This window comes from Paracoccus sp. UBA889 (assembly GCA_002294185.1).
Lineage (GTDB): Bacteria > Pseudomonadota > Alphaproteobacteria > Rhodobacterales > Rhodobacteraceae > Paracoccus.
Genome location: DBFD01000025.1, coordinates 1 through 41,400, shown reverse-complemented (window position 1 = coordinate 41,400; position 41,400 = coordinate 1). Strand labels below are relative to the sequence as shown.

Below are 41,400 nucleotides of genomic sequence, written 5' to 3'. Positions count from 1 at the left end.
GGCGATCCGCATGACGAGACGGTGGTGCCGTTCCGGCGCGGCCGGACGGCGCCGGCGGGTGATCTGTGGGGCAGGGCGCGGCAAATCCTGGCGGCCGAGGATCCGGCCCTGTTCCAGGCCTGGCTGGCGGGGCTGGCCGATGGCGGGGTCGAGGCCGGATGCCTGATCCTGACCGCGCCCAGCCGCTTTCACGCGACCTATGTGCGCACGCATCTGCTGGGCCGGTTGCAGATGGCGGTGCGCCGCGCCGATGCCTCGGTCGCACAGGTGCGGGTGCTGGCCGGGTAGGGGCACCGGCGCGGCAGCCTATCGACAAGCAGGGCGGGTCAATTTAGGTCTCGGCTTTTAGGGATCGTCGGGGGACCGGTTCGCCACGGGCGATGACCGGGGGCCGGCCAGGTCCGCGCTTCGGACCGACACAGAGACGCCGCGATGGATCATCCTGCCTGTTCCGCGATCGGCAGAAGACATCAGATGACCGCCAGATGCGAGGGGCGCCGCCATGACCACACCCAGCAAGCCGTCGAAAGGCAAGGTCACGGCCTCGGCATCGCATCGCGCCTATGACATGCTGCGCGACCGGCTTTTGCGTTTCAAGTTCATGCCGAACCAGAAGATAAACGAAAATCTGCTGGCCGACGAGCTGAGGATCAGCCGGACGCCGTTGCGCGAAGCCCTGAACCGCCTCGCGGCCGAGGGGCTGTTGGTCAGCAGCGGCCGCGGTCTTTCCATTCCCGGCCTGGAGCCGGAGGTCGTTTTCGACCTGTTCGAGGCGCGGCTGGAAATCGAATGCGCCACGGTCCGAATGGCCTGCGAACGCGCCACGGACGCGGACCTTGCCCGCATGTCCGATTTTCTCGAATTGAGCATGGCGGAATCGCCCGATGCGTCGGTTGACAGGCTGATCGAGCTGGATCTGCATTTTCACGACACCATCGCCAAGCTGGCGGGCAACAAGGTGCTGCGACAGACCCTCTGCAACCTCAACGACCGTATTCACCTTATCCGCTGGATCGCCATGGAAGGCCGGCGTCAGGGCACACAGGCCGAACACCGCCGGATCCTCGACCATATGCAGGCCCGCGATGACCGGGCGGCGATGGCAGGAATGAGAGAACACATTCTGCATCGCAACGAAGACATCCTTGCCGCGATCAAGGCGGCCTACGGGCATGTCTACACGCTTTCGACCGGCTAGCGCAGCCGGCCCGGCAAGATGGGATCCGCCGCCCGAGGGGGACGATACGCATGGCATCAGAGCATCCCCGGGCGCCATGCCCGCAGATGGCGGCTTGACCCGATGAAACCGGCTGTGCATGGTGTCTTGTAGACATCGATGTATACAACGAAGGCTTCAAGCGGCGCGGCGGGTGGAAGCGGAGGGACGGTCCTGGACAACAAGCTGAATGGTGCCGAGGCGATGGTCCGGATGCTTCAGGCCCACGATGTCAGGCACATCTTCGGATTATGCGGCGATACCAGCCTGCCGTTCTATGACGCGATGCATCTGCTTGACCACGATATCGAACATGTCCTGACCCGCGACGAACGCAGCGCGGGGTACATGGCCGATGGCTATTCCCGGGTGACGGGCCGCCCCGGCATCTGCGAAGGTCCATCGGGCGGCGGCGCCACCTATATCCTGCCGGGACTGATCGAATCTTCCGAAAGCTCCATCGCGACGCTGGCCATCACCAGCGATATTTCGGTCTCGACCTACGGCAGATACCCGCTGACCGAAGTGGATCAGGAGGCCCTGATGCGCCCCCTGACCAAGTGGAATACCGTCATCCGGAAGGCCGAACACATCCCCCGCATGGTCCGGGCGGCGTTTCGTGCGATGACGACGGGCCGGCCGGGTGCGGCGCATCTGGGTTTGCCCTATGATATTCAATACGATCCGGTGGATTCGTCGGACATCTGGGCGGATCGCGGGCTTGCGACCTATCCCGCCTATCGCACGGGTCCCGAGGCCGAGGCCGTCGAAGCGGCGGTGGATGCAATCCTTTCGGCCCGCAAACCGCTGATCGTCTGCGGCGGTGGCATTGTCGTTTCCGGCGCGATGGACGAACTGGACCGTCTTGCGGGGCGTCTGGACATCGCCGTGGCCACGTCGATTTCGGGTCAGGGCTCGCTGGCCGACACGCATGATTGCGCGCTTGGCGTCGTGGGCTCGAACGGAGGCACCGACGAGACCTGGGAAATGATGCAATCGGCCGATCTCGTCGTTTTCATGGGGTGCCGCGCGGGTTCGACGACCACCGCCCGCTGGGAGGCCCCGTCGCCGGGCACGCGGATCGTCCATTTCGATGTCGATCCGATGGCGATCGGGGCCAACCTTCCGACCGAGGTCGGCGTCGTGGGGGATCTGCGGGTGGCGCTGGCCATGGCCAATGCCCAGCTTGACCGCCGCGGGCAGGGCGGCGCGACCTTTGGCGGTGCGGCGGCCGTGGCCGACATCAAGCGCCGCAAATTCGCGATCTTTGACAGGATCGCCGCCGAGGACGCCCGACCGATCCGCCCCGAGCGCGTGATCGCCGCCCTGATGAAGGTGCTTGCCCCGGATGCGACGGTCGTCTCGGATCCCGGAACGTCGTGTCCCTATGCATCGGCCTATTACCGACAATCGCTGGCGGGTCGCCGTTTCATCACCAACCGCGCGCATGGCGCGCTTGGCTATGCGCTGTCGGCATCGCTGGGCGCGTGGTTCGGCCGGCCATCGGGCAAGACGGTCGCGCTGATGGGGGACGGGTCGTTCGGATTCACCTGCGGCGAACTGGAGACGGTCTGCCGGTCGCGCGCGCCCATCACCTTCGTCGTCTTTTCCAACGCAAGCTACGGCTGGATCAAGGCAAGCCAGAAGGATGACAAGGGCGGCCGCTACTACAACGTCGATTTCAGCGGCGTGGATCAGGCCGCGGTGGCCGCCGCCTATGGGGTGAAATCCTGGCGGGTGGAAGACCCCGCCGATCTGGAATCCGTGCTGGCCAAAGCGGTGGCGCATGACGGTCCGACGCTTGTCGATGTGGTCGTGCAGCCGCTGGAGGAATCGAACGCGCCGGTGCGCCGGTGGATGGGATGAGGGTCTGGCCGACCGGGCCGAGACGGCAACATCGCGCGATCGGCGGGGGCTGAGCGAAAGGAGGACGGGATGAGGGCTGATGTCACGGCGGCCGCTGACCGGCCTCTGGGCCGGGCGCGCGGGCGAGGGCTTGCGACCCGGCTGGTTGCGGGCGACGATCCTGCATTCTTCGGCGCAAAGGGATTTCGCTGATGTCCGACCCGATCCGACCGTTCGGCGCGCCCGGAACCCATCTCGCGACGGGCGGCAAGGCCATCTATGGCGCGCCCCTTGGCATCCTGATGCTGGAGGCGCGTTTTCCGCGCGTCTACGGAGAGATGGGCAACGCCCTGACCTGGCCGTTCCCGGTGATGTACCGGATCGTGCGGGGCGCCACCCCGGACCGCGTGGTCTGCGACGCAGCCCGTGGTCTTCTGGACGACTTCATCGCTGCCGCCCGCGATCTTGTCGATCTTGGCGCCGAGGGCATCACGACGAATTGCGGCTTCCTTTCGATCTTTCAGAAGGAACTGGTCGAGGCGGTCCGGGTGCCCGTCGCAACCTCGGCGATGATGCAGGTGCCGTGGATCGACGCGGCTTTGCCACCGGGCAGGCGCGCAGGGATTGTGACCATCAATGCGCCGGGCCTGACGATCGCGCATCTGGAGGGCATAGGGGTGCCGGCCGATACTCCGATCCGCGGCACCGAGAACGGCACCGAGTTCTTTCGCACCATCATCAGGGCCGAAAAGCAGGATCTCGATCTGGCGCTGGCCTGCGCGGATGTCGTCGCGGCTGCGCAAGACCTTGTCGCGCGACATCGCGAAGTCGGCGCCATCGTCCTGGAATGCACGAACATGTCGCCCTACAGCACCGCGGTCCGGGCGGCCACCGGACTGCCGGTCTACGACATCTATTCCCTGGTCACATGGTTTCACGCGGGGCTGCGGCCACGCGATTTCAGCACCGCGCCGAAAGCGCCCGCATGAGCGCGACGACCCGCAGGAAGGAGCCCGAGCCCGATGGCTGACGACGACATCATGGAAACCCGCAGGGAGGGGTGTCTGGTGCTGACGCTGAACCGCCCGGCACGCCTGAACGCCTGGACCGAAGCGATGCGCGCCCGGCTGGTGGAACGGCTGACGGCGGCGGCTTCGGATCGCGGCGTGCGCTCGGTGGTGCTGACCGGCGCCGGCGACCGGGCCTTCTGCGCCGGGCAGGATCTGGACGAGCTGGGCACATTCGATACCGGCAGGGCCGAGGAATGGATCGACGGCTTCGCCCGACTTTACCGCGCGCTTGGATCGCTGCGGGTGCCGGTGGTCGCGGCGCTGAACGGTGTCGCCGCCGGGTCGGCCTTTCAGTTCGTGCTTCTGACGGATATCCGGATCGGCCATTCGGGTGTCCGCATGGGGCAGCCCGAAATCAACTCTGGCATCGCCAGCATCACCGGGCCCTGGATCATGCGCGAGATGCTGGGCCTGTCCCGGACGGTCGAACTGACGCTGAGCGGGCGACTGATGAAGGCCGACGAGGCGCTTGGCCTGGGCGCGATCCATGAGATCGTCGAACAGGACCAGGTGCTGGAACGGTCCATCGCCGTGGCGCAAGAGCTTGGCGCGAAGCCCCCGACAGCGATGAGCCTGATCAAGCAACGGCTTTTCGAAGTCCTCGAGCCCGGACTGGATGAAGCGATCGCCGCGGCAAAGCGGTATCACCGGCTGTCCTTCGAATCCGGCGAGATGCATGCCGGGACGCGAAAGTTTCTGGGCAAACGCGGCAAGGGCTGAACAGATGTCCGCACCCCCCGCCCCGTTGCAGCCCCCTTTCGCAGGCACCCTTGGCACCCTGCTGCGCGATCGCGCCCTTGCGGCACCCGACAGCACGCTGCTGATCCATCGGGGCGCGGCGATCAGCGTCGGCGCCCTCGCCGCGGCCGCCTTGCAGCAAGCGGCCGATCTGGGCGCGCAGGGCATCGCCGCCGGCGACCGCGTGGTCACGATGCTCGACCCCGGTCCGGACCATGTCGCGCTGGTCCTGGCGCTGGCCCTGGCCGGCGCCGTCTGGATCCCGCTGTCGCCCGAGGCCCGCGGACCGTCGCTGGTCCATGCGCTGGCGGTGGCGACGCCGAAGCTGATCCTGGCCGGCGCCGGGGCCGTGGCCAATCTGCGCGCCGCCGACACGGGGCAGACAGGCAGGATCGTGGAATTCGAGGCAAGCGGCTGGGGCGGCGTTCCCACCGATCCACCGGCCCTGGAACCGCCGGACGATCCCGATGCGCATCGGGCAATCCTGTTCACCTCGGGCACGACCGGACCGCCCAAGGGCGTCATCGTGACCGAGAGGATGCTTCTGGCCTCGGCTGCGGGCTGCGCGATCGCCAGCGACTGCTCGGTCGGCGCCGGCTATCTGATGTGGGAGCCGATGCACCATATCGGCGGGCCGCAACTGCTGATCGCCGCGCTTGCCTGTCAGGCGCGGCTGGTGCTGGTGCCCCGGTTCAGCGCCAGCCGGTTCTGGGATCAGGTGCGCCGCCACGACGTGACCCGGATCCATTATCTGGGCGGCATCCCCGAGATCCTGCTGCGGGCGCCGCCATCGGCCGGGGACCGGAACCACGCCGTGACACTTGGCTTCGGGGGCGGCTGCCGGGCCGATATCCGGCGCGCATTCCAGTCCCGTTTCGGGGTTCCCCTGCGCGAAGTCTATGGCATGACCGAGGCATCCAGCTTTGCCACCATCAACCTGGACGGCACCGAAGGGGCCATCGGCGCGCCCGTTCCCTGGTTCGATGTCGAATTGCACGATGCCTCGGGCCATGTCCTCGACGGCGCGGCCACCGGCCAGATCGTGGTGCGCGAACGTCAGGCCGGGCTGCTGACGCCCGGATATCTCGGAGATCCGCAGGCGAGCGCGAAACTGCTGAAGGATGGCCGGTTGTTTACCGGCGATCTGGCCCGGCGGGATCGTGACGGACATCTCTACTTTCTGGGGCGGACGACGGATTCGCTGCGCCGCCGGGGCGAGAATATCTCGGCCTGGGAGGTCGAGACGGCGCTGGCCGCCCATCCCGACATCGCCGAGATTGCCGTCACCGGCGTGCCATCGCGGATCGGGGACCATGATATCCTGTGCCATGTGCTGCTGCGCGAGGGGGTCGACTACGATCCGGCGGCACTGGCCGCGTGGAGCCGCGAGAACCTGCCCCGGCCGCATGTGCCGCGATACTGGAAACGGGTCGAGCGGTTCGAACGCACGCCCAGCCAACGCATCCGCAAGGGTCTGCTGGATCGCGACATCACGCGCGCTTTCGATCTTGGAGACAGATGACACCGACCGGCCGCCCGAAACCCGAATGTCGCAACAGGAGTCAGATCATGCCGCTTTTCGAGAGATCCGAGTTTCTGTCGCGCCTTCGGCTGGTCAAGCGCGCGATGGCCGACCGGGACATCGACCTGTTGCTGGTCGCGTCACCGGCCAACCAGAACTGGCTGACCGGATATGACGGATGGTCGTTCTACACGCCGCAGATGGTCATTGTCGCCGCGGATCTGGATGAACCGGTCTGGATCGGCCGCAAGATGGATGCGGTCGGCGCGAAATTCACCGCCTATCTTGCCGCCGAGAATGTCGTCCCCTATCCCGACCGGTTCGTCGGATCGGACAGTCTTCACCCGATGGACTTCGTGGCCGACACGCTGATCGCGATGGGGCTGGAGAAGGGCCGCATCGGGGTTGAAACCGATGATTACTACTACACCGCGCGTTGGGACCACATCCTGCGCGCGCGTCTGGACAAGGCCCGCTTCGAGGACGCCTTTCTCCTGGTGAACCGCTGCCGCATGGTAAAGTCGGAGCGGGAGCTGACCTACATGCGCCAGGCCGGGCAGATCGCGACCGCGGCGCAACGGGCCGCCTTCGAGGCCGCGGAACCGGGCGTGCGCCAATGCGACGTCATGGCCGAGGTCTATCGCGTGACGACTTCGGGGCTGCCGGAATTCGGCGGCACCTTTCCCTGCAAGCCGCCAAACGCGATGGCAAACGAGATGTGTTCGGCCCCGCATCTTTCCTGGACGGACGATCCGCTGGCCGAGGGCGACATCTTCTACATCGAGCTTGGCGGCGTTCGGCACCGATATCACAGCCCCCTGTCGCGCTGCATCTATCTTGGCACGCCGCCCGACGAGCTCGGGCGCCTGTCGGACGTCATCGCCGAGGGGCTGGAGGCTGTCCTGGCCGCCGTCCGTCCCGGCGCCACATGCGGCGAACTGGCCGAGGCCTGGCAGCGCGTGATCACCAGGCACGGCGTCGAGAAGGACAGCCGGATCGGCTATCCCGTCGGACTGGGCTATCCGCCCACCTGGGGCGAGCTGACGGCCAGTCTGCGCATCGGGGACATGACCGTTCTCGAGGCCGGGATGACCTTTCACTGCATCCCCTCGATCTGGCGCGAGAGCTATGGCATGACCATTTCCGAAACCTTCGCGGTCACCGGGACAGGCGCCGAGTGTTTCGCGCAATCGCCCCGCCGATTGCTGGTGAAGCAATGATGCCGCCCCCGATGATACCCCCAGGGGCCGCGCCAAGCCGGGAACCGGCGCTGGCGGGCCGGGATGGCTGCGGATTTCAGGTTGACGCATCCGGGCGCGCGGTCTTCAAATGTCCCGCAGCATTCGCGCAACGGGAATGGTGCCCCGCGAAAGTGCAGCGGGACGGGGCACGGGCCGGCACGGCAACGCGAGGTTCTTGGTGATGTCGGACGAACCCATGCGACCCAGCACCGGCCCGAAGGACGACGCAGACGAAGACAATCCGGACCGCCCGGAGGTCATCGTCCGGGCCGGCCCCGATCTTCTTCAGCGCGTCACCGGCTTCGATCTGTGGCATCTGCGGCTGCCCGTCGTCTCGCGGCGCGATCACGGTCTTGGCGCGGTGTCGGGGTCGTGCGAAAGCGTCATCCTGCGCCTGACGGCCGAGGGCGGCGAACGAGGCTACGGCGAAGCCGCCACCTGGGCGCCGTTCACCGGCTCTGCCGAGGCAGGCTTTGCCGCGCTGGACCGCTATATCCGCCCGCATGTCCTGGATCGGCCGGTGGGTCATGTGGGCGCGATCATGGCCGATGCCGCGGGCGCGGTCGCCCATGCCACGGAAGCCAAGGCCGCGCTTGAAACCGCGCTGCTCGATCTTTGCGCGCGGATCGCCGGCGTGCCGGTCTGGGCGCTGCTGGGCGGAAAGTGCCGCGATACGATCCCCTTGTCCTGCTCGCTTGCGGACCCGGATTTCGAGGCCGATCTGGCGCTCGTGGACCGGCTGGCCGCGGACGGCGTGGGCATCGTGAAGCTGAAGGCCGGCGTGCGCGGGCATCGCTTTGACATGATGCGGCTGGAGCGGATCCGCGCCGATCATCCCGACATCGAGATCCGGGTGGACTTCAACCAGGGGCTGGGCCCGGAAGACGCCGTGGCGCGGGTCCGCGATGTCGCGAAAATGGCGCCGGGCTTCATCGAGCAACCGGTGCGCGCCGGCCAGTTCACCCTGATGGCGCGGATCCGCGATGCGATCGACGTGCCGCTGCTGGCCGATGAAAGCGTCTTTGGCCCCGAGGACATGCTGCGGGCCGTCCGCGAAGGCATCTGCGACGGGGTTTCCGTCAAGATCATGAAGGCCGGCGGCCTTTCGCGCGCCCGGCAGAAGGCCGAGATGGCGGCAGCATCGGGTTTGACGGCCTATGGCGGCGACATGTTCGAGACCGGACTGGCCCATCTGGCCGGGGCGCACATGATCGCCGCCACCCCCGCCATCACGCTGGGCTGCGAATTCTATCAGGCGCATTACTACCTGAGGCAGGACATTCTCGACGGACCCTTTCCCCTGCGGGACGGTGCCGTCGTGGTGCCGGATGCGCCCGGGCTGGGCATGTCGCCTTCGGCCGAAATCCTGGAACGATTCGCCCTGCGATCCAGCATCGGCCGCGCCGCATGACGCAGGGCACGCGTCATATCATCGTTGTCGGCGCAGGCATCGTCGGCGTCTCGGCCGCGATCTGGCTTCGTCGCGACGGGCATGAGGTCACGCTCGTGGATCGTGCCGGACCCGGAGAAGGCACCAGCTTCGGCAATGGCGGTGTGCTTGCGGCCTGTGCCGTCGTTCCGGTGACCGTTCCGGGCCTGCTGCGCAAGGCCCCGCACATGCTGTTCCATCCCGAACAACCCCTGTTTCTGAAATGGCGCCATGTGCCCAGGCTTCTGCCCTGGCTTCGCCGATATATGGGCCATGCCAACGATCCGGACGTGCGCCGCATCGCCCGCGCGCTGACACCGATCCTCGGCGCCAGCCTGTCGGACCATCAGGAACTGGCCGCGGGAACCCCGGCCCGGCACCGGATCACCCCATGTGACTATCTCTATGCCTACAGGGATCGCAGGCATTTCGAGGCCGACGCATTCGGCTGGGGCATCCGTGCGGCGAACGGCTTTGCCTGGGACGAGCTGGAAGGCCGCGCGCTGCGGGATTTCGACCCGGCTCTGTCCGAGGATCTGGGCTTTGCCGTGCGTCTGCCGGGTCACGGCCGCATAACCGACCCGGGCCGCTACGTGAAGGACCTGGCGGCCCATTTCCAATCCCTCGGCGGGCGCGTCCTGAGGGCTGATGTCAGCGACATCGTGCAAGAGAACGGGCGCGTGACCGGTCTGCGCGCCACAGGCGAAATCCTGCCCTGCGATACGGCGGTCTTCTGCACCGGCGCATGGTCGCGCCCGCTGGCCCGCAAGCTGGGCATCGACGTTCCGCTGGAAAGCGAACGCGGCTATCACGTCGAGTTCGTCGCGCCGAACATGGCGCCGAAGGCACCGGTCATGGTAGCCTCGGGAAAATTCGTGGCGACGCCGATGGAGGGGCGGCTGCGGGTCGCGGGCACGGTGGAATTCGGCGGACTGGAGCCGCCTGCGTCCCGGGCGCCCCTTGCCCTGCTGAGGCGGCAGGCCGTCGCGGCCTTTCCCGGCCTTGCCGCGCAGGAAACGCGCGAATGGATGGGGCACCGTCCGGCACCGGCCGATTCCATTCCGATCATCGGCGCGTCGCCGACCGTCAGCGGCGCCTATCTCGGCTTTGGTCACCACCATGTCGGACTGACCGGTGGGCCAAAAACCGGCCGTCTGCTGGCCCAGCTTATCTCGGGCAGGCGGCCCGATATCGACATGGGCCCTTACTCTCCGGCACGTTTCGCGATGGCCGGAAACGCACGACAGGACTGAAACTATAGAAAAAGCAGGGAGATCGACATGACTAAACTGACCACGCTTCTTGCCGCGACCGCACTTGCCGGCGTCGCGGCCCCCGGTTTCGCGGAAGTCTGGGACATGCCACTGGCCTATTCCGCGACCAACTACCACTCGGTGACGGCCGAACAATTCGGCAATTGCGTGACGACCGGGACGGGTGGCGAAATCGAGATCAAGACGCATCCCTCGGGCTCGCTCTTTGCGGGCAACGACATCAAGCGCGCCGTCCAGACCGGCCAGGTTCCGATCGGAGAGCGCCTGTTGTCGGCGCACGAGAATGAAAATCCGCTGTTCGGCGTCGATTCCATTCCGTTTCTCGCCACCTCCTTCGATCAGGCCGCCGATCTGTGGACAGCCGCGAAACCGGCGCTGACCGAGTTGCTGGCCAAGCAGAACATGACCCTGGTCTATTCGGTGCCGTGGCCGCCGCAGGGTCTCTATTTCAAGAACGAGACGAAATCGATCGCCGACATGAAGGGGGTCAAGTTCCGGTCCTACAGCAACGCGACCGCGCGGCTGGCCGAACTGACGGGCATGCTTCCGGTCCAGATCGAGGCCGCCGAGATCAGTCAGGCCTTCGCCACCGGCGTGGCGGATGCGATGATTTCCTCCGGCGCGACCGGCTACGACCGCAAGGTCTGGGAAAGCCTGAACTATTTCTACGAGGTGGACGCCTGGCTGCCGCGCAACTACGTCCTGATCAACTCGGACGTCTGGGCCAAGACCTCCGAGGCGAACAGGAACGTGATCAACGCCTGTGGCGCGCTGGCGGAATATGCGGGAACCTGGCGCGCGAAGGAATACACCCAGTTCACGCTGAACGGGCTGCGCGAGGGCGGCATGACGGTAGAGCCGGCAAGCGATCAGATGAAGGCGGAACTGAAGGACATCGGGGCAACCATGACCTCGGAATGGCTCGAGACGGCGGGCGAACCCGGTCAGGCCATCGTGGACAAGTTCCGGGCCATGCAAAAGTGATCCTTTCGCCGGACGGCCTTCGCCGTCGTCCGGCGCTTCCGTGGCCTCTTGCACCTGGACGGGGGAATGATCGTGGGAAAGTTGCGCGGCGTCAGAACGGTTTGCGATGCAATCTACAATCTGGCGGGGGGCGTTGCCGCATTGTGCCTGATCGGCATTCTCGCCTTGATCGTGGCCCAGATGGCCGCCCGCTGGACCGGCGGCGTCCTGATCGGCGCGACCGCCTATGCCGGATACATGATGGCCGCGGCAAGCTTTCTGGCCTTTGCCTATGCCCTGAATCACGGCGCGCATATCCGCGTCTCCATCGTGCTGAACGCCGTTCCCCGGAAGGTTCGCAGATGGCTTGACGTCTGGTGCTTTGCGATCGGCGCGGCGGTCATGTGGTATTTCGTCTGGTATGGATGGCGCTTCGTCTACTGGTCCTGGAAGTTCGGGGATGTCAGCCAGGGACAGGATGCCACCCCCCTCTGGATTCCCCAGAGCGCGATGCTGCTTGGTGCCGTCATCCTGGCCATCGCCCTGACCGATCACCTGATCCACGTCATCGCCACCGGCAAGCACCGGATCAGGCAGAATCTTTCCGACCAGAGCTTCGGAGAGTAGCGCGATGGAAAACCTCTACATCATCATCCTGTTTCTCTTTGTCCTGTTCACGCTTCTGGGCAGCGGCGTCTGGGTCGGGCTCGCGCTCATGGGGGTCGCCTGGGTGGGCATGGAGCTGTTCACCTCGCGTCCGGTCGGCGATGTGATGCTGACCACGATCTGGACGGCCTCGTCATCCTGGACCCTCACCGCGCTGCCGCTGTTCATCTGGATGGGAGAGATCCTCTACCGGACCCGATTGTCGGAAGACATGTTCCGCGGGCTCTCGCCCTGGATGGCGGGGCTGCCGGGCGGGCTTGTCCATACCAACATCGTCGGCTGCGCGGTCTTCGCCGCGGTGTCCGGCTCATCGGCCGCGACACTGACCACCGTCGGCAAGATGTCCATCCCCGAACTGCGCAGCCGCAATTATCCGGAATCGATGGTGATCGGCACGCTGGCCGGGGCGGCGACGCTGGGCCTGATGATCCCGCCCTCGCTGACGCTGATCGTCTATGGCGTCACGATCAACGAAAGTATATCGAAGCTGTTCTTCGCGGGTGTCCTGCCAGGGCTGGTGCTGGCCCTGCTGTTCATGGCCTATGTGGCGATCCGTTCGCAAACCTCGCGCCACTGGACCCCGCGCGAGGACGCGCCGATGTCGTTTCGCGACCGCGTGGTGAATTCACGCTTCCTGCTGCCGGTCATCTGTCTGATCCTGGTGGTCATCGGCTCGATGTATCTGGGTTTCGCCACCGCGACCGAGGCCGCCGCCTTCGGCGTTCTTGGCGGCCTGACCCTTGCCGCGCTTCAGCGATCGCTGACGTGGAAAAGCTTTACCGAAAGCCTTCTGGGGGCCACGCGCACATCGGCGATGATCGCGCTGATCCTTGCGGGTGCCGCGTTCCTGTCGCTTGCCATGGGCTTTACCGGGCTGCCGCGCGGGCTGGCCAACCTGATCGCGGGCTGGAACCTGTCGCGCTTCGAACTTCTCATGGTGCTGCTGGTGTTCTATATCATCCTGGGCATGTTCCTGGACGGGATCTCCTCGGTGGTGCTGACCATGGCCGTGGTCGAGCCCATGGTCAGGGATGCCGGGATCGACATGATCTGGTTCGGCATCTTCATCGTCGTGGTCGTCGAGATGGCGCAGATCACGCCGCCGATCGGGTTCAACCTGTTCGTGCTGCAAGGCATGACGGGCCACGAGATGAGCTTCATTTCCAAGGCGGCGTTCCCGATGTTCCTGCTGATGGTTCTGATGGTCTTCGTCCTGATCCTCTTTCCCGACCTCGCCACCTGGCTGCCCGACAATATCCGATCGGCTCCACGCGGGTGAATGCCGGATGCGGCCCGTCTGCCGCGCAACCGCGATTCCGGCGCTGTTTCGGCCGCGTCTTGTGATACCGTTCCTCTGGTGTTGCCGGCCTTGAAGGGAGACTCGTCGTTGTTCAGCCGGATCAAGCCCAGTTCGTGGACCGCGGACCAGCGGTCGCCCGATGGTTCGGCGCCGATCCGGGTCGAATTATGGACCGCGAAATCGCTGTTCGAAGCCGGCAGGGAACTGGCGGCGACGCGGTTTCCGGAATTCAACGATGCGCCGGCCGCCCCGATCCGGCGGCTGACCGACAATCAGGATGCGATCCGGACGAACTATCTTGATACCGTCATGGCGGCAGAACGCGACGAACTGATCACGCCGGCGGCGGAATGGCTGATCGACAATTACCACATGGTCGAAGAGAACCTGCGCCAGCTGCGCCAGGGTTTCGGACGCTCGTTCCTGCGCCATCAGCGGAAAGTGGCGCTGTCCGGGGGCGGACAGGCGCCGCGCAGTCTGCTGATCGCGTGGTATTTCGTCGCGCTGACCAATTCCGAGGTCAAGGCCGACGACCTGTCCGACTTTCTTCGCGGTTTCCAGTCGGTCTCGACGCTGGATATCGCCGAGCTATGGGCCGTCCCGACCTTTCTGCGCTATGTTCTGGTCGAAAATCTTCGCCGGATGTCCGACCGGGTGGTGACAGCGCGCCGGTACCGCAATACCGCCAACGCCATCGCCGATCTGGTCGCAAGCGATCCCGACAACATCTCGGCCATCGTCGAGGGCCGGGGCGAATTGATCTTCCGGGATACCGTCGCGGTCCAGTTGCTGTATCGCCTTCGCGAGGGCACCGCGGACGCGCAGGCGGCGCTGGCGGCGCTGGAACGGCGATGGGGCGGACAGCCGGCGCTGGAACGCGCGGTGCAGCGGGAATACGCCCAGCAATCGGCCGGCAACGTCACCGTCGGCAACGTCATCAGCAGCCTGCGCCGGATGGGGGATATCGACTGGCTGACATGGTTCGAGGGCGTCAGCCATGTCGACAGGATGCTGGTCGGGGATTCCGAATTCGTCCGCCTGGACCAGGCAACCCGCGCGGCCTATCGATCCGCGGTCGAGCGGACGGCGCGCCGATCCAGGCTGAGCGAGACAGAGGTCGCCCGGCTGGCGCTGGAGACCGCTGCCGGCGATTCCGAAGGTGCCGCCGATCGGGGCATCCTCCGGGAGCCGCGGCTGGACGGGCGCGTCGAGGTCGGGCACCTGCTGGTCGGCGAGGACCGGTTCCGGCTGCAGCGGCTGGCAGGGTGCCGCAGGACAGCCTACGAAATGCTGGGCATCTTGATACGCCGGCTTGGATGGTTGTCGCTGCAACTGCCCTTGCTGGTCCTGACCGTCCTGCTGTTGGCGGTGATGACCTGGACGATCCCCGCCGGCCTGCCCCGGTGGCAGGTCGGCTTGCTGCTGGCGCTGGCGCTGGTCCCGGCCAGCGAGACCGCGATGCAGGCCCTGGCATTTCTGGCGGCGCGATGGCTGGCGCCGCGTTGCCTTGCGGGCTATGATTTCCGGACCGGCCTTCCCGCCGAGGCGAGGACGCTGGTCGTCATCCCCTGCATGATCACCAGCATGGACGCCATCGACGAACTGGCGGACACGCTGGAATCGCATTACCTTGCCAATCCGCAGACCGAGATATTCTTCGCGCTTCTCAGCGACTGGGCCGACGCCGATGCCGAAACGCTTCCGCGTGATCAGGCGCTGCTGGATCACGCCCGCCAGCGCATCGACGCGCTGGCCGAACATTACAACCACGGCGGGGTCCGGCGCTTTTTCCTGCTGCATCGGCGCCGTCAGTGGAGTGCGACGGACCGCGTCTGGATGGGCTGGGAACGCAAGCGCGGAAAGCTGACCGAGCTGAACATGCTGCTGCGCGGTCAGACCGGGACCAGCTTTCTGGCGACCGGCCCGACCCCGCCCGAGGGGGTGCGCTATGTGGTGACGCTGGACAGTGACACCCGATTGCCACGCGACACCGTCGCGGCCCTGGCCGGCAAGATGGCCCATCCGGTCAACCTTCCGGTCAGCGACGAGAAGGGTCTGGTGATCCGGGGCCATGCGATCATGCAGCCGCGGGTCACGCCCTCCCTGACGACCGGGGCCGAAGCCTCGGTCTTCCAGCGCGCATTTTCCGCGAACCGGGGGCTTGATCCCTATGTGTTCGCCGTCTCGGATCTTTACCAGGATCTGTTCGGTCAGGGCAGCTTCACCGGCAAGGGCATCTACGACGTCGATGCGTTTCAGGCGGCGATGACCGCCCGCGTGCCCGAAAACGCCATTCTCAGCCACGACCTGCTGGAAGGCAGCCTGGCCCGCGCGGCGCTGGTATCGGATATCGAGGTGGTCGAGAATTTCCCCACCCGCTACGCGAACGAGGCAAGCCGCCAGCATCGCTGGATGCGCGGCGACTGGCAGTTGCTGCCGCTGATCGTCACGCCGGGAAACGGACTGAACGGGCTGGCGCGGTTCAAGATGCTGGACAATCTTCGCCGGTCCCTGGTCGCGCCGGGCTGGCTTGCGACTTCGGTCGCGGGCTGGCTGCTGCTGCCGGGATCGGCGGCGGCGCTGTGGCAATTGGCGCTGATCCTGCTGATGGTGCTGGTGCCGATCCTTCAGATCGATACCAACGTCCTTCGGCGCCAGTATGGCGTGTCATGGGGGTATCACATCCACCAGGTGCTGCGCGACGCCCGCATCTCGTTCACCCAGTTCGGGCTGCGGCTGACCACGGTCGCGGATCGGGCCTGGTCGACGGCGGACGCCATCTTCCGGACCTTGTGGCGGCTGGCCGTCAGCAGGCGCAACCTGCTGGAATGGACGCCATCGCAGCTGATCGGCGACAGGGACGACCCCCGGCTTGCGGCCGAATATCGCCGGATGATCGCGTCTCCCCTGATCGGCGGCGGCGCGATCCTGGCCTCTGTGGCGGTCAATCCATCCGCCCTTCCGGTCGCGGTGATTTTCGCCGCGCTGTGGATCGCCGCGCCCTGGATCACCTTTCGCGCCTCGCGGTCGCTGGAAACGGTCGACCAGTTGCAGATCTCGGCCGAGGACAAGGCCGAGTTGCGGCGCATCGCCCGCCGCATCTGGCGCTATTTCGACGAATTCGTCGACCAGACGACCAACCATCTGCCGCCCGACAATTATCAGGAACTGCCAGCCCCGAAACTGGCCGAACGCACCTCGCCGACCAATATCGGGCTGTATCTCATGTCGGTCATGTCGGCGCATGATTTCGGCTGGATCGGCCTGGACACGGCGCTGAAACGGATCGAGGCCACCATCGCCACGCTTGAACGGATGCAGCGGTTTCGCGGGCATTTCTTCAACTGGTATGACACCAGAACGCTGTCGGTGCTGCCCGCGCCCTATCTGTCTTCGGTCGACAGCGGCAATCTTGCCGGGATGCTGATCGCGCTGTCCTCCGGTCTGCGGGGCTGGGCGGCGCACGCGCCTTCGGTGCGCGTGCCCGCCACGGCGGGGCTGCGCGACACGCTGGACATCCTGCGCGCCGAGCTGGAGCTGCTGCGCGACGATCGCCGTGCGCTGCGCGACCTGCACGGCGCGATGAGCGAGGCGATCGACGGCTATGCCCGGTCGGTGGCGCACAGCCTGCCCGGATCGCTGGCCGATCCGGTCGCGGCCGGGCAGTTGATCAGCCGCGCCGCGACCATCCGGCGACTGGCGGGCGATCTGCACGCGGCGACCCCGCGCGGCGACGCGGCCGAGATCCTGGCCTGGTCCACGGCATTGGTGCGCGACACCGCCGATGTCCTGAACCCGGTCACAACCCGGCCCGAGGCGCTGGACAAGTTCGTCCTGCAGACCCGGCTTCTGGCCGAGCGGGCGCGCAACCTTGCCTTCGGGATGGATTTCAGCCTGTTCGTCGATCGCGAAAAGTCGCTGATGTCGATCGGCTATCGCACCGATGCGCAGGCGCTTGACGGCAGCCGCTATGACCTGCTGGCCTCGGAGGCGCGGCTGACCAGTTTCCTGGCCATCGCCAAGGGCGATCTGGGCAAGGAACATTGGTCGCGTCTGGGCCGGCCCTTCGCGATGGTCGGCCATCGCGGCGCGCTTCTGTCCTGGTCGGGCAGCATGTTCGAATACCTGATGCCGCCGCTGCTGCTGAAGGAACGTCAGGGCGGCATCCTCAACCTCGCCGACAAGATGGCGGTCGCGATCCAGATGGAATGGGGGCGGTCGCACGGCCTGCCCTGGGGCATCTCGGAAAGCGCGTTCAACGCCCGCGACCGGGACATGAACTATCAATATTACGCCTTCGGCGTTCCCAACCTGGCGCTGAAGCGTTCGGGCGGCGATTACGTGGTGGCGCCCTATGCCTCGATCCTGGCGGCACAGATCGACCCGCAGGCGGCGATCAGGAACCTGGCCGCGCTGCGCGAACTGGGCGCCGAGGGCCGCTTCGGGTTCTATGACGCGGTCGATTTCTCGCCACGCCGCCAGCGCGAGGGCGCCAATCACAGCGTCGTGAAGAACGTCATGGCCCATCATCACGGCATGTCGATGCTGGCGATCGGAAACGCCGTTCTCGACGGCATTCATCGCGAAAGGTTCCACGCCGATCCGGTCGTGCGCGCATCAGAATTGCTGCTGCAGGAAAAGTCGCCGCGCGACATCACGCCGGTGACGCGCGCGACCACGGCTTTCGGACCGGGGCGGGATACGCTGCTGAGCAGCGGCGATACCCTGACCGTGGTCAGCGATCCGGGCCGGGCCGAACGCGAGGTGGCCCTGATGTCGACCGGCGCCTTCACCATGTTCGTGTCCTCGACCGGCGCCGGGCGCGCCATGCTGGGCAATATCGCCCTGAACCGGTGGTCCGCCGATCCGACCCGGGACGATGGCGGTATCCATCTGCTCATGCGCGACATCCAGTCGGGGGAATGGTGGTCGGCGACCCACGCCCCGTGCAGCGGGGCCGACGAACGCAGCACGGTGATCTTTTCCGATCACAAGGCCGAATTCTTCAAGACCGCCAACGCGATCGAAAGCCGGCTGGAAATCATCGCGGCGACCGAAGGCAATGCCGACGGACGCCGCCTGACCCTGCGCAACCTGTCGGGGCGCGACCGGACCATCGAGGTGACCTCGTATGGCGAGATCGTGCTGGACGATCCGGCCTCGGACCGGGCCCATCCCGCCTTTTCCAAGATGTTCGTCGAAACCGAGATCCGCGACGAGGGCGCGCTGATCATGGCGCGGCGCCGGCCCCGCGATCCGCGCGGCCAGTCGCTGTATATGGCCCATCTGGTGACCGGGCCGGATGGTGCGCTGACCCCGGCCGCCGAGGCCGAAACCGACCGGCGCGCCTTTCTTGGCCGCGGTCGCAGCCTGGCCGACGCCGCCGCGATGAAGAGCGGCGCAACCCTGTCGGGGCGCCAGGGCCATACGCTGGATCCGATCTTCGCCATTCGCAGGCATATCCGCGTGCCGGCCGGAAAATCCGCCTCGATCACCTTCTGGACGCTGATCGCCGACAGCGCCGAGGACTGCGCCCGGCTGGCCACCCATTTTACCCGCCCCGGCTGTTTCGAACACGAGTTGCGGCTGGCATGGACCTATTCGCAGGTCCAGCTGCGCCATCTCGGGGTTTCGCTGGATGAGGCGAAGCTGTACCGGCAATTCGCAAGCCTGCTGATCTGGCCCGATCTGCGTCTTGCCGCGACGCCGCAGCGGCGCCGGGACATCGGCCGGCAGAACGAATTGTGGCCGATGGGAATTTCAGGCGATGTTCCGATCCTGCTGCTGCGGATCGACAACGAGGCCGATCTTCCGATCATCCGAAATGCCATGCGCATGCATACCTTCCTGCAAAGCCGGGGCGTCTTGCATGATCTGGTGATCCTCAACGAACGCCCGACCAGCTATGCCCAGGATCTGCAGCACGGAATTCAGACCCTGGTCGATGCCGCCGTCCACGCGGCCGGCCAGTCCGGCCCCCATCATGCCCATGCCGTGCGTCGCGATCAGATAAGCCAGGGCAGCTTCGACACGCTGATATCGGCGGCGCGGATCATGCTGCACACCCGCAACGGCAAGCTTTTCGAACAATTGGCGCGGCTGCGCGAGACGCCGCCGGCTCCGGCGCGCCTTCGGGGCTGTGGCGAACGCCGGCGCGACGATCCCCGGCCAAGGCCTGCGTCCCGATCGCAGCTGGAATTCTGGAACGGATTTGGCGGGTTCGCATCCGACGGTCGCGAATATGTGCTGCGCATCACCCATGACCGGCAGACCCCCCATCCCTGGATCAACGTGATCGCGCGTGACGATTTCGGCTTCCACGTCTCGGCCGAAGGGGCGTCCTACACATGGGCGGTCAATTCTCGCGATTACCGGATCACGCCCTGGACGAACGATCCGGTCATCAATGCGCCGGGCGAGACGATCCTTGTCCACGACCCCGAGACCGGCTGCGTCGCCAGCCCCTTCCTGGCCACGTCCGAGCCGGGCGACGCGGTCTTCGAGGCGGCGCATGGTCTGGGATATTCGCGCTTTACCGCCGATTATGGCTGGGTCGTGGTCGAGGCGGTGATGACGCTGGCCCGCGACGTTCCGGCGCGGCTGACCCGGCTGCGGGTCACCAACCGGACCAGGCGACACCTGCGGCTGCGCGGCGTCGCCTATGCCCAGCTTGTCCTTGGCACCGACGCGGCGGTTGCGGGCCCGATGGTCCGGACCGGCTTTGATACCGGGCTTGCGGCCGCCATCGGGCGCAATCCCTATTCGGCGGATTTCGCCGATCGGATCACCGCGCTGGCCTGCGATCGCGAGGTGGACGCCCATTGCGGTTCCCGGACTGCCTTTCTGGGCCGCGAGGGCGCGATTTCCTATCCGGCGGCGCTGGAATCATGGCCCCGTCCTGCCGCGCAGGGCGGCGGCGGCGCGCAAGACGTCGAGGCGGCGGGCGATCCCTGCGCCGCCATCCGCTGGCCGCTGTCCGTGGCGCCGGGCGAGACCGCCGAGACCACGCTGATCCTGGCCAATGGCGACGCCGAAACGCTGCCCCGGGTGCTTGCCGCCGCGCGCAGCCCCGGCGCGTTCGATGCGGCGATGAACGCCGCGCGGGACGAATGGGACAGCGTTCTGGGAACGCTGCAGATCGACACGCCGGACGACAAGCTGAACCTGCTGGTCAACACCTGGCTTCCCTATCAGGCGCTGGCCTGCCGGATCCGGGCGCGGACCGCCTTTTACCAGGCATCGGGGGCGTTCGGGTTCCGCGACCAGTTGCAGGATACCAGCGCGCTGATCCTGCAGGATCCGTCCCTGTGTCGCAGGCAGATCCTGAAAGCGGCCGGGCGCCAGTTCACCAGCGGCGATGTGCAGCATTGGTGGCTGCCCCGAACGGGCGCCGGTGTGCGCACGACGATCTCGGACGATGTGGTCTGGCTGGGCCATGTGACCGCGCTTTATATTGCCGCGACAGGGGACCGCGCGATCCTGGACGAGCCGGTGGAGTACCTTTCGGGCCCCGAACTGGAGCAGGGCGAACATGACCGCTTCTTCGTGCCCGATTCCTCCGGCCTGCGGTCCCCGCTCTATGACCATTGTGCCAGGGCGCTGGATCTGGCGGTCGCGCGCACCGGCCGCAACGGATTGCCGCTGATCCTGGGCGGCGACTGGAATGACGGCATGAACCGCGTCGGCGAGGCCGGCCAGGGCGAAAGCGTCTGGCTGGGCTGGTTCCTGTGCGCCACCATCGATGCCTTCGCGCCGCTGGCCGAGGCGCGCGGCGACGCGGCGCGTGCGGCGGCATGGTCGGCGCATCGCCAATCGGTCGCGGCGGCGCTGGACAAGGCCGGCTGGGATGGCGCCTGGTATCGGCGCGGCTATTTCGACGATGGCACGCCGCTGGGATCCGCCGACAGCGACGAATGCCGCATCGACAGCATTGCCCAAAGCTGGGCGCTGATCTCGGGCGCGGGGCGCGAGGATCGCGCGCAGCAGGGTGTCGCCCAGGCGTTGTCGCATCTGTTCGACCGCGAGGCGCGGATCATGCGGCTGTTCACGCCGGCCTTCCGCGACACGCCGCGCGAGCCGGGCTATATCAAGTCCTATCCGCCCGGCGTCCGCGAGAATGGCGGGCAATATACCCATGCGGCGGCCTGGATGGTCTATGCGCTGGCGCTGTCGGGCGACGGCAACCGCGCCCATGGGCTGTTCGACGCGCTGAACCCGATCACGCATTCGCACGACCCGAGCGCCGCCGAGGTCTATCGCGTCGAACCCTATGTCGTCGCCGCCGATGTCTACGGCGCGCGCGACAAGCTGGGTCGCGGGGGCTGGACCTGGTATACCGGATCGGCTGGCTGGATGTATCGCGCGGCGGTCGAGGGAATTCTGGGCATTGCCCGCAGGCCCGGCGGTTTCGCGGTCGATCCGCGCCTGCCCGACGAATGGCCGGGCTATGAGGCGACCCTGTGCCTTGACGGCAAGACCCGCCGCATCGCCGTCGATCGCGACGGCGAGGATGGCGAGCTGCGGATCCGTGTCGATGGCACCGGTGTCGCGGCCGGCGCAACAATCGGCTGAGCCGGCGAGGCCCGATCAGCGCCGGCAATCCGGCGCGCGCGCAAGGCCGTCGCGGCCGGCCAGCCAGCCGGGCGGCGCGGTCGGGGGCATGTCCGGCCGCCGGAACCGCCGCCTTGCGTGCCACCTGCATCGAGTGCGACGATCGCCCCATCCTGCGCGTCGCGGTGGCCCGGTCTACGCCGTGGCGGCGGTCAGCCCCTGATCCAGGTCGGCGATGATGTCTTTCAGATCCTCGATGCCGATGGATAACCGCACCACATCCGGGTCCGCGCCTGCGCTGATCTGCTGATCCTCGCTCAGTTGGCGGTGCGTGGTCGAGGCGGGGTGGATGATCAGGCTGCGCGTGTCGCCCAGATTGGCCACATGGCTGAACAGCCTGAGGCTGTCGACCAGTCGGACGCAGGCATCATAGCCGCCCCTGACCGACATGGTAAACAGCGCCCCCGCGCCCCTGGGCACGATCCGCTGCGCCCGTTCATGCGACGGGGATGACGGAAGTCCCGCATAATTGACGCTTTCGATCCGGGGATCCCTGTCCAGCCATTCGGCCACCGCCATGGCGTTCCTCACGTGCCGTTCCATGCGCAGGCCCAGCGTCTCGATTCCCATCAGCGTGTAATGGGCGCCTTGCGGGTTCATCGTCATGCCCAGGTCGCGCAGGCCGACGGCGATCGAGTGAAAGGTGAAGGCCATCGGCCCCAGGGCCTTGTGGAATGTCAGGCCGTGATAGGCACTTTCCGGCTGCGACAGCGACGGGAACCTGTCGGACGCGGACCAGTCGAAATTGCCGGAATCGACAAGGATTCCGCCCGTCACGGTCCCGTTTCCGGTCAGATATTTCGTCGCGGAATGCACGACCAGCGTGGCCCCGTGGTCGATCGGCCGGCACAGCCAGGGCGTGGCCGTGGTGTTGTCGACGATCAGCGGAATGCCCGCCTCCTCGGCGATCCGGGCCATCGCGTCCAGATCGGTGACATAGCCGCCGGGATTGGCGATGGTTTCGCAGAACAGCGCGCGGGTCTTGTCGTCGATGGCGGCCTTGATCGCGTCCAGATCGTCGGTATCGACGAAGCTGGCGGTCCACCCGAACCGGCGGATGGACTGGCCGAACTGGGTGATGGTGCCACCATAGAGCCGCGAGGAGGCCACGATATTGCAGCCCGGCCCCATCAGCGGAAACAGCGCCATGATCTGGGCGGCATGTCCCGACGAACAGCCGACGCCGCCGACCGCGCCCTCCAGCGCGGCCACGCGCGCGACCAGGGCGGCCACGGTCGGGTTGGTCAGGCGCGAATAGATGTAGCCCTGTTCCTCGAGATTGAACAGGCGCGCCGCGTGATCGGCGTTTTTGAACACGTAGGAGGTGGTCTGATAGATGGGAACCTGCCTTGCACCCGTGGCCGGATCCGGTTCGGCCCCCGCGTGAACGGCCAATGTGTCAAAGCCAGGGGATGTATCGGTCATGAAGGGGTTTCCTGTCGGTCGCGGAACGGGGCAGGGCGCGCTGGCATTTCCGGAACCTTGTGCCGGAGAATGGCAGCGGCGGGGCCTGATTTCCCTTGATTAAAGCAAAAGCAACCGGGGGAGGCAAACGGTTTGGCGGCCGGCCGCGGGAATTGGCGTCGTCGCTGGCGCCAGCCCTGCGCGGCAAGGGAACCGGGCCCCTGTCCGGGCGTTCAATACGACACGATTCGTCGCCCTCGGCCGGTCATGCCGGCCAAGGGCCCCGCAGGAGCAGACCCGCCGACCCCGCAGCGGCCTTGAATCCGTCACGGTTTCACGTCCACGGTTTCGGCCAACCCAAGCGCAGGCAATTTTAGGGAGCCTACCTCACCATGAAAACCAATCTCGTTCTTGCGGCTGTCGGACTGGCGGGCGCGCTGGCCAGCCCCGCCTTGGCCAATATCACCGTCTCGTCGAAGATCGACACCGAGGGCGGACTTCTTGGCAATATCATCGCGCTGGCGCTGGAGGATGCGGGACTGCCGGTCGAACGGCGGCTGCAACTGGGCGGCACGCAGGTCGTGCGCGAGGCTTTGCTGGCGGGTCAGATCGACATCTATCCCGAATATACCGGCAACGCCGCCTTCTTCTTCAACGAGGCCGACAGCGATGTCTGGAAAAGCCCCGAGGCCGCCCATGCCCGCGCGGCAGAACTGGACGCGGCTGAAAACCAGGTGATCTGGCTGGACGCGGCGCCCGCCAACAACACCTGGGCCATCGCGGTGACGGGCCCGGTGGCCGAGCAGAACGGCCTGGCCACGATGACCGATTTCGGCGCCTGGGTCGCCGGCGGCGGTGACGTCAAGCTGGCCGCCTCGACCGAGTTCGTGTCATCGCCCGCGGTGCTGCCCGCGATGCAGAAGACCTATGGTTTCGAATTGTCGCCCGATCAGACGGTGATCCTGTCGGGCGGCGATACTGCTGCGACGATTCAGGCCGCGGCACGGGGCACGTCGGGCGTGAACGCGGCGATGGTCTATGGCACCGATGGCGGCGTCGGGGCGACCGGGCTTGTGGTGATGGAGGACGACAAGGGCGTGCAGCCCGTCTATCAGCCCACGCCCATCGTCCGCGAAGAGGTGCTGGGCGAATACCCGGCCATCGCGGATGTCCTGAACCCGATCTTCAGCGGCCTTGATCTGAAGACGCTGCAGGAGCTGAACGGCCGCATCCAGGTCGGCGGAGAGCCTGCCGAGGCCGTGGCGCGCGATTACCTGACCCGGACCGGAGTGCTGGACTGATCCGCGCCGCGACACAGACGCGCGTCGGCTGGCCGGCGCTGTCGGCGCCGGGGCTTCTGTTCATGGTGCTTGGACTGGGCGCGTTCCTGGCGCCTTTCATGACGCTGGCGGCCAACCGTATCGTGGCCGGCGAGGGGGTTCCGATCTGGCAATCGGCCGGGCCGGGCGTGACGCTGCCGGGCCTGGCCGCGCTGTCGGCGGGGCTGGCGCTTGGCGTGCTGCAGATCCGCCCGGTCCTTCGCCTGCTGGGCGCCGCGTTGGGGCTTGCGGCGCTGCCCTGGCTTTTGTCGCAGGGCGCCGCCACGCTGCTGGCGGGCGCGGGCCAATACGCGCGCGTCTCGCCCGGTGCCGGATTCTGGTCGCTGCTGGTCATCCTGGCGCTTCTGGCGGCGGACGCGCTGAACGGCCTTTCACCGGGCCCGCTGGCACGGGCGGGCCTGCTTGCCGCGGTTCTGGCTTTGCTGGCGCTGCTGCTTGGATCGGGGGCATTGTCGGACCTGTCGGTGATGCAGGAATATGCCAGCCGGCAGGGCGCGTTCCGCGATGCGGCGCTGCGCCATCTTGGCCTTGCGTTCGGTTCGCTGGCGGCGGCGGCGGTGATCGGCCTGCCGCTGGGCCTGGCATGTTACCGTCGCGCCAGGCTGCGCGCCGCCCTGCTGCCGGTGCTGAGCTTCTTGCAGACCATCCCTTCGCTGGCGATGTTCGGGATCATGATCCCGCTGCTGGGCTGGGTCGGCGACAGCGTGCCGGGTGCGCGCGCGATGGGCATTGCCGGCATCGGCTTTGCCCCCGCGTTTCTGGCGCTTGTGCTGTATTCGCTGCTGCCCGTCGTCGCCAATACCGTCGCGGGCCTGCAAAGCACTCCGCCAGCCGCGCAAGAGGCGGCGCGCGGCATGGGCATGACGGAACGGCAGCGCCTTCTTCGGATCGACCTGCCGCTTGGCCTGCCGGTCATCCTTGCCGGGATGCGGATCGTGCTGTTGCAGAATATCGGCCTTGCGGTGATCGCCGGGCTGATCGGCGGCGGCGGCTTTGGCACCTTTGTCTTCCAGGGCCTGAACCAGACCGCAACCGACCTGATTCTGCTGGGCGCGCTGCCCACCGTCGCCCTGGCGCTCGTGGCGGCGATCGTGATGGACATCCTGGTCGAACTGGCCCGACCGATACCGGAGGGCAGATCATGATCGAAATCGACCGGATCACCAAACTCTATGACGGGCGCCCGGCGGTGGATTCCGTCTCGATGACGGTCGAGGAAGCCACGATCACCGTCATCGTGGGCACGTCGGGATCCGGCAAGACCACGCTGCTGCGCATGATCAACCGGCTGGTCGAGCCCAGCTCGGGCGAGGTCCGGATCAATGGCGAGCCTACGTCCAGCCTGCACAAACACGTGCTGCGGCGGCGCATCGGCTATGCCATTCAGGGTCACGGATTGTTCCCGCATCACACCGTCGCGCGCAATATCGGCGCGGTGCCCGAATTGCTGGGCTGGCCCCGCCAGAAGATCAGCGCCCGCGTGGACGAATTGCTGAACCTGTTCTCGATGGAGCCGGCCCGGTTCCGCGACCGCTTTCCCTATGAATTGTCCGGCGGGCAGCAGCAGCGGGTGGGCGTTGCGCGGGCCCTGGCCTCGCGTCCCGATCTGATGCTGATGGACGAACCCTTCGGGGCGCTGGATCCGATCATCCGGGCGCGCGCGCAGCAGGATCTGCGCCGCATCCAGCAGGCCCTGGGATCGACCATCATGCTGGTCACGCATGACATGGAAGAGGCGATCCATCTGGGCGACAGGATCGCGGTGATGGACAAGGGCCGCCTTGTCCAGCACGGCACGCCGGCGCAGATCATCCGGCAGCCGGCGACGGATTTCGTGGCGGAAATGGTCGGCGGCGTCGAACGTCCGCTGCGCCTGCTGTCGCTGATCCCGGTCTCCGATGTGGTCGAGAACGGATCCGCCGAGGGCGAGGCCGTGGCGGCGGAGACCAGCCTGCGCGACGCGCTGGCGATCTGCCTGTGGACCGGCCGCGAGGCGCTGCCGGTGACCCGCGACGGGGCCGGCCAGCAGAGGGTCACACTGGACGCGATCCGTGCGCGGGCCGAAGGCCGGACATGAGGTGGCAGAACCTCTTGCGGGGGGCGCTGATCGCGCTGCTTCTGGCCCTGGTCCTGCGTCCGGTCTGGTTCACGCCGGTCTTCGCGCCCTTCGCGCCCGAGGGCGGGCCGGTCATCTACGATCGCTCGTCGCTGCTGTCGCTGTCGCTGAGCCATCTGGGTCTCGTGGCGCTGGCATCCACGGCGGCGACGCTGGTTTCGGTGATGCTGGCGATCCTGGTCACGCGGCCGGCGGGGGCGGCCTTCCGTCCCCTGTCGCGCACCATCACCAACATGGGCCAGACATTCCCGCCCGTCGCGGTTCTGGCGCTGGCGGTGCCCTCGCTTGGCTTCGGCGCCGGGCCGACGGTCGTGGCGCTGTTCCTTTATGGCCTGCTGCCGATCTTCGAGAACGCCATGACCGGGCTTCTGACCCTGCCGCCCGCCACGATGGAGGCCGCGCGCGGGATCGGCCTCAACCGCCGGCAACGGCTGGTCCGGGTGGAATTGCCGCTGGCGCTGCCGGTCATCCTGACGGGCATCCGGCTGTCGGTGGTCATCTCTCTTGGCACGGCCACGATCGGCTCGACCGTCGCGGCCAGGACCCTGGGCGAGGTGATCATCTCGGGGCTGCTGACGAACAACACCGCCTATGTGTTGCAGGGCGGGCTGATCGTGGGGTTGTTCGCGGTGCTGATCTATGACGCGATGGTTCAACTGGAAACCCGCCTGTCGCGGCGAAGGGCGCGATAGGCGGGACCACCATCCGCATCGCCAGCGCCGGGTCTACCCGACACGGGTCCGCGACAGCCGGTGCCGCGCGATGCGGACGGCGGCGAATGTGGCAAGGATGCTGACGATGACGAACCCGGCCAGGGCCGTCACGGGATAGGACAGGGCATCGGGCGGCGGATCGAAGATGCCCGACAGAAGCTTGACCAGCATGTCGGCCGCGGCGACGCCGATCGCCGCGCCGATGACGGCGCCGGGAACGAGGATGATCAGCGCCTCGCTCCACAGAAATCCCGCGACCTCGGATCCCGACGCGCCGAGCGCCAAGAGAATGGCCGCCGCCCGGCGACGCTCGGCAAAGCCCAGATACAGCAGCATTCCCGTCGCCGCCGCCAGCAGCAGGACCGCGAAGGCGATCTCGACATTGGTCAGCCGGCCAAGATCGACGGCGGTCAGGCTGGAGGCGATGATGTGGAACGCGGATTGAAGATCCGAGACCTTGTAGCCCGAGGCCGGCCCCAGGGTGTTGCGGATATCGGCGGCCAGCGTTCCGGGATCGGTCTTGCCCCGGATCAGCAGAACCTCGTGGCCGGGGGTGCCGGTCTGCGCGGCGATGTAGGCCGCGTTGGCGACCAGAAAGGAATCCTTGGGTGCGGTCGGAAATTCCAGCGCGACGCCCACGAAGGTGAACGGAATCGCCTTGTATTGGTGGGTGGTGGCATCCTGAAGCCGCAGGTTCACGGTATCGCCAAGCGCGAGCTGAAAATCGTTCACGGTTTCCTGCGACACCAGAACGCCGTCCGGTGTCGCGGCCAGCGCCTTCAGCGTGGCCGCCGCATCGCGATTGGCGAAATAGGCGTCGACGATCGACGTGGCATCTGTGATCGTGGCGGGGTCGATGCCGTAGATGTCCTGCAGGTCGTTGCCGACATAGGCGAAGCGATGCTGCATCGGCACGGTCGCCGCGACGCCGGGAAGGGCCGCGACCTTTGTCACCACCGGCTCGACCGGCGTCGAGGTCGACCCGGTCACCGTCACATCCGCCCCGTTGGTCAGCAGGGCATCGACCCGGGTCTGGCCGTTATAGGTGAGGTTGAAGATCGCGATGGCGAAGGCGAAGGAAAAGGCAAGCGATACCAGCGCGATCCCGCCCGCAAGCCGCCGGTTCTGCCGCGACAGGCTGGCGGCGATGCTGGGCGCCGTGCCCGAGGCCAGACCGCTGCGGCCGATCATCGTCGCCAGGCCGCCCGAAGACCGGCCGATCAGCCACGAGGTCAGCCGGATCGTCAGCAGCACCGCCCCGGTCCAGAACAGCAGCGGCGACAGGAAGGCGGTGTAATCGACGGCGGTGGCCGTGACCCCTTCCGGAGCCAACACGACCTGGTAGTTGGAGCTTGCCGATCGCAGGAAGATGACGGCGGCGGCGGCCAGGCAGATCACGTCCAGCCACAGCCGCTGCCACAGCGGCACCTTGCCCCTGGTGAAATAGCTCCGGCCGCCGACGATGGTCTGGTCGCGCAAGCGGGACAGGGCGGGCAGCAGACCGCAGAGAAGGGCGATCGCGAAACCGCCGAGCCCGGCCAGACCGATCCAGGCCAGGGCGGCAGGCGCCAGCGCCGCGCCGCCGAACTGGACGACCGCCAGCGCCAGGGCGGCCAGCGCGCCGAAGACAGCGGCCCCGACCGCGCCGAGCGTTTCTTCAGACGCGACGAGCCGCAGGATCGACCCCCGGTCCAGTCCGCGCATCCGCAGCAGCGCCTCGCTGCGGCCCTTGCTTTCACGGTCCGCCGACAACAGCGACACGGTCAGCAGGATCGCCAGCATCGCCGCCGGCAGGCCGAGGAACAGGAAGATGACGCGGGCATAGATCGCGTCGCCCCGCACCGCATCCAGCCGCGCGCCCAGATTGTCGCCGACCAGCGCGGCGCCCGCGATCCCGGCCTCGAAATTGCGGGCGCTGCGGGCCTCCTGGATATAGGCCTGATCGGGCTGGCGGGGCAGCGCGGCATGGGTGAACCCGGCATGGAACTGCGTGGTCGTCCGGGCCGGATCGGCCGCGAACAGGCTGGTCCACTGAGCCATCGGCAGGATGACGACGTTGTCGGGCGGGGCGGTCGGCCCGGCCCCGGCGGGGGCGCCGACGGTCTGGAACAGCGCGTCGGCATTGGGAAGTTCGACGATCCCGGCGATCGTCACCGGAACGTCGCCGCCGGCGGCCTTGACAATGATGGTGTCGCCGATCCCGGCATGCAGGTTCGCGGCCGTCTGCTGGGCCAGAAGCGGGCCGTCATAGCGGCCCAGAAGCAGGCGCATCTGTTCCGGGAAATCCGTCCGGTAGCCGGGATCCAGCCCCAGCACCTTGGCCGCCCCGGTGGTCTGGACCGTGCCGCCCGTATTCGCGCTGAGCGCCGAGACATCGCCATAGCCGACCTTCTGCACCCTGCGAAGGTCGGGCAGGGCGGCCAGCGCCGCCCCGATCCCGGCATTGTCCGTTCCGGGCCTGGGCTGGACCTGCCAGTCCACGACGACCTGCGACACCGCCCGATCGGTCATCGTCGAGGCGCTGATGACCGAGAAGACGCCGATCAGCGCGACCAGGGTGATGGCGATCGCGACGCCCGAATAGGCCAGGGCGATCTGCACGAGGCGGTGCTTGAGCACGCCTTTGATCCATAGCGGGAACATATCGGGCCTCCTTTCAGGCGGCATTCACCAGGCGGCCGTGATCCATGTGGAACCGGGTCGGCATGGTGGCGGCAAGAGCCGCGTCGTGGGTCGTCATCAGCAGCGCGGCATCAGCCTGGTCCAGGGCCTTCAGGACGGCCTGCATCACCGCGCGCCCTGTCGGCTGGTCAAGCTGTCCGGTCGGCTCGTCGGCCAGAATGATTTCGGGATTGGTGACGAGGGCGCGGGCAAAGGCGACCCGCTGCATCTGCCCTCCCGACAATTCGTCGGGCAGCTTGTCGGCCAGATCGGACAGATCCAGCAGGCGCAGCGCATCATCGGCGCCCGGATGCGGGCGGGCGGGAAGGAACGACGCCAATTGCAGCGGCAGTTCGACATTCTCGCGCACGGTAAGCGACGCGATCAGGCTGGGTTCCTGGAACACGACGCCGATCCGGCGGGGGCGCAGCATGTCGGGTTTGGCCGCGCCGAACCACGACAACCCGCCCGAGCTTGGCCGTTCGATCCCCGCCAGCATCTTCAGCAGAGTGGATTTGCCGCTGCCCGACGGGCCGGTGACGGCGATCCGGGCGCCCCGGTGCAGGTCCATGCTGGCATCCTCGACGGCATGGACCGGATCGCCGCCCGGATGGTAGATCCGGCTTACATGCCGCGCCTCGATCAGCGCGGCATTGTCCCCGGCGGAGGATCGCAGGGGCGCGCGCAAGGTCGGGCTGGCCGCCCGCTCTGCATCGGGCGAGACCGCCTGACCGCCATCGGGCGCGGGGCGCGCGGACAGCCGTCCGTCGCGCAGGTGCAGGACGCGCGTGGCGATGGCTTCGACCGCGCGGCTATGCGTTGCGATCAACGCCCCGCGACCGGCGCGGCTGCGTGCGACCAGCATGTCCAGGATCAGCCGTTCGGTCTGTGCATCGACCTCTGCGGTCGGCTCGTCCGCCACCAGCAGGGCCGCATCAAGCGCCAGCGCGACCGCCAGCCCCGCGCGCGCAATCTCGCCCCCCGACAGGGTGGCGGGATAGGCGGCCGCGCGGGCGTTCATGCCGACGGATTGCAGGATGGCCCCGATTTCGGGCAGCTCCGCGCCCTGTCTGCGAGACAGGGCGAAGGCGACGTTTTCGGCGACCGTCAGATGCGCGAACAGGTTGTCGCGCTGCGCCATGATGCCCAGCAACGACGACCGGATCGCCGCCTTTTCCGCCTCGGGCCGCCGGGTCATTCGGCGGCCGTCGATCTCGACCGTGCCGCCATCGGGGTCGTCCAGCCCGCACAGGCAGGACAGCAGCGTCGATTTGCCACTGCCCGAAGGACCGGTGAGGGCCACGATCTCGCCCGCGCGAACTTGCAGACTGACGCCCTTGAGCGCACGGATCTCGGCGTCGCCGACATGGTAGAACCGGAACAGGTCTTCGGCGACAAGCAGGGTCACGACGGCCACCGCAGCGATTCCGCCATCATCTTCCACGCATCGACGTTGTCGGCGCCGGCGGGGGCCGAAAAGGTGACGATTGCCTCCTGCCCGGCATGGAACAGATAGATGCGGCGGTTTTCCAGCCGGATCCGGCGGTTGGTGACCGGGTTGATCGCAGAGTTCGACAGATAGTCCAGCGCGACCGCTTCCCCGGCGGGCAGCGTCATGGCCCGGACATCGGTCACCTCGACCGCGTGCCCGCCGGCGACCAGATCGGGGACTTCGCGCTGCTGGATGGACTGCGGCGTGGGCGCCTTGTCGGCCTTGGCCGTGGCGATGTCGATCGTGCCGTATTTGTCGGCGAAGCTGACCCCCGTGGCGGTGTCGCTGCGCGACCAGCCCTCGGGCACCTGCATCGAGAAACCTGCGGGCGCGGTATAATCGATGAAGACCTGATTGTCGGGAATGTCGCCCGGCGGATTGGTCTCGGGGGCGACGGCGGTCTCGCGCGGTGCCAGCGGCGCACCCTGCGCGACGCTGCTGATCGGGATCGCCAGCGACGCCATGATGGTGCTTGCCGCAAGAACGGTCGTCACAAGGTTTTTTCGACGGTTCGTCATTCTGTTTCCTTTCTGCCGGGGCTTGCCTGGCTGCGTCCCGGTTTCTCTGCGCAACCATCTAGGACAGGTTGAAACCGCAACGATGACCGGAAACTGTAGCGGCCGATTGCCCTTTCACCGATGTTTATAGATCGCGGATCTGCGCGGGATCTGTCCGCCATATTGCAAATTTGTAAGGCCGGGCTTCTGCTCGCCGCCTGCTTTCAGGGCGCTGCGGGCCGGGGGCGATCGGCCCCAGAACGGAGGAAATCGCCCTTGGCGACGGTTCTAGAAGGGGCCGAACCACCAGGCGATGGCAGCAAGGGCGGCAGCCCAGATCCCAACGACCGCGATTGCACCCGCGCGACTTCTGGGCAGGGCTGCCAGTCTGTCCGCCTTGGCCCTGAGATCGTCCATCACGTCACCCGGCACCAGGCGGACAGCCAGCAAAATCCCAAGCGGAACGAGAATGGCATCGTCGAGATAGCCCAGCACCGGAATAAAATCCGGGATCAGGTCTATCGGACTGAGTGCATAGGTGACGACGCCGACGGCGACAACCTTCGCAAGCCACGGAACACGGGGATCGCGGGCCGCCAGGTAGAGCGCCACGACATCGCGCTTTACCAGACCAGCCCAGTCCCGCAACCGCCTCAGGATCTCGGGTTTTTCCATGCAATTCCTGCGGCCCGGTTCGGTACCGGCCTTGAAAGACGAAGAACATGCCCGCGCAGTTCAAGGTCAATCCCTCCGGATGATTTGAGCGGCAGCGGTTCACCGGGATACAGCGTTGAGCATCCTTTATCATCGGCGGCCATCGGCGTTTTCCTCCAGCAGTTCGATCTGGATCTGCTGCAATTCGACCAGCTTTTCCCATTGCTGGGCAAGCTGATGGTCGATCTTTTCGTGCAATTGCCGGATTTCCAGTTCGGATTTGAGGTTGACGCGATAATCGTTTTCGGCCCGCAGACGGTCCTTTTTCTCCTGCCGGCGCTGGCTCATCATGATCACCGGCGCCTGAAGGGCGGCCAGACAGGACAGGACGAGGTTCAGCAGGATGAAGGGATAGGGATCGAACGGCCTGGCGCCGAGGAACAGAACGTTCAGCAGCATCCAGAAGATCAGCACCGCCAGAAAGGACAGGATGAAGGTCCAGCTGCCGCCGAATTCGGCCACGCCGTCGGCAAGCCTCTCGCCGAACGTGTAGGTGTCCTCTGCCTCGTTCTCGGGGTTGCGCGATACCGGTTCGCCCGCTTCGAGGCTGGCGATCACCTGCCGGTCAAGATCGGCCAGTTCACCGCGTTCGTCGGCCAGCAGCCGTTCGACATAATCCCGTCGGAACCGTGCAAGGTCCGGCTGGCAGATCTGCTTGCCCTCGCCCCAGCCGGGCGCCGTGGCGGCGATCAGTTCGGACACGCCCGGACGAACCGAAATCCATGGGCGCAGCCTGGGCGCCGGAAAGGATCGTCCGCAGACGTGGCAGACGGACTTTCCGGCAGTCCGGGTGGAAACCGGGTCGATCATGCCATACCTCATCCTTCGCCGCCCGGGCCGACATGACGAGCGGACTATCGTTTGCCGGGAAATTCAACCCCGGAGGGGTCTGTCCGATCGCGGCCAATCGGCATCCTCGCAGCGGCGGCGTGTCCGGCCAGCCGGAAGGCGTCCTTTTCGCGATGGCGATTGTGGCCCGTCAGGATCGCCCGAGGTGTCGGTTCGGGCGGCGCCGGACCACGAGGCCCGGCCGGAAAAGCGCCGCCCGTCCGGTTCTCCTGTCCTTTCGGGGGCTAGTTCATGTACCAGCCGTGGCTGACGACAAGCGACTGGCCGGTCAGCGCGTTGGTGGGAAAGGCGGCGAAGATGTGGGCGACCTCGGCGACGTCGGCGATCGTGGTGAATTCCTGATCGACGGTCTCGCCCAGCATCACGCGGTTGACGACCTCGTCCTCGGAGATGCCCAGATCGCGCGCCTGTTCGGGGATCTGCTTTTCCACCAGCGGCGTCTTGACGAAGCCGGGGCAGATCACATTGGCGCGCACGCCACGTTCGCCGCCTTCCTTCGAGATCACGCGCGCAAGGCCCAGAAGCCCGTGCTTGGCGGTGACATAGGCCGATTTCAACGGCGAGGCTTCCTTGGAATGGACCGAGCCCATGAAGATGATCGAACCCGATCCGGCCTTGTACATATGCGGCAGACAGGCCCTGGATGTCAGGAATGCGCCGTCAAGATGGATCGACAGCAATTTCTTCCAGTCGGCGAACGGAAAGTCCTGCAACGGGTGGACGATCTGGATTCCCGCATTGGACACCAGGACGTCGATCTTGCCCCATTTCGTGACGACCGCCTCGATGCCGGCATTGACCTGCGCCTCGTCGGTCACGTCCATTTCGACCGCCATCGCCGTACCGGGACCTTGCGCCGTCAGCGCGTCGGCCGTCTTCTGCGCGGCGTCCAGCTTGAGATCGGCGATGACGACCTTCGCGCCATCGGCGATGAAGCGTTCGGCGATGCCGTGGCCGATGCCGCTGGCCGCGCCGGTGATGATGCAGACCTTGTCCTTGAGGTTCATTTCACGTCTTCCTTTTTCCAATGGCGCGGCGACAAGGATGCGCCGCGATCGTTTCCAGATATGTCCATAACGCCCGCCCCCGCCCCCGGCTCCCACATGCCTAGCGCAGCGGAGGATCGCCCACAGCAAGGAAGGCCAGCGCGTCGGGAAGCGCCGAGCGCCAGAATTTCCAGTTGTGATCGCCCTCTGCGACCCGCAGGTGAACAGCGACGTTTCTTGCCTTCAGCGTCTGATACAGCGCAAATGTTCCCCGCCAGAGGCCAAGCGAATCGTGGTCGCCAATGGCAAGAAGGAGACGGGGCATCGTTTCGGGCCTTGTCTTGTCATTCAGCAGGGTGAACACGTTCAACGCATTGAAGCGGCGGCCGTCGAAGGGATCGCCGAAAGCGCCGGAAAAGTGCGGTCCCGGATTTGGCAGATCGATACCGGTCTCGAACATCCCGTCGGGTTCGACATCGAAATAGACCGCATCGCGGATCAGATTGAGCTTTTCGGCCGGCAGATTCAGATCTTCCTGCGGAACGTTCTGCCAGATCGCGGGTGACAAAGCCGCGATCGAGCCGAAACGGGGCCTCGCCATCGCCAGGCGAAGCGCACCATATCCACCCATGGAAAGGCCCAGGATCGAGTTGGCCCGGGGGCGTTCATCGATCCGCCATTTCGCATCCACCCAATCGATTATGGCGTCAAATGCCGCTTCCGCGTCGCGGCCGGGGCCGGCATCGACATACCAGTTGTTTCCCAGGCTCGGCATGACGACAATCGGCCGGGCGCCCGTATCGGGCATCGCGGCGAGTGTCGCATCCACCTGGCCCAGACGGACCCAGTCGCAGCCTGTGCCGCCAAGCCCGTGGAGAAGAACCAGCAGGGGCCGGCCCGATACAGGTTCATCGGTCTCTGGCTCGAGCACGACGACGGATGAGGCCGGGTTCATGTCGATGGACGGCACCGAATAGGTGCCGATCCTGTATCCCGCCGCCAGCGGACGGTCCTTGGGCTGGCAAGGTTCTGCAAACGCCTGGATCGCGCCCAGCGTCGTGGCGGCAAATATCAGGCCGGACCATTTCAAGCGGCGTCTCATGGACGGAACCCTTCTCCGAGAAACCTCTGCCTTGCGGGGGCGTCGAGGTTGCGAAAGACCGGACGCGAATGCAGGAACGGCATCCTGATCATTCCAGATAGTCATGCATGACCTCACCCAATCCGAGGGTCAGATCGGTCAAGAGATGAACGGCCGAGATCACCTCGAGAACCGGCAGGGCGGCCACGGGCGCCAGCGCATGATGGTGCAGTTCCAGCCCGGCGGGGCCTTCCCATGCGCCTTTCAGCGCGATGTCGGTCGTGTAGTAGCGGACGAGTTCGCAGATCCGCGGGCTGCAATCGACATGGGGAATGATCTTGAGAAGAAAATTCGGCGCCTCGAGCGCCTTGATCACCTTGTTCTTGTCCAACTCGCGATGCTTGTAGCCCATCGTGCCGGTCGCCACCCGGACCGAGCCGACATCAAGCGTGCCGATCAGCGTGTCCTTCTCGATCCGCAGCGCGGGGTCGGCCAGCTTTTTCGGAAAGCCCCAAATTTCGCGACCGCCCGCAATCGGCGCCTCGTCGTTCAGAAACATCGCATGGACGTAGCCGCCCGCAACGCCGTCCAGCGTCACCGGGATGACCTGTCCGCTTTCGGTATAATCGCCAAACCCCGTCGAATCCGGCATCCGGATGAATTCGTATTTGACCAGCGGGTCGGTGATTTCCAGCGGCTCGGGCACGACCGCCCGCAATGCATCGATGTCCGTGCGGTAGGTGATCGTCAGGAACTCGCGGTCGATGAACCGGTAGGGGCCCTTTGGGTAGGAGGGACTTGTCAGCGGCATGGCGAAAGCCTGTTTGGCGACATCGCTCGGTTTCATTTCGTTTCCCTTCACGTGTTCCGTGAGCCCAGATCGAAGACCTGCAGGCCGTCCTTGCCGATCTCGCGGCTCTTCCATTTCCTGTGCGCCAGCGTGCGGCCGACATCGGCGATCCCCGCCGTCCAGTGTTCGGTCATCGACAGCCGCGAGAATTCGTAGTCCTTGGAATTGCGCTCGAACCCCTCCTTGCGGTGAATGAAATGGACCAGCGTGACCGGGCAATCGGGACCGGCGTCGCGCAGCAGGGCCAGATCGGGATCGGATTGCATCTCCTTCGGCAGCTTCGCCGCCAGCCGTTCGGCCGCAGCCCGGATGTCATGCAGGTGGCGGTAGCGATCGGTGGTCAGGCGGGTCCGGCTGGAATAGCGGATGTCCTTCTCGCGTTGCTGGACATCGGCGATGTCGACCGGCAGATCACCGCGGGCGCTGAACAGGTCGATCTGAAAGATGCACAGCGCCTCGGTGCCGGCGTTCTCCATCACGTATTGCAGCGGTGTGTTGGAGACGAGGCCGCCGTCCCAATAGAAATGGCCGTCGATCTCGACCGGCGGAAAACCCGGCGGCAAGGCGCCGCTGGCCATGATGTGCCGCATGTCGAGGCGCATCTCGGTGCTGTCGAAATAGGCGAAGTTGCCGGTCTCGATATCGGTCGTGCCAACGCTGAGGCGCGGACCCTTTTCGTTGAGATAGTCGAAATCGACCGTCTCATTCAGCGTCGCCGCAAGCGGCGCGGTGTCATAGAAGCTGAGCGCCGGATGGGCCGCGAACGGCCAGAGCGCCAGCAGCGGGCGCGGCCGGAAAAAGCCGGGCGCGCCTGCCAGCGCCACTTCGGCGGCGGCAATTTCCGAATAGATGCGGCGCGGCTTCGGGCCCCACATCCAGGGGGCGTAGGTCAGATCCGAGGTGATCTGTTCCCAGAAGCTGCGAAGCCGCTCGACCCGCGTCTCGACCGGGTTGCCGCAGATGATCGCCGCGTTGATGGCGCCGATGGAAATTCCCGCGACCCAGTCGATTTCCAGCCTGCTTTGGGCCAGTTTTTCATAGGCGCCGGCCTGATAGGCCCCAAGGGCACCGCCGCCTTGCAGCACCAGGACGTTCCGCTCTGCTGTCGGCATCTGCTTCTTCCTCGTCGGCACATCGTCCAGGGGAAGGATATGATATCCACCGACCGTCACTTTTACCCGGTTCTTACAAAAGTGACAGCTTTGCCGGCATCCTTGACCGGGCAATGCCGGATTGGCGGACTTGATCGGTGGCCGGATCCGCACGAGCCAATCTTGAAGACGCGGCTGGGGATCAAGGGTGCGGCCGGCCCGAGGGCGATCCGCCGTTTGCACGTCATCGCGCCGGACCGCCGCCCGAAGGCACGGCAGGCGCAGTGGCAATCGCCGCAAGGCCTGCTACCGTGAACGGGCGTTGCGCGACCCGTCACGGAGAGATTTTCGCCATGTGCCTTTCCCAGACCGTCAGCTTTACTGCCAGCGCCTTTCTCGTGGTGGGTGGCGGTCATGCCGTCACGCGCGCCTGGGCGATCAATCCGCGGTATCTGCCGGTGGCGCTGATGCCGGTCTTTGCCGGACTTCAGCAATTCATGGAGGGCAACGTCTGGTGGGGGGTGAATACCGGCGATCCGGGCGCGACCCTGCTGGGGGCACTGGGGTTCATCTTCTTCACCTGGTTCATGTGGCCGTTCTGGATCCCGCTGGCCTCCTGGGTGCTGGAGCCGCCCGGCAGCCGGCGCCGGCCCTGGATGGCTGCCATGTCGGTCGCGGGGCTTGCCTTCGGACTGGCGCTCTATGTGCCGCATCTGGTCAATCCCGGCTGGATCGAGGTGACGGTCAATCAGGATTCGCTGGCCTACGACGGCACCATGCTGCTTGACTACCTGATGCCGCGCTGGATGACCTATGCGATCTACCTTTTCCTGATCATCGTGCCGCCGGCGATCTCGACCTATCTGCACATGCGCTGGTTCGCGCTGACCATCGTCGCGGTGGTCGTGGTGGACATCCTGTTCCTGCGCTATGCCTATATCTCGTTTTTCTGCCTTTTGGCCGGTCTTGGCACCCTGCATTTGATCTACATCATAGCGCGAAACAAATGCGCGCGCGAATGTCCTGTCCTGTTCGCATAGCCGGTTTTCCAGCCGCGCGAGAAAGGAGAGCGATCATGGACCAATCCGGAAACCTCGTTCGCGACCATGCCAGCCGTGACCACGCGCGGCTGGAGCGGACGCTGATCACCAGCCGAAAGACGTTTCTGGGCTTCCTGATGAAGCGATTGGGCAACCGCCCGGATGCCGAGGATGTCCTGCAGGAATTCTGCATCCGGGTTCTTGCGCGTCGGGATCAATTGCGCGAGGCCGAGCGGATGGACGCCTGGCTCTATGCGGTGCTGCGCTCGACCCTCAATGATCACTTCCGGAAGGCGGGCCGGGCAAGGCGCCTCGACAGCGCGATGGCGCTGGAGGCCAAATCGGCCGTGGTGGTCGAGGATGGCGTCGAGGGGATGGATGTCCTCTGCCAATGCATCAAGGGGCTGCTGGGCGAACTGCGCCCGGCCGACGCCGATCTGATCCGGCGCATCGACATCGACGAGACCCAGCGGGCCGAGGTTGCCGCGGATCTGGGGCTGCGGCCCGGAACCCTGAACGTCCGGCTGCACCGCGCCCGTGTCGCGCTAGGCGAGGCGTTGCTGGCGCATTGCGGACCCTGCTGTCGCCACGGCTTCGACGATTGTTCCTGCCCGCCTTCGGGCTGCGCGCATCCCGTGGAAGACACGGATTGCGAAGATGAATTGCTGGCCCTGTGACGGCCGGCCTGTAACCAAGCGCCTTTCGCGGCGTCATCATTTCGATGCTGATGCGGGAGGAAGGAATGACGCCGTCGCGCTTGTGCGGATCGAATCAGGCCATCGGAAAGACACCGGCCGACCGCGCGGTGGTCGCGGAACTGCTGACAAACGTCTTCTGCGATTGCGGGGAAGAGGTCGGGTTCCGGATCGGGACGATGGCATGCGAGCTGTTTCGCCGGGTCGATCTTGCAGGCCAGCCGACCCGGAAGGCAGCCCAGGCCCTGGGCCTTGATCCCCGCGATGCGGCGGCGATCCTGGATCTGGTGCGCCGAAACATCGCGGATGCCCTTGTCCACAGCATGTCCGCGCCGCCGATCCGGACCCCTCGCGACCGCGACGGCCTTCAGGCCGCGCCCCCGGACGGATGATCCGCCGCCGGTCGGCTGTGATGGATCAAGACCTGCAGGCCGCGTCTTCGTGGCCGGCCAGGCGGACCGTTTCTGATCAATGCGGCCCTTCGGGGCCATCCCGATTTCAACACGGAAAGGAGAAATCGCCATGACAATATCCAGCGACAAGGCAGGGGCCGCGGGCCCGAAAGCCCATGCCGCATCGGCGGGGGACGAGGCTCTGCGCGTCGGTCGTCGAAGCCTTCTGGTCGGCTCGGCCGGCCTGGCTGCGGGAAGCGTTCTGGCATATTCGCCCGCCGCCGCGCAGTCCGTCCGGTCCGGACAGGCCCAGACGGCCGGGCATGGGCTGGCTCCGGGGATGCTGGGCAACCGGCTCTATACCGCGAACCCGACCCATCCCAGCATGGCCGATATCAGCGAGAACCCGGCCAATGTCCCGCCGCCGATCACCCGCACCGAGCCCGCGACGATCCGTCTGGAATACGAGACCATCGAGATCGAGGCGCATCTTGACGGCAATACCAGCTACCGGTTCTGGACCTTCAACGGCAAGGTGCCCGGTCCCTTCGCGCGCGTCCGGGTCGGCGATACCGTCGAGGTCTATCTCAAGAACAACGAGGATAGCTGGTTTGCCCACAATATCGACCTGCACGCCGTAACCGGACCGGGCGGCGGCGCGGCGCTCGGCTCGCCGGGGCCGGGCGAAAGCTACAGCTTCAGGTTCAAGGCGCTCAATGCCGGGCTCTACGTCTATCACTGCGCGGTCGCGCCCGTGGCTCAGCACATCTCGAACGGCATGTATGGCCTGATCCTGGTCGAGCCGGAAGGCGGGCTGCCGCCGGTCGATCGGGAATATTATGTCATGCAGGGCGAACTTTATACCGAGGAACGCATCGGCACCCCGGGCCTGCTGACCGAAAGCTACGACAAGCTCGTCGACGAGCGTCCCGAATATTTCGTCTTCAACGGCCATACCGGCGCGCTGACCGATCACTATCCTCTCAAGGCCAAGGTCGGCGAGACGGTGCGCATCTTCTTCGGTGTCGGCGGGCCCAATTATACGTCGTCCTTCCACGTCATCGGCGAAATCTTCGATCGGGTCTATGTGCACGGATCGCTGGAGACACCGCCGCTGAAGGATGTCCAGACCGTCACGGTGCCGGCCGGCGGCTCGGCGATGGTCGAGTTCACATGCGATGTTCCCGGACGGTTCGTGTTGGTCGATCATGCGTTGTCGCGGGCGGAAAAGGGTCTGGCGGGATATCTGATGGTCGAGGGCGAGGAAAACCCGGATCTGTTCGCGTCGCTGGATGAAGGCTAGCGTCAAGACCCGATCAGCCGATTGAAATGGCATGGCCGGAACTGCCCGACGACTTGAGCATGGACAGCATTGCCGTGCGCGTTTGGCTCCGCGCGCGCGGCGGAAAAGGGTGGGGCGCAGGTTCCGGCCATCGGCGCGCCTTTCGCCGCAACAAGATCCCATGGGCAGGTGGACGGCGTCCGGCTCGCTGACAGAGTGGGGTTGTTCATCGGACCGACCACTCTGGAGACGCTCATGGAAAAAATCGCCGACCGCCCCGCCGAACCGACCGCCGTCCGCACCGATCTTGGCGCAATCTTCGT

At 66.3% G+C, this 41,400-nt stretch carries 30 protein-coding genes and 1 pseudogene; 21 read left to right on the top strand and 10 right to left on the bottom strand.

Translation table 11 applies throughout. From position 1 onward, the window contains the following. The 13 genes and pseudogenes from B4L36_RS04240 to B4L36_RS04180 form a co-directional block, all read left to right on the top strand. A pseudogene (locus B4L36_RS04240) lies at positions 1 to 288 on the top strand (hypothetical protein); the annotation flags it as partial. Positions 289 to 502: 214 nt separating this feature from the next. After that, positions 503 to 1,198 carry a GntR family transcriptional regulator gene (locus B4L36_RS04235; RefSeq protein ID WP_292952861.1) on the top strand — a complete coding sequence of 232 codons (696 nt, stop codon included), beginning with the start codon at positions 503 to 505 and terminating at the stop codon, positions 1,196 to 1,198. 138 nt (positions 1,199 to 1,336) lie between these two features. After that, positions 1,337 to 3,082 (top strand): thiamine pyrophosphate-binding protein, encoded by a 1,746-nt coding sequence (locus tag B4L36_RS04230; protein ID WP_292952858.1) that lies wholly within the window; start codon positions 1,337 to 1,339, stop codon positions 3,080 to 3,082. A gap of 191 nt (positions 3,083 to 3,273) precedes the next feature. Next, positions 3,274 to 4,050, top strand: a complete 777-nt coding sequence (locus B4L36_RS04225; RefSeq protein WP_292952855.1) for an aspartate/glutamate racemase family protein — start codon at positions 3,274 to 3,276, stop codon at positions 4,048 to 4,050. A 33-nt stretch (positions 4,051 to 4,083) separates the two neighbouring features. Further along, complete coding sequence (locus B4L36_RS04220) at positions 4,084 to 4,851, top strand: enoyl-CoA hydratase/isomerase family protein (protein WP_292952852.1); 768 nt, start codon at positions 4,084 to 4,086, stop codon at positions 4,849 to 4,851. Positions 4,852 to 4,855: 4 nt separating this feature from the next. Beyond that, entirely contained in the window at positions 4,856 to 6,391 is a 1,536-nt protein-coding gene (locus B4L36_RS04215; RefSeq protein ID WP_292952849.1) for an AMP-binding protein, read from the top strand. 47 nt (positions 6,392 to 6,438) lie between these two features. Further along, positions 6,439 to 7,611: a M24 family metallopeptidase gene (locus B4L36_RS04210; protein ID WP_292952846.1), complete on the top strand. Its 1,173-nt coding sequence runs from the start codon at positions 6,439 to 6,441 to the stop codon at positions 7,609 to 7,611. Positions 7,612 to 7,813: 202 nt separating this feature from the next. Then, positions 7,814 to 9,043 (top strand): enolase C-terminal domain-like protein, encoded by a 1,230-nt coding sequence (locus B4L36_RS04205; RefSeq protein ID WP_292952843.1) that lies wholly within the window; start codon positions 7,814 to 7,816, stop codon positions 9,041 to 9,043. Beyond that, a complete protein-coding gene (locus B4L36_RS04200) occupies positions 9,040 to 10,314 on the top strand; it encodes an NAD(P)/FAD-dependent oxidoreductase (protein WP_292952840.1) in 1,275 nt (424 codons plus the stop codon). The genes B4L36_RS04205 and B4L36_RS04200 overlap by 4 nt, the downstream gene beginning before the upstream one ends. A 27-nt stretch (positions 10,315 to 10,341) precedes the next feature. After that, positions 10,342 to 11,319 (top strand): TRAP transporter substrate-binding protein, encoded by a 978-nt coding sequence (locus B4L36_RS04195; RefSeq protein WP_292952838.1) that lies wholly within the window; start codon positions 10,342 to 10,344, stop codon positions 11,317 to 11,319. Between the two features lie 66 nt (positions 11,320 to 11,385). Beyond that, positions 11,386 to 11,925, top strand: a complete 540-nt coding sequence (locus B4L36_RS04190) for a TRAP transporter small permease (protein WP_292952835.1) — start codon at positions 11,386 to 11,388, stop codon at positions 11,923 to 11,925. 4 nt (positions 11,926 to 11,929) lie between these two features. Further along, entirely contained in the window at positions 11,930 to 13,243 is a 1,314-nt protein-coding gene (locus tag B4L36_RS04185) for a TRAP transporter large permease (protein WP_292952832.1), read from the top strand. Between the two features lie 108 nt (positions 13,244 to 13,351). Further along, the gene (locus B4L36_RS04180) at positions 13,352 to 21,835 is read left to right on the top strand and encodes a GH36-type glycosyl hydrolase domain-containing protein (protein ID WP_292952829.1); all 8,484 of its coding nucleotides are present in this window, start codon (positions 13,352 to 13,354) and stop codon (positions 21,833 to 21,835) included. Positions 21,836 to 22,009: 174 nt separating this feature from the next. On the opposite strand, the gene B4L36_RS04175 is transcribed toward B4L36_RS04180, so the two are convergent. Then, positions 22,010 to 23,299 carry an O-acetylhomoserine aminocarboxypropyltransferase/cysteine synthase family protein gene (locus tag B4L36_RS04175; RefSeq protein ID WP_292952826.1) on the bottom strand — a complete coding sequence of 430 codons (1,290 nt, stop codon included), beginning with the start codon at positions 23,297 to 23,299 and terminating at the stop codon, positions 22,010 to 22,012. A 371-nt stretch (positions 23,300 to 23,670) separates the two neighbouring features. On the opposite strand from B4L36_RS04175, the gene osmF reads away from it, so the two are divergent. From osmF to B4L36_RS04155, 4 genes are all read left to right on the top strand, one after another. Next, positions 23,671 to 24,579, top strand: a complete 909-nt coding sequence (gene osmF, locus B4L36_RS04170) for a glycine betaine ABC transporter substrate-binding protein OsmF (RefSeq protein WP_292952823.1) — start codon at positions 23,671 to 23,673, stop codon at positions 24,577 to 24,579. A gap of 62 nt (positions 24,580 to 24,641) precedes the next feature. Further along, positions 24,642 to 25,763, top strand: a complete 1,122-nt coding sequence (locus tag B4L36_RS04165) for an ABC transporter permease (RefSeq protein WP_292952820.1) — start codon at positions 24,642 to 24,644, stop codon at positions 25,761 to 25,763. Then, the gene (locus B4L36_RS04160) at positions 25,760 to 26,695 is read left to right on the top strand and encodes an ABC transporter ATP-binding protein (RefSeq protein WP_292952817.1); all 936 of its coding nucleotides are present in this window, start codon (positions 25,760 to 25,762) and stop codon (positions 26,693 to 26,695) included. The genes B4L36_RS04165 and B4L36_RS04160 overlap by 4 nt, the downstream gene beginning before the upstream one ends. Beyond that, the gene (locus tag B4L36_RS04155; protein WP_292952814.1) at positions 26,692 to 27,426 is read left to right on the top strand and encodes an ABC transporter permease; all 735 of its coding nucleotides are present in this window, start codon (positions 26,692 to 26,694) and stop codon (positions 27,424 to 27,426) included. Before B4L36_RS04160 ends, B4L36_RS04155 begins: the two co-directional genes overlap by 4 nt. Before the next feature lie 33 nt (positions 27,427 to 27,459). On the opposite strand, the gene B4L36_RS04150 is transcribed toward B4L36_RS04155, so the two are convergent. The 9 genes from B4L36_RS04150 to B4L36_RS04110 form a co-directional block, all read right to left on the bottom strand. Next, the gene (locus B4L36_RS04150; protein ID WP_292952811.1) at positions 27,460 to 30,090 is read right to left on the bottom strand and encodes an FtsX-like permease family protein; all 2,631 of its coding nucleotides are present in this window, start codon (positions 30,088 to 30,090) and stop codon (positions 27,460 to 27,462) included. A 13-nt stretch (positions 30,091 to 30,103) separates the two neighbouring features. Then, positions 30,104 to 31,552 (bottom strand): ABC transporter ATP-binding protein, encoded by a 1,449-nt coding sequence (locus tag B4L36_RS04145; protein ID WP_292952808.1) that lies wholly within the window; start codon positions 31,550 to 31,552, stop codon positions 30,104 to 30,106. Next, positions 31,513 to 32,118 (bottom strand): hypothetical protein, encoded by a 606-nt coding sequence (locus B4L36_RS04140; protein WP_292952805.1) that lies wholly within the window; start codon positions 32,116 to 32,118, stop codon positions 31,513 to 31,515. Before B4L36_RS04140 ends, B4L36_RS04145 begins: the two co-directional genes overlap by 40 nt. 267 nt (positions 32,119 to 32,385) lie before the next feature. Further along, positions 32,386 to 32,772: a YkvA family protein gene (locus B4L36_RS04135; protein ID WP_292952802.1), complete on the bottom strand. Its 387-nt coding sequence runs from the start codon at positions 32,770 to 32,772 to the stop codon at positions 32,386 to 32,388. A 129-nt stretch (positions 32,773 to 32,901) separates the two neighbouring features. Then, positions 32,902 to 33,621: a DUF1003 domain-containing protein gene (locus B4L36_RS04130; RefSeq protein ID WP_292952800.1), complete on the bottom strand. Its 720-nt coding sequence runs from the start codon at positions 33,619 to 33,621 to the stop codon at positions 32,902 to 32,904. Positions 33,622 to 33,884: 263 nt separating this feature from the next. Continuing rightward, positions 33,885 to 34,667: a 3-hydroxybutyrate dehydrogenase gene (locus B4L36_RS04125; RefSeq protein ID WP_292952797.1), complete on the bottom strand. Its 783-nt coding sequence runs from the start codon at positions 34,665 to 34,667 to the stop codon at positions 33,885 to 33,887. Between the two features lie 100 nt (positions 34,668 to 34,767). Further along, positions 34,768 to 35,748 (bottom strand): alpha/beta hydrolase, encoded by a 981-nt coding sequence (locus B4L36_RS04120; RefSeq protein ID WP_292952794.1) that lies wholly within the window; start codon positions 35,746 to 35,748, stop codon positions 34,768 to 34,770. Positions 35,749 to 35,836: 88 nt separating this feature from the next. Further along, positions 35,837 to 36,574, bottom strand: coding sequence for an acetoacetate decarboxylase (locus B4L36_RS04115; protein WP_292952791.1), 738 nt, complete (start codon positions 36,572 to 36,574; stop codon positions 35,837 to 35,839). Positions 36,575 to 36,585: 11 nt separating this feature from the next. Then, complete coding sequence (locus tag B4L36_RS04110) at positions 36,586 to 37,689, bottom strand: patatin-like phospholipase family protein (RefSeq protein WP_292952788.1); 1,104 nt, start codon at positions 37,687 to 37,689, stop codon at positions 36,586 to 36,588. Between the two features lie 332 nt (positions 37,690 to 38,021). Here B4L36_RS04110 and B4L36_RS04105 point away from each other — a divergent pair, with 332 nt between their 5' ends. From B4L36_RS04105 to nirK, 4 genes are all read left to right on the top strand, one after another. Then, entirely contained in the window at positions 38,022 to 38,708 is a 687-nt protein-coding gene (locus B4L36_RS04105; RefSeq protein WP_292952785.1) for a DUF6629 family protein, read from the top strand. Between the two features lie 35 nt (positions 38,709 to 38,743). Next, positions 38,744 to 39,385, top strand: coding sequence for an RNA polymerase sigma factor (locus tag B4L36_RS04100; RefSeq protein WP_292952782.1), 642 nt, complete (start codon positions 38,744 to 38,746; stop codon positions 39,383 to 39,385). A 65-nt stretch (positions 39,386 to 39,450) separates the two neighbouring features. Continuing rightward, positions 39,451 to 39,795 (top strand): hypothetical protein, encoded by a 345-nt coding sequence (locus tag B4L36_RS04095; RefSeq protein ID WP_292952779.1) that lies wholly within the window; start codon positions 39,451 to 39,453, stop codon positions 39,793 to 39,795. A 130-nt stretch (positions 39,796 to 39,925) separates the two neighbouring features. After that, positions 39,926 to 41,098, top strand: coding sequence for a copper-containing nitrite reductase (gene nirK, locus B4L36_RS04090; RefSeq protein ID WP_292952776.1), 1,173 nt, complete (start codon positions 39,926 to 39,928; stop codon positions 41,096 to 41,098). Positions 41,099 to 41,400 lie beyond the last annotated feature (302 nt).

Bases quoted from the DNA above. Each gene is read 5' to 3' on its own strand.
- B4L36_RS04195 (WP_292952838.1), top strand. From the start codon at position 10,342: ATGACTAAACTGACCACGCTTCTTGCCGCGACCGCACTTGCCGGCGTC.
- B4L36_RS04100 (WP_292952782.1), top strand. From the start codon at position 38,744: ATGGACCAATCCGGAAACCTCGTTCGCGACCATGCCAGCCGTGACCAC.
- B4L36_RS04165 (WP_292952820.1), top strand. From the start codon at position 24,642: ATGGTGCTTGGACTGGGCGCGTTCCTGGCGCCTTTCATGACGCTGGCG.
- B4L36_RS04120 (WP_292952794.1), bottom strand. From the start codon at position 35,748: ATGAGACGCCGCTTGAAATGGTCCGGCCTGATATTTGCCGCCACGACG.
- B4L36_RS04115 (WP_292952791.1), bottom strand. From the start codon at position 36,574: ATGAAACCGAGCGATGTCGCCAAACAGGCTTTCGCCATGCCGCTGACA.
- B4L36_RS04160 (WP_292952817.1), top strand. From the start codon at position 25,760: ATGATCGAAATCGACCGGATCACCAAACTCTATGACGGGCGCCCGGCG.
- B4L36_RS04215 (WP_292952849.1), top strand. From the start codon at position 4,856: ATGTCCGCACCCCCCGCCCCGTTGCAGCCCCCTTTCGCAGGCACCCTT.
- B4L36_RS04110 (WP_292952788.1), bottom strand. From the start codon at position 37,689: ATGCCGACAGCAGAGCGGAACGTCCTGGTGCTGCAAGGCGGCGGTGCC.
- B4L36_RS04200 (WP_292952840.1), top strand. From the start codon at position 9,040: ATGACGCAGGGCACGCGTCATATCATCGTTGTCGGCGCAGGCATCGTC.
- B4L36_RS04125 (WP_292952797.1), bottom strand. From the start codon at position 34,667: ATGAACCTCAAGGACAAGGTCTGCATCATCACCGGCGCGGCCAGCGGC.
- B4L36_RS04150 (WP_292952811.1), bottom strand. From the start codon at position 30,090: ATGTTCCCGCTATGGATCAAAGGCGTGCTCAAGCACCGCCTCGTGCAG.
- B4L36_RS04210 (WP_292952846.1), top strand. From the start codon at position 6,439: ATGCCGCTTTTCGAGAGATCCGAGTTTCTGTCGCGCCTTCGGCTGGTC.
- B4L36_RS04175 (WP_292952826.1), bottom strand. From the start codon at position 23,299: ATGACCGATACATCCCCTGGCTTTGACACATTGGCCGTTCACGCGGGG.
- B4L36_RS04185 (WP_292952832.1), top strand. From the start codon at position 11,930: ATGGAAAACCTCTACATCATCATCCTGTTTCTCTTTGTCCTGTTCACG.
- B4L36_RS04225 (WP_292952855.1), top strand. From the start codon at position 3,274: ATGTCCGACCCGATCCGACCGTTCGGCGCGCCCGGAACCCATCTCGCG.
- B4L36_RS04205 (WP_292952843.1), top strand. From the start codon at position 7,814: ATGTCGGACGAACCCATGCGACCCAGCACCGGCCCGAAGGACGACGCA.
- B4L36_RS04235 (WP_292952861.1), top strand. From the start codon at position 503: ATGACCACACCCAGCAAGCCGTCGAAAGGCAAGGTCACGGCCTCGGCA.
- B4L36_RS04230 (WP_292952858.1), top strand. From the start codon at position 1,337: ATGTATACAACGAAGGCTTCAAGCGGCGCGGCGGGTGGAAGCGGAGGG.
- B4L36_RS04155 (WP_292952814.1), top strand. From the start codon at position 26,692: ATGAGGTGGCAGAACCTCTTGCGGGGGGCGCTGATCGCGCTGCTTCTG.
- B4L36_RS04140 (WP_292952805.1), bottom strand. From the start codon at position 32,118: ATGACGAACCGTCGAAAAAACCTTGTGACGACCGTTCTTGCGGCAAGC.
- B4L36_RS04190 (WP_292952835.1), top strand. From the start codon at position 11,386: ATGATCGTGGGAAAGTTGCGCGGCGTCAGAACGGTTTGCGATGCAATC.
- osmF (WP_292952823.1), top strand. From the start codon at position 23,671: ATGAAAACCAATCTCGTTCTTGCGGCTGTCGGACTGGCGGGCGCGCTG.
- B4L36_RS04135 (WP_292952802.1), bottom strand. From the start codon at position 32,772: ATGGAAAAACCCGAGATCCTGAGGCGGTTGCGGGACTGGGCTGGTCTG.
- B4L36_RS04220 (WP_292952852.1), top strand. From the start codon at position 4,084: ATGGCTGACGACGACATCATGGAAACCCGCAGGGAGGGGTGTCTGGTG.
- B4L36_RS04105 (WP_292952785.1), top strand. From the start codon at position 38,022: ATGTGCCTTTCCCAGACCGTCAGCTTTACTGCCAGCGCCTTTCTCGTG.
- nirK (WP_292952776.1), top strand. From the start codon at position 39,926: ATGACAATATCCAGCGACAAGGCAGGGGCCGCGGGCCCGAAAGCCCAT.
- B4L36_RS04095 (WP_292952779.1), top strand. From the start codon at position 39,451: ATGACGCCGTCGCGCTTGTGCGGATCGAATCAGGCCATCGGAAAGACA.
- B4L36_RS04130 (WP_292952800.1), bottom strand. From the start codon at position 33,621: ATGATCGACCCGGTTTCCACCCGGACTGCCGGAAAGTCCGTCTGCCAC.